Annotated in this window: 44 protein-coding genes, 12 tRNA genes and 1 riboswitch (1 of these 57 only partly in view); of the genes, 29 read left to right on the plus strand and 27 right to left on the minus strand. The window is 63.0% G+C overall.

The genetic code is table 11. The features are described 5' to 3' along the window. Positions 1–5,709 (plus strand): VCBS domain-containing protein (locus ACB032_RS00005; RefSeq protein WP_371137088.1); only part of this gene is annotated, 5,709 nt, incomplete at its 5' end. 295 nt (positions 5,710–6,004) lie between these two features. Continuing rightward, positions 6,005–6,949 carry a chemotaxis protein CheV gene (locus ACB032_RS00010; protein WP_017410908.1) on the plus strand — a complete coding sequence of 315 codons (945 nt, stop codon included), beginning with the start codon at positions 6,005–6,007 and terminating at the stop codon, positions 6,947–6,949. Between the two features lie 83 nt (positions 6,950–7,032). Here ACB032_RS00010 and ACB032_RS00015 read toward each other — a convergent pair whose 3' ends face one another. After that, positions 7,033–7,632, minus strand: a complete 600-nt coding sequence (locus ACB032_RS00015) for an arylesterase (RefSeq protein WP_011707238.1) — start codon at positions 7,630–7,632, stop codon at positions 7,033–7,035. On the opposite strand from ACB032_RS00015, the gene ACB032_RS00020 reads away from it, so the two are divergent. Both ACB032_RS00020 and ACB032_RS00025 read left to right on the plus strand, forming a co-directional pair. Next, a complete protein-coding gene (locus tag ACB032_RS00020) occupies positions 7,631–8,356 on the plus strand; it encodes an ABC transporter ATP-binding protein (RefSeq protein WP_371137089.1) in 726 nt (241 codons plus the stop codon). The genes ACB032_RS00015 and ACB032_RS00020 overlap by 2 nt on opposite strands. A 180-nt stretch (positions 8,357–8,536) precedes the next feature. After that, the gene (locus ACB032_RS00025; protein WP_371137090.1) at positions 8,537–10,984 is read left to right on the plus strand and encodes an ABC transporter permease; all 2,448 of its coding nucleotides are present in this window, start codon (positions 8,537–8,539) and stop codon (positions 10,982–10,984) included. Between the two features lie 93 nt (positions 10,985–11,077). Here the strand turns inward: ACB032_RS00025 and ACB032_RS00030 are convergent, their stop codons facing one another. Continuing rightward, positions 11,078–11,983: a TIGR01777 family oxidoreductase gene (locus tag ACB032_RS00030; RefSeq protein WP_011707235.1), complete on the minus strand. Its 906-nt coding sequence runs from the start codon at positions 11,981–11,983 to the stop codon at positions 11,078–11,080. Between the two features lie 302 nt (positions 11,984–12,285). On the opposite strand from ACB032_RS00030, the gene ACB032_RS00035 reads away from it, so the two are divergent. Continuing rightward, positions 12,286–13,818: an EAL domain-containing protein gene (locus tag ACB032_RS00035; protein ID WP_011707234.1), complete on the plus strand. Its 1,533-nt coding sequence runs from the start codon at positions 12,286–12,288 to the stop codon at positions 13,816–13,818. 63 nt (positions 13,819–13,881) lie between these two features. On the opposite strand, the gene ACB032_RS00040 is transcribed toward ACB032_RS00035, so the two are convergent. Together ACB032_RS00040 and ACB032_RS00045 are read right to left on the minus strand one after the other, a co-directional pair. Continuing rightward, on the minus strand, positions 13,882–15,063 hold the full coding sequence (locus ACB032_RS00040) for a PLP-dependent aminotransferase family protein (RefSeq protein WP_371137091.1): 1,182 nt from the start codon (positions 15,061–15,063) through the stop codon (positions 13,882–13,884). 182 nt (positions 15,064–15,245) lie between these two features. Continuing rightward, positions 15,246–16,313, minus strand: a complete 1,068-nt coding sequence (locus tag ACB032_RS00045; protein ID WP_371137092.1) for a M28 family metallopeptidase — start codon at positions 16,311–16,313, stop codon at positions 15,246–15,248. Between the two features lie 348 nt (positions 16,314–16,661). On the opposite strand from ACB032_RS00045, the gene trmB reads away from it, so the two are divergent. The 6 genes from trmB to ACB032_RS00075 all read left to right on the plus strand — a co-directional run bounded on the left by trmB (position 16,662) and on the right by ACB032_RS00075 (position 21,713). Beyond that, positions 16,662–17,375, plus strand: a complete 714-nt coding sequence (gene trmB, locus ACB032_RS00050; protein WP_017410916.1) for a tRNA (guanosine(46)-N7)-methyltransferase TrmB — start codon at positions 16,662–16,664, stop codon at positions 17,373–17,375. A gap of 14 nt (positions 17,376–17,389) precedes the next feature. Then, positions 17,390–17,722 (plus strand): YggL family protein, encoded by a 333-nt coding sequence (locus ACB032_RS00055; RefSeq protein WP_011707230.1) that lies wholly within the window; start codon positions 17,390–17,392, stop codon positions 17,720–17,722. 124 nt (positions 17,723–17,846) lie between these two features. Then, the gene (glsB, locus tag ACB032_RS00060; protein WP_029299132.1) at positions 17,847–18,767 is read left to right on the plus strand and encodes a glutaminase B; all 921 of its coding nucleotides are present in this window, start codon (positions 17,847–17,849) and stop codon (positions 18,765–18,767) included. A gap of 28 nt (positions 18,768–18,795) precedes the next feature. Further along, entirely contained in the window at positions 18,796–20,088 is a 1,293-nt protein-coding gene (locus ACB032_RS00065; protein ID WP_371137093.1) for a rhodanese-like domain-containing protein, read from the plus strand. A 119-nt stretch (positions 20,089–20,207) separates the two neighbouring features. Further along, the gene (locus ACB032_RS00070) at positions 20,208–21,389 is read left to right on the plus strand and encodes a S8 family peptidase (protein WP_371137094.1); all 1,182 of its coding nucleotides are present in this window, start codon (positions 20,208–20,210) and stop codon (positions 21,387–21,389) included. A 114-nt stretch (positions 21,390–21,503) separates the two neighbouring features. Beyond that, entirely contained in the window at positions 21,504–21,713 is a 210-nt protein-coding gene (locus ACB032_RS00075) for a YgdI/YgdR family lipoprotein (RefSeq protein ID WP_010632998.1), read from the plus strand. 55 nt (positions 21,714–21,768) lie between these two features. On the opposite strand, the gene ACB032_RS00080 is transcribed toward ACB032_RS00075, so the two are convergent. Both ACB032_RS00080 and ACB032_RS00085 read right to left on the minus strand, forming a co-directional pair. Beyond that, complete coding sequence (locus ACB032_RS00080) at positions 21,769–25,329, minus strand: ATP-binding cassette domain-containing protein (RefSeq protein ID WP_371137095.1); 3,561 nt, start codon at positions 25,327–25,329, stop codon at positions 21,769–21,771. A 99-nt stretch (positions 25,330–25,428) separates the two neighbouring features. Further along, the gene (locus ACB032_RS00085) at positions 25,429–26,706 is read right to left on the minus strand and encodes an alpha/beta hydrolase (protein ID WP_371137096.1); all 1,278 of its coding nucleotides are present in this window, start codon (positions 26,704–26,706) and stop codon (positions 25,429–25,431) included. Positions 26,707–26,931: 225 nt separating this feature from the next. Here ACB032_RS00085 and ACB032_RS00090 point away from each other — a divergent pair, with 225 nt between their 5' ends. Beyond that, positions 26,932–27,066: a hypothetical protein gene (locus ACB032_RS00090; protein WP_011707223.1), complete on the plus strand. Its 135-nt coding sequence runs from the start codon at positions 26,932–26,934 to the stop codon at positions 27,064–27,066. A 43-nt stretch (positions 27,067–27,109) separates the two neighbouring features. Here the strand turns inward: ACB032_RS00090 and ACB032_RS00095 are convergent. The 3 genes from ACB032_RS00095 to ACB032_RS00105 all read right to left on the minus strand — a co-directional run bounded on the left by ACB032_RS00095 (position 27,110) and on the right by ACB032_RS00105 (position 29,726). Further along, positions 27,110–27,185: transfer RNA gene (locus ACB032_RS00095), tRNA-Asn, on the minus strand. Positions 27,186–27,189: 4 nt separating this feature from the next. After that, positions 27,190–27,265 (minus strand) — tRNA-Phe (locus ACB032_RS00100). Positions 27,266–27,449: 184 nt separating this feature from the next. Continuing rightward, positions 27,450–29,726, minus strand: a complete 2,277-nt coding sequence (locus tag ACB032_RS00105) for an immune inhibitor A domain-containing protein (RefSeq protein ID WP_371137097.1) — start codon at positions 29,724–29,726, stop codon at positions 27,450–27,452. Positions 29,727–30,148: 422 nt separating this feature from the next. Between ACB032_RS00105 and rraB the strand changes: the two genes are divergently transcribed. Further along, positions 30,149–30,496, plus strand: coding sequence for a ribonuclease E inhibitor RraB (gene rraB / locus ACB032_RS00110; protein WP_076360509.1), 348 nt, complete (start codon positions 30,149–30,151; stop codon positions 30,494–30,496). Positions 30,497–30,563: 67 nt separating this feature from the next. Here rraB and ACB032_RS00115 read toward each other — a convergent pair whose 3' ends face one another. Then, on the minus strand, positions 30,564–32,537 hold the full coding sequence (locus ACB032_RS00115; RefSeq protein ID WP_371137098.1) for a putative bifunctional diguanylate cyclase/phosphodiesterase: 1,974 nt from the start codon (positions 32,535–32,537) through the stop codon (positions 30,564–30,566). Between the two features lie 171 nt (positions 32,538–32,708). Here ACB032_RS00115 and ACB032_RS00120 point away from each other — a divergent pair, with 171 nt between their 5' ends. Continuing rightward, on the plus strand, positions 32,709–33,203 hold the full coding sequence (locus tag ACB032_RS00120; protein WP_017410927.1) for a hypothetical protein: 495 nt from the start codon (positions 32,709–32,711) through the stop codon (positions 33,201–33,203). Positions 33,204–33,263: 60 nt separating this feature from the next. On the opposite strand, the gene ACB032_RS00125 is transcribed toward ACB032_RS00120, so the two are convergent. Then, entirely contained in the window at positions 33,264–34,181 is a 918-nt protein-coding gene (locus tag ACB032_RS00125) for an AraC family transcriptional regulator (RefSeq protein ID WP_371137099.1), read from the minus strand. A gap of 113 nt (positions 34,182–34,294) precedes the next feature. Between ACB032_RS00125 and ACB032_RS00130 the strand changes: the two genes are divergently transcribed. Further along, a complete protein-coding gene (locus ACB032_RS00130) occupies positions 34,295–34,624 on the plus strand; it encodes a carboxymuconolactone decarboxylase family protein (protein WP_017410929.1) in 330 nt (109 codons plus the stop codon). A 91-nt stretch (positions 34,625–34,715) separates the two neighbouring features. Beyond that, positions 34,716–35,237 (plus strand): reactive chlorine resistance membrane protein RclC, encoded by a 522-nt coding sequence (rclC, locus tag ACB032_RS00135; RefSeq protein WP_371137382.1) that lies wholly within the window; start codon positions 34,716–34,718, stop codon positions 35,235–35,237. Between the two features lie 112 nt (positions 35,238–35,349). On the opposite strand, the gene ACB032_RS00140 is transcribed toward rclC, so the two are convergent. From ACB032_RS00140 to rsgA, 5 genes are read right to left on the minus strand one after another with little or no spacing between them, the layout of a single operon-like run. After that, positions 35,350–35,748: a hypothetical protein gene (locus ACB032_RS00140; RefSeq protein ID WP_219279510.1), complete on the minus strand. Its 399-nt coding sequence runs from the start codon at positions 35,746–35,748 to the stop codon at positions 35,350–35,352. A gap of 2 nt (positions 35,749–35,750) precedes the next feature. Next, on the minus strand, positions 35,751–36,002 hold the full coding sequence (locus ACB032_RS00145) for a DUF2960 domain-containing protein (protein ID WP_011707214.1): 252 nt from the start codon (positions 36,000–36,002) through the stop codon (positions 35,751–35,753). Between the two features lie 4 nt (positions 36,003–36,006). Next, entirely contained in the window at positions 36,007–36,258 is a 252-nt protein-coding gene (locus tag ACB032_RS00150) for a VF530 family DNA-binding protein (protein WP_139749178.1), read from the minus strand. Continuing rightward, complete coding sequence (asd, locus tag ACB032_RS00155; RefSeq protein ID WP_193758569.1) at positions 36,255–37,127, minus strand: archaetidylserine decarboxylase; 873 nt, start codon at positions 37,125–37,127, stop codon at positions 36,255–36,257. The genes ACB032_RS00150 and asd overlap by 4 nt, the downstream gene beginning before the upstream one ends. A gap of 28 nt (positions 37,128–37,155) precedes the next feature. Then, a complete protein-coding gene (gene rsgA / locus ACB032_RS00160; protein WP_039215125.1) occupies positions 37,156–38,190 on the minus strand; it encodes a small ribosomal subunit biogenesis GTPase RsgA in 1,035 nt (344 codons plus the stop codon). A gap of 91 nt (positions 38,191–38,281) precedes the next feature. On the opposite strand from rsgA, the gene orn reads away from it, so the two are divergent. The 6 genes from orn (at position 38,282) to ACB032_RS00190 (ending at position 39,490) form a co-directional block, all read left to right on the plus strand. Then, positions 38,282–38,827 carry an oligoribonuclease gene (gene orn, locus ACB032_RS00165; RefSeq protein ID WP_118880570.1) on the plus strand — a complete coding sequence of 182 codons (546 nt, stop codon included), beginning with the start codon at positions 38,282–38,284 and terminating at the stop codon, positions 38,825–38,827. Between the two features lie 177 nt (positions 38,828–39,004). Beyond that, positions 39,005–39,080: transfer RNA gene (locus ACB032_RS00170), tRNA-Gly, on the plus strand. Positions 39,081–39,105: 25 nt separating this feature from the next. Then, a tRNA-Gly gene (locus ACB032_RS00175) sits at positions 39,106–39,181 on the plus strand. Positions 39,182–39,214: 33 nt separating this feature from the next. Continuing rightward, a tRNA-Gly gene (locus ACB032_RS00180) sits at positions 39,215–39,290 on the plus strand. A 24-nt stretch (positions 39,291–39,314) separates the two neighbouring features. Then, positions 39,315–39,390, plus strand: a tRNA-Gly gene (locus ACB032_RS00185). Between the two features lie 24 nt (positions 39,391–39,414). After that, positions 39,415–39,490 (plus strand) — tRNA-Gly (locus ACB032_RS00190). 420 nt (positions 39,491–39,910) lie between these two features. Here the strand turns inward: ACB032_RS00190 and ACB032_RS00195 are convergent. From ACB032_RS00195 to ACB032_RS00205, 3 genes are all read right to left on the minus strand, one after another. Then, entirely contained in the window at positions 39,911–40,120 is a 210-nt protein-coding gene (locus ACB032_RS00195; protein WP_011707209.1) for a cold-shock protein, read from the minus strand. A 272-nt stretch (positions 40,121–40,392) separates the two neighbouring features. Beyond that, positions 40,393–41,061, minus strand: a complete 669-nt coding sequence (locus tag ACB032_RS00200; protein WP_045526075.1) for a LysM-like peptidoglycan-binding domain-containing protein — start codon at positions 41,059–41,061, stop codon at positions 40,393–40,395. 98 nt (positions 41,062–41,159) lie between these two features. After that, positions 41,160–43,262 (minus strand): methyl-accepting chemotaxis protein, encoded by a 2,103-nt coding sequence (locus ACB032_RS00205; RefSeq protein WP_026080472.1) that lies wholly within the window; start codon positions 43,260–43,262, stop codon positions 41,160–41,162. A gap of 260 nt (positions 43,263–43,522) precedes the next feature. Here ACB032_RS00205 and gltX point away from each other — a divergent pair, with 260 nt between their 5' ends. The 6 genes from gltX (at position 43,523) to ACB032_RS00235 (ending at position 45,728) form a co-directional block, all read left to right on the plus strand. Further along, on the plus strand, positions 43,523–44,938 hold the full coding sequence (gene gltX / locus ACB032_RS00210; RefSeq protein ID WP_371137100.1) for a glutamate--tRNA ligase: 1,416 nt from the start codon (positions 43,523–43,525) through the stop codon (positions 44,936–44,938). A gap of 237 nt (positions 44,939–45,175) precedes the next feature. After that, a tRNA-Ala gene (locus ACB032_RS00215) sits at positions 45,176–45,251 on the plus strand. A 28-nt stretch (positions 45,252–45,279) separates the two neighbouring features. Next, positions 45,280–45,355, plus strand: a tRNA-Ala gene (locus tag ACB032_RS00220). A gap of 63 nt (positions 45,356–45,418) precedes the next feature. Further along, a tRNA-Ala gene (locus tag ACB032_RS00225) sits at positions 45,419–45,494 on the plus strand. Positions 45,495–45,542: 48 nt separating this feature from the next. Then, positions 45,543–45,618, plus strand: a tRNA-Ala gene (locus ACB032_RS00230). A gap of 34 nt (positions 45,619–45,652) precedes the next feature. Continuing rightward, positions 45,653–45,728: transfer RNA gene (locus ACB032_RS00235), tRNA-Ala, on the plus strand. Between the two features lie 135 nt (positions 45,729–45,863). Here the strand turns inward: ACB032_RS00235 and ACB032_RS00240 are convergent. After that, complete coding sequence (locus ACB032_RS00240; RefSeq protein WP_371137101.1) at positions 45,864–48,008, minus strand: ExeM/NucH family extracellular endonuclease; 2,145 nt, start codon at positions 48,006–48,008, stop codon at positions 45,864–45,866. Positions 48,009–48,304: 296 nt separating this feature from the next. Beyond that, positions 48,305–48,390, plus strand: a riboswitch (cyclic di-GMP riboswitch). Positions 48,391–48,538: 148 nt separating this feature from the next. On the opposite strand from ACB032_RS00240, the gene ACB032_RS00245 reads away from it, so the two are divergent. Continuing rightward, positions 48,539–51,541: a glycosyl hydrolase family 18 protein gene (locus tag ACB032_RS00245; RefSeq protein WP_371137383.1), complete on the plus strand. Its 3,003-nt coding sequence runs from the start codon at positions 48,539–48,541 to the stop codon at positions 51,539–51,541. Positions 51,542–51,891: 350 nt separating this feature from the next. Here the strand turns inward: ACB032_RS00245 and ACB032_RS00250 are convergent, their stop codons facing one another. The 7 genes from ACB032_RS00250 to ACB032_RS00280 all read right to left on the minus strand — a co-directional run. Beyond that, entirely contained in the window at positions 51,892–53,127 is a 1,236-nt protein-coding gene (locus ACB032_RS00250) for a lipopolysaccharide assembly protein LapB (protein WP_024943513.1), read from the minus strand. Between the two features lie 11 nt (positions 53,128–53,138). Continuing rightward, on the minus strand, positions 53,139–53,774 hold the full coding sequence (locus ACB032_RS00255) for an energy transducer TonB (protein WP_024943514.1): 636 nt from the start codon (positions 53,772–53,774) through the stop codon (positions 53,139–53,141). A 16-nt stretch (positions 53,775–53,790) separates the two neighbouring features. Then, positions 53,791–54,198, minus strand: a complete 408-nt coding sequence (locus ACB032_RS00260; RefSeq protein ID WP_010633018.1) for a biopolymer transporter ExbD — start codon at positions 54,196–54,198, stop codon at positions 53,791–53,793. Positions 54,199–54,265: 67 nt separating this feature from the next. Then, on the minus strand, positions 54,266–54,793 hold the full coding sequence (locus tag ACB032_RS00265; RefSeq protein WP_011707201.1) for a MotA/TolQ/ExbB proton channel family protein: 528 nt from the start codon (positions 54,791–54,793) through the stop codon (positions 54,266–54,268). Between the two features lie 10 nt (positions 54,794–54,803). Beyond that, entirely contained in the window at positions 54,804–56,177 is a 1,374-nt protein-coding gene (locus ACB032_RS00270; RefSeq protein WP_371137102.1) for a MotA/TolQ/ExbB proton channel family protein, read from the minus strand. Continuing rightward, positions 56,174–56,938: a DUF3450 domain-containing protein gene (locus ACB032_RS00275; RefSeq protein ID WP_016351821.1), complete on the minus strand. Its 765-nt coding sequence runs from the start codon at positions 56,936–56,938 to the stop codon at positions 56,174–56,176. Before ACB032_RS00275 ends, ACB032_RS00270 begins: the two co-directional genes overlap by 4 nt. 110 nt (positions 56,939–57,048) lie before the next feature. Further along, positions 57,049–57,435, minus strand: the 3' portion of a protein-coding gene (locus tag ACB032_RS00280; protein WP_371137103.1) for a TonB-dependent receptor. 2,169 nt of this gene lie beyond the right edge of the window; only the last 387 of its 2,556 coding nucleotides appear in the window; its start codon lies off the right edge, out of view; its stop codon occupies positions 57,049–57,051.

The raw sequence follows: 57,435 nt of genomic DNA on the forward strand, positions 1-57,435 counted from the left end.
GACGAGACCAACCCGACTCTGACCGAGACCGGTACCCTGAGCGTGACCGACGTGGACGGCGCCGACGAGGCCAAGTTCCTGGCCGGCAACGGCACCCCGAGTGCGGGTGCGTTGGGTAGCCTGACCATCACCGAAGGCGGTGCCTGGACTTACAACGTCGACAACAGCAAGGTGCAGTACCTGGGCGAGGGCGAGACCCGCGTCGAGAGCTTCACCGTGCAGTCGGTGGATGGCACCACCCACACCGTCACCATCACCATCACCGGCGTGAACGATGGCGCCGTGGTGGCGGGGGATGACTTGGGGGCTGTGACCGAAGATCTGAACGTGGTGGGTGGCAAGCTGAGCGACAGCGGCGTGCTGACCATCAGCGATGCGGATCAGGGTCAGGCCAAGTTCGTGGCGGGCAATGGCACCCCGAGTGCGGGCGCACTGGGCAGCCTCTCCATCACCGAGACCGGTACCTGGAGCTACAACGTCGACAACAGCAAGGTGCAGTACCTGGGCCTGGGCGAGACCCGGGTTGAGAGCTTCACCGTGCAGTCGGTGGATGGCACCACCCACACCGTCACCATCACCATCACCGGCGTCAACGATGGCGCCGTGGTGGCGGGGGATGACCTGGGCGCGGTGACCGAAGACCTGAACGTGGTCGGCGGCAAGCTGAGCGACAGCGGCGTGCTGACCATCAGCGATGCGGACCAGGGGCAGGCCAAGTTTGTGGCCGGCAACGGCACCCCGAGTGCGGGTGCGCTGGGCAGCCTCTCCATCACCGAGACCGGTACCTGGAGCTACAACGTCGATAACAGCAAGGTGCAGTACCTGGGCCAGGGCGAGACCCGTATTGAAACCTTCACCGTCAAGAGTGTCGATGGCACCAGCCATACTGTCTCGGTCACCATCACCGGCACCAACGATGCACCGACCCTGAGTATCGACAAGGGGGCCGTGGTCTCCGAAGAGGGGCTGGCCGGCGGCATTGCCGATACGGCAGGCAGCAGCGATACCACCGACAGCGTGGCCGCCAGCGGCAAGATCACGGTCGGCGATGTCGACAGCCAGGATACGCTCACCATCAGCCTGAACGGGCCGGCTGGCCTGACGGCTGGCGGTGCCGTGGTGCAGTGGAGCTGGAATGCCGCCACCAAGGTATTGACCGGTTATACCGGTACACCGGGTGGCGCCGACTACAAGGCGGTCATGGATGTGAAGCTGACCGCGCCTGCCGGTGGCAGCAAGGGCGACTGGAGTTATGACGTGACGCTCAAGGCCCCGCTTGATCATCCGGTCAAGGGCAGTGAAGACGTACTCAACTTCCAGATCGGTGTGACCGTATCGGATGGCAAGACCACCACCACTGGCAGTCTGCCCATCTCGGTCGAGGATGACTCGCCGGTGGCCGGTGACATGGCGGCCGTCTCCGTCATCAAGACCAACATCCCGGATACTCTGACCGGCCTGTTTGATCTGACCAAGTACAGTGGCAGCAACCAGACGACCCTGAACGTGAGCGGCTTCAGCATCACGGCGCTGGGCTTTACCTCGTCGACCAACTCGGCCCTGATCACCGCCAATGTCAATGGTTCCAGCGCCGGTCTGGGGGTTTCCAGCGTCGGTTCACCGAATCACAACCTCGCCAACGAGGTGGACTTCCGCCACTTTGCAAACGGTACTTCTGCTTCCGAGCAGCTGATCGTCAAGCTGGATGCGGGCAAGGTAGCCTATGGCGCCAACATCAAGTTCAGCCAGATGTTTGGTGGCGAGCTGGAGAGCGGCGTGGTCGAGTTCTACCGCGGCGGCGTGCTGATCGGTACCCAGACCTTCAGCTCCAACGCGGCGGGTGGCGACTATGCCGGCAACTTCCAGGTGCAGCAGGGCGGCTTCGATACCATGGTCATCAAGGCCACCAACAATGGTAACGGCCTCAACGCCGACAACAGCGACTTCACCGTGAAGAGCATCGAGTTCCTCGGTGCCACCACGGCGCCGGCCATCGCCTACGGTTCCGGCACGGTCACTCCGCAGTGGGGCGCCGATGGCAAGGGCTACATGCAGCTGGTCGGTTCTACCGAGACCGGGCTGACCACGGCGACCGGCAAGCTGATCACCACCACGATGGAATCGGCCAATACTCTGGTCGGCAAGGCCAGCGATGGCACCTTGGTGTTCCGTCTGGAATTTACCCCGGCCACCGGCAAGTGGGAATTCTTCCAGTATCAGAACATGTCCAAGCCGCTGGGAGATGGCGACATCGACTTCCAGATCAAGGTGGTGGATGGCGACGGCGACTACAGCCTGGGCTCTTTCGCAACCAAGCCGCTGTTTACGCCCATCGTACAGTCGGTCTCCAGCGAGAGTGCGGCCGAGGGCGGCAACCTGCTGCACACGGTGACGCTCTCTGATGCGACCCAGGAAGCGACCCAGTATGACTTCGGCATCAAGGGCAGCGGTACCAACCCGGCTTCCAGCCTTGACTGGGGTACTGCCCAGTTCAGCAACGGGGTGACCTACAACAGCGCCACCGGCAAGATCACCGTGCCGGCCGGGGTGTCGGGCTTTACCGTGACCATCCCGACGGTGGACGATCGTCTGGTCGAAGCGAATGAGACCCTGACGGTGACCGTGGGTGGCCAGAACGGCATCGGTACCATCATCGACAACGATCGTGCGCCGGTGACCACGGGCGGCTACAGTGCCGGCAAGGAAGACACGCCGCTGGTGCTGAAGTGGGCCCAGTTTGGTGCCAGCGATGATCAGGCCGCTTCTGACCTGAGCGTGCAGATCAACACCCTGCCGCTGAACGGCAAGCTGGAGTACCTGAACGCAGCCGGCCAGTGGATTGCGGTGAAGGTGGGGGATCTTGTCTCCTACACCGATATCGACAGCGGCCACCTGCGCTTCGTGCCGGGCCTCAACGAGTCGAGTACCAACGCCAGCAATGGCAATGGCGTCGTTACCGGCAACCTGCAGGGCGATTACGCCAGCTTTGGTTACCAGATCAGCGACGGCGCGAACCTGAGCAACAGCGGCAAGCTGGTGATCGACATCATGGCAGTCGCGGACAAGCCGGTAGTCGACATCAGCCTGACGGGCAATGGCGTCCCGCTTTATACCCAGTACCCGTCGTCCGGCATCTCCACCGGGGCGTTCCAGAGCGGCAACTTCAACAAGGGCAACTTTGGCATCACCAGCAGCTTTACCGACAGCACCACCACTCAGGACAGCGTGGTGGGGACCAGCGGCAACGACTACATCGTCAGCGTGAAAGGGGGCGGCGATTACTTCGTCGGCGGTGCGGGCAATGATGTATTGGTCGGCGGCAACTCGGTCTCCGGCGATACCCTCGACGGCGGCACTGGCAATGACATCCTGGTGGCCGGACTGGGTGGCGATACCCTGTATGGCGGCGCCGGTACCGACCTGGCCGTACTGATGGGCTCGCGTGCCAACTATGTCATCGAGCGCAGAAGTGATGGCGGTTTCAACTTCCTGGTGAAGGAGAACGGCGTCACTATCAGCAAGTCGCTCTACGACATCGAGCTGGTGCAGTTTGATGACGGCATCTACCAGTTCAACCAGACCGACGGCACCCTGACGGCGGTACAGCCGAGCGTGGTGGATTACCCGTTCGAGATCAGCGCTTCCCTGACCGACCGGGATGGTAGCGAGCAGTTCGACAGCCTGGTACTGACTGGCATGCCGACGGGGTCGACCCTCTACCAGGGCTCCACCGTGCTCGGCACCGTGGGAGCCGATGGCAAGCTGACACTGACCGGTCTGTGGAACCAGAGCGCGCTGGACGTCAAGCTGACCGGTCTGACCCTGCGGGTACCGGGCAGCAGTGCCGGCCAGTTCGACCTGAAGGTAGAAGCCATCGCCAAGGAAGTGGCGACTGATCAGACCAGCAGTGCATCGGATCAGGATTCGATCCGCATGAGCTACTTCCTTTCCACCGAAGGGGAGCCGGGCGATCAGAACCGCACCTATGGCAACGAGCACAATATCGTGGTCGGGGATCTGGATGGCAGCGTGGTACTGCCGGGCCAGAACTACAACATCGCCTTCATGGTCGACAGCTCGGGCAGTATCGGCACCAGCGCCATGAATACCATCAAGAGCCAGCTGGCTCAGGTGTTCTCCAGCCTCAAGGCGAGCGCCGGCACCGATGGGGCCGGGACGGTCAACATCTTCCTGGTCGACTTCGACACCATGGCCAACAAGTCGGTCAGCGTGAACCTGAAGGACAGCAACGCCCTGAGCCAGCTGCAAGCCATTCTCGACAGCATGGATGGCAGCACCAACAGCGGCGGTGGCACCAACTACGAGGATGTGTTCAAAACCACGGCCAACTGGTTCAACAGCTCGACCGTACAGGGTAATACCAATGCCAAGAACCTGACCTACTTCATTACCGATGGTAAGCCGACTTACTATTTGAGCAATGAAGGCAGCAACCCGCTGGTTGATGACTACACCAACAACAACAAGGACGTATATCTCAATCAGCTGCTGCAAAATGGCTATGTGCCTGGTCAGGTATACAAGAACGGTAACTTCACCGTGATTGATGGCCAGGGCGTCGTGTACAAGAGCGATACCTCAGGCAAGGTCTCCACGATCGGTTATATGCGCCCTGATGGTCTGGGTGGTTATACCTACTCGACCCTGGCAGGTAACGGACAGGATTCCACATCCACTACCATCAGCAATGCCGTTGCCGGCTTTGCCTTGCTGACGGGCATGGGGGTCACGGTGGAAGCGATCGGACTGGGGGCCAATATCTCCTACAACGATCTCAAGTCCTACGATTCTGACGGCGTCATCATGACCGGTGTCAACGCCAGTGACCTGGCCAACGCCATTCTGGGTACCTCGGTGAACAACCTGCCGGGCAGCGACCGGATCGACGGCGGTGCCGGTGACGACATCCTGTTTGGGGATGCCATCCACTTTGCCGGCATCAACGGTGAAGGTTACGCGGCCATCAAGCAGTATGTGGCCGGCAAGCTGAGCGCAGGCTCGGTGACCGATGCCCAGGTCCATGACTACATCACGGATCATGCCAGCGAGTTCGATCAGTCCTCCAACAACGACAAGGCGGACGTGCTGATCGGCGGGGATGGCAACGACATCCTGTTCGGTCAGGGTGGCGATGACTTCCTGTTCGGCGGGGCCGGCAACGACATCCTGTTCGGTGGTGCCGGCAACGACACCCTGTACGGCGAGAGCGGCAACGATACCCTGTACGGCGGCAGCGGCAACGACACCCTGTACGGCGGTAGCGGTGACGATATCCTGAGCGGTGGTCTGGGCAATGACATCCTGGTCGGCGGGCTTGGCAATGACATCCTCAAGGGGGATGGCGGCGCCGATACCTTCACCTGGCTGCAGGGCGATACCGCTGCGGGCAGCGTGGCCAAGGATTACGTGGTCGACTTCTCCAAGGCGGAAGGTGACAAGCTGGATCTGAGCGACCTGCTGGATCACGATGGTTCTCGCAACCAGAACGATCTGAAGAGCCTGCTCTCTGTCTTCCAGGACAGCGAAGGGGTTCATCTGCAGGTCAAGGAGAGCAGCGCCGCCCCCGTGACTCAGGAGATAGTGCTGATGAACCACACGTTCGACAGCCTCACCGGCAGCGCATCGGCCACCTCGTCCCAGGTGATCGACTACATGCTGAACAACAACATGCTGGATATCGACAAGTAATCCGGTCGACCCCAGGCAAAAAGCGGCAGATTCATCTGCCGCTTTTTTTATGTCATGGGATTGAAGGTGGCGCTGATTTTCATTGGATAATCAGGGCCGTGTCACCGTCGACAGAGGATTGTGAGCGAATGGTTACTGACAAGCTTGAAGAGAGCCCGGCCGCGAGCCGGGTCTCGCTTTTTTTTATCAAGTTCCTGCATCATCTGGCCGACATAGGATAAGAATACGGGTCGTGTTGGGATTCTGACCCTTCTATACTATGGCGAGACTCGGGCAACGGACGTAAGGGCTTTATATGGCGAGCATATTGGATTCAGTGGACCAACGTACCCAGCTGGTAGGGGAGAACCGCCTGGAGCTGTTGATGTTCCGTTTGGGATCCCAACAGTTGTTTGCTATCAACGTGTTCAAGGTGCGGGAAGTGGTCAAGCTGCCCCATCTCAACAAGATGCCGGGAGCGCACCACAACATCAGCGGGGTGGCCAACATCCGTGGCACCTCCATTCCGGTGATCAACCTGCGCAGCGCCATCGGCATGCGCCCCATGCCCATCGATGCCGAGTCCAACCTCATCATTACCGAATACAACCGCACCATTCAGGGCTTTCTGGTGGGGCAGGTGGCCAACATCGTCAACATGACCTGGAAGGACATTCTGCCGCCGCCGCGCTCGGCCGGGCGGGCGAACTACCTGACCGCCATCACCCGCATTCCCGAGGACGGCGTCGATCAGATCGTCGAGATCATCGACGTGGAGAAGGTGCTGGCCGAGATCATCACCTATGACATCCGCATCTCGGAAGAGGTGCTGGATCGGGAGATCCTGCCGGAAATGCATGGCCGCAAGGTGCTCATTGTCGATGACTCCAGCACGGCCCGCAATCTGGTGCGCGAAACCCTGGGCCAGCTGGGGCTGGAGGTGATCGAATGCCAAGATGGCCTGCAGGCGCTCAATCTGCTCAAGGGGTGGTGCGATGCAGGCAAGAAGGTGACCGACGAGATCCTGCTGATGATCACCGATGCCGAGATGCCGGAGATGGATGGCTACCGGTTGACCCATGAAATTCGCAGCGATGCCCGCATGTCCGATCTCTTCATCACCCTCAACACCTCGCTGAGCGGCAACTTCAACGAGGCCATGGTCAAGAAGGTGGGCTGTGATCGCTTCATCTCCAAGTTCCAGCCAGACCTGCTGGTCGGGGTGGCCCAGGAGCGGTTGCGCCAGATCCTGGAACGCTGAGACAAGATCAATAAACATCCCGCCTTGGCGGGATTTTTATTGGGGTTGGAACCCGGAAGATAGGTAAGGCCATGACACCGGGATCACTGGGTCAGCAGCGGCTCGATGAAGCTGGCCACCCGGTCGCGGATCTGCGGCTGGGCGGCGGCGGTGGGGTGGATGCCATCGTTCATCATGAGTTCAGGGCGCAGCGCAATATCATCCATGAAGAAGGGCATCAGCGGCAGCTGATTGGCGCTGGCCAGCTCCGGGAAGATCTGCTCGAACTGGCGCAGGTAGCGTGCGCCGTAGTTGCGCGGCAGCTGGATCTGGGTCAGCACGGTTTTTACCTGTTGTGCCTTGGTCAGCGCCACCATCCTGGTGAGATTGTCCCGGGTGATGGCCGGCGCGAACCCGCGCAGCCCGTCGTTGCCACCCAGCTCGATCAGCACCCAGTCCGGTTGATGTTCCTTGAGCAGGGCCGGCAATCTGGCCAGCGCCCCTTGCGTAGTTTCACCACTGATGCTGGCATTGATAAGCTGATGTTTACCCCCCTGCTGCTGCCATTTCTGATTGAGCAGCGCAGGCCAGCTCTGCTCCGCCGGCATCTGATAACCCGCACTCAGGCTGTCGCCCAGTACCAGCAGGGTCTGGGCCTGCACCGATGACACCAGGCAGCACAAGGCAAACAGGAAACGCGTCATGAATTCAACTCCCATTATCAACGTCAAGGGCCTGGGCAAGATAGTGCGCCTGGGCCAGGAAAGCCTCACCATCCTTGAAGGGATCGACCTGCAAGTCAATAGCGGCGAAACAGTGGCGCTGGTCGGTGCTTCCGGCTCCGGCAAATCCACCCTGCTGGGGCTGCTGGCTGGGCTGGATCTGCCGAGCCAGGGGGATATCGAGATCCTCGGCCAGTCGCTGCTGCAGCTGGACGAGGAGGGGCGTGCCCGGCTGCGGGCCGAGCAGGTGGGCTTTGTGTTCCAGTCCTTCCTGCTGCTGCCCACCCTGAGCGCGCTGGAAAACGTCATGCTGCCTGCCGAGCTGCGTGGCGAGACCCGCTGCGAGCCGCGGGCTCGCGAGCTGCTGGCGGCGGTCGGCCTTGGCGAGCGGCTGCACCATCTGCCGCCGCGCCTCTCCGGCGGTGAACAGCAGCGGGTCGCCATTGCCCGGGCCTTCATGACCCGGCCCAGCCTGCTGCTGGCCGATGAGCCCACCGGCAACCTCGACAGCAAGACCGGGGAGCGGGTGATCGAGCTGCTGTTCGAGCTCAACCGCGAGCATGGCACCACGCTCGTGGTGGTGACCCATGATCACGAGCTGGCTCAGCGTTGCCAGCGGCAACTGGTGATGGCGGCAGGACGACTGGCGGCGGCTGCGTCAGCATCCGAAGCCGCTTCTGCAGCAAGAGTCAGGGAGCTGTCATGAGTCAGTGGCGACTGGGATTCAAGTTATGGTGTGGGGAAGGCGTCAATGACAAGGGGCTGCCCGGACTGGCGCAGGTGAGGAGCACGTCATGAGTCAGTGGCGACTGGGAATCAAGTTATGGTGTGGGGAAGGCGTCAATGACAAGGGGCAGCCCGGACTGGCGCAGGTGAGGAGCACGTCATGAGTCAGTGGCGACTGGGATTCAAGTTATTGCGCCGGGAAGGATTCAACGGCGAGCTGCGCTGGTTCGTGCTGGCGCTGGCGCTGAGCGTGGCCTGCGTGCTGAGCGTGGCCCTGGTGGCGGATCGGCTGGATGCCGGGCTCAAAGCCTCCGGCCGCAACTTTATCGGTGCCGACCGGGCGCTGCGCTCGGCCACGCCGGCGCCGGCCGCCTGGCTCGAGCAGGCGGCAAAAACGGGCCTGGCGGTGCAGACCACGGTCAGCTTCAACAGCATGCTGTTTCATGGTGATGCCTTGCAACTGGCGTCCATCCGCGCCGTGCCTGAGGATTTCCCCTTCTACGGCAAGCTGGAGCTGAGCCCCCAGGGGGCGCCGGCACCCGGCGAGATCTGGCTCTCGGCCCGGGTGATGCAACTGCTGGCGGCCAAGCCGGGGGATGCGCTGGAAGTGGGCAATACGGTGCTCAAGGTGGCGGGGGTACTGGGTCAGGAGCCGGATCAGGGCTTCAGCCCCTTCCTGCTGGCGCCGCGGGCGCTGATCCACAGCGCCGATGTGGAGGCGACCGGTGCCCTGCTGCCGGGCAGCCGCCAGCAGTGGCGCTACCTGTTCAAGGGTAGCCGCGAGCAGGTGGCCGACTATGAACGCTGGCTCAAACCCAGACTCAAGGCGGGACAGAAGCTGATCAAGCCGGACGACCAGGGCTCCCAAGTGGGCCGCTCGCTGGCCAATGCCGAGCGTTTCTTCCGGCTCGCCTCCCTGGCGGGAGTGCTGCTGGGGGCGCTGGCCATGGGCATTGCGGTGCGTCACTTCGCCGAGCGCCAGACCAACATGGTGGCGCTGCTCAAGACCCTGGGGGCCTCCCGCCGCTCACTCTGGCAGTTGATGGGCACCCTGTTGCTGTCGCTGACGTTGGTCGGCGCCCTGCTCGGTCTGGTGGCGGGCAGCGCCATGCAGTGGCTGACCCTGCATCTGCTGGGCAACCTGCTGCCAGCTGATCTACCGCCGCCGTCGTGGCGACCCTTTGCACTGGGGTTGGCGGTGGCCTTCTTCATCACCCTGCTGCTGGCCTTCGTGCCCTTTCTGCGTCTGCTCAAGGTGCCGCCGCTGCGGGTGCTGAGGCGCGAGCTGGAGGCGGGGATCCCGCCCTGGCTGGCGTTGCCGGTGGCGCTGCTCGGGCTGTTTGGGCTGGTGTGGGGCTTCACCGCCGATGCGACCCTGGCGCTGGGGCTGATCGGCGGCATGGGCTTGTTGATGGGGCTGCTGGCGCTGATCGCCTCCTTGCTGCTGCGACTGGGTCGCCGGGTGCAGGGGCCCCACGCGCTGCGGCTGGCCATCAGCCATCTCTCCCGCGAGCGGGGCAGCGGCCTGTTCCAGCTGGCGGGCTTTGCGCTGGCACTCATGCTGTTCGGCCTGCTGTGGGCGGCGCGGGTCGACCTGCTCGGCGAGTTCTCGGCCCGGTTGCCGGCGGATGCCCCCAACCGCTTCCTGGTCAACGTGGCAGACGGGGAGCGAGAGGGGATCCTGGCCGATCTGCGTCAGGCGGGGGCCGTGACCTCGGACTTCTACCCCATGGTACGTGGCCGGCTGGTCAGTATCGCCAGCGAGGCGGTGCGCGACACGGATGAAGATGGCCGCGAAGGGGTCAATCGCGAGCTCAACTTCACCACCACCGCCACCCTGCCGCCGGACAATACCCTGACCGCAGGACGCTGGCTGGATGGTCCCGGCCAGGTATCGGTAGACAAGGATCTGGCCAAACGGCTCGACATCGCCCTCGGCGACACCCTGGGCTTCACCATCGAGGGGCGCAGCTTCAAGGCACAGGTGACCAGCCTGCGGGCCATCAAGTGGGACAACATGCGGCCCAACTTCTACATGATCTTCTCGCCGGACGTGCTGGCGCCTTTCTCCCAGACCTGGCTCGGCAGCTATCGTCTGCCGGAGCAGGGGCGGGTGGCCGAAGTGGAGCTGATCCGCCGACACCCCACGGTGAGCCTGATCGATGTGGACGATTTGATCGTGCGGCTGACGGCGGTATCGGATCAGGTGAGCCGGGCGCTGGGGCTGATGCTGGGGTTGGTGACGGTGGCGGCGCTGCTGGTGCTGCTGACCCAAACTCAGGCCAGCATGGCCCATCGACGCCGTGAACTGCTGTTGATGCGCACCCTGGGGGCCGGCAGCGAGCTGCTCAGAAAGATGCTGCGCTGGGAGCTGGTTGCCAGCGGCCTGCTGGCGGGGTTGTGCGCCGCCATGGTGGTCGAACTCTGCTCCCTCGGCCTGCAGTGGTGGTGGTTCGAGGGGCAGTGGCAGTTCCACTGGGCCATCTGGATTGGTCTGCCGTTGCTGGGGGCCGTGCTGGTGACGCTGGCGGGGCAGGGCATGCAGCGCCAGCTGCTGGCGGGCACCCTGAGCGATCGGCTGCGTGGATTGGGGCAGGGCCTGCTCTGATCACCGCATCCTGTGCGGATGCCGCAAGGCACAATGACAATCAGCCCGGCCATTGGCCGGGCTGATTGTCATCCGGTTGGCTGATGAGCCGAGTCAGCGGGCAGTGCTCAGCAGATTGGCAAGGGCCTGGGGCAGCGCCGGGTAGGTGAAATGGAAGCCGGCCTGCTGCAGACGGGTCGGCAGCACCTTCTGGCCGGTGAGCAGCAGATCGGCCGCTTCGCCCATCAGCAACTGCAGCAGGGGGGCCGGCACGAAGAAGAGGTGCGGCCGGTGCAGGGTGCCTGCCAGGGTCTGGCTGAATTCGCGGTTGCTGACCGGCTGCGGCGCCGTGCCGTTGAACAGGCCGTCACACTCGTCGTGTTCCAGCAGAAACAGGATGGCGCGCACCAGATCCTGGATGTGGATCCAGCTCATGATCTGGTGCCCCGTGCCCATGGGGCCACCGAGACCGACGCGATAGGGAGGCAACATTTTGGGCAGGGCGCCGCCGTCGGTGCCGAGCACCAGCCCGATGCGCACGATGCAGACCCGGGTATGCTTGCTGCGGGCTTCGCGGGCCAGGGTTTCCCACTGCTGACAGAGCTGATGGGTGAATTCGTCGTGAGGGGTCTGGCACTGCTCGTCCAGCGGCTCATCGCCCTGACGGCCATACCAGCCGATGGCGGAGGCGTTGATAAGCACCCTGGGCGGCGTATCGGAGAGCTTGACCAGGTCGACCAGCTGTTCGGTCAGCAGCCAGCGGCTGTCACACAGCAACTGCTTGCGCCGCTCGCTCCAGCGGCCGTTGGCGATGGGCTCCCCCGCCAGGTTGATGACCGCGTCCACGTCGTTGAGGTTGTCGAGCCGATCCAGGCTGTCGAGCAGCTTGACGTCGTGGCCGAGCAGATCATAGGCGCGGCTGCCCTGACGGGTCAGCACCAGCACCTCGTGGGCCACCTTGAGATGGGCCACCAGACGGCGACCGATGAAGCCTGTCCCTCCCGTGATCAATATTTTCATATGCAGACTCCCTGACGCTGTTGGCTCTACTCTAGTGGGCCGGCACCAGATGAACAAGCAGCTGTTTTTGCAAAGATTATAATCGTCACAGCAGGCATCTGGCGCATCGCGCCAGGGGGCGTGCAGCGAGCACTGCGCACATGTGAAGGGATGGCTGCGACTGCCGCTGTCGCCCCGCTGCAGACGCGATATAGTGTTGGTCAGAGCGCCCCGCTCTGCCGTCAGAGTTGTCAGAAAGGGTTGTCAGAGAAGGGGATAGGAGTAGACTCGTCCGCTTTTTCACCGTTGCCGCGAGGGTGGGTATGCCGTTTCGTCGTTTGAGGTTGCGCCAGTTTTATACCAGGCTGGGGGCGGCGTTGCTGGCCGGCCTGCTCCCCTTGCTGCTCGGGGTATTGATCGTCTCCTGGCAGACCTTTGCCGGCATGAAGCAGGATGCCGAAGAGCGCCTGCTCCATGCCAGGGAGATGCTGGAGCGTACCCTGGATCACGCCCATCAGGCGGCGGCCATGGTGCAGGGCAGCGTGGGGCGCCCCTGCGAGGAGGTGGTGCAGGGGCTGCGGGATCAGGTGGCGACCGTGCCGGACGTGCGCACCGTCAACCTGGCCAAAGGGGAAGTGGTCTACTGCTCCTCGCTCTACGGCCCCTATCAGGGCCCCTTCAAGCTGGCCGATTATGCCAATGGCCAGCTGGATCTGATGCGGGGCAATCCGGTGACGCCGGGGCGGCCTCTGGTGGTCTATCGCCAACCGGTGGGGGAGTACAGCGTGCTGGTCGGCATCGATGGCTACTACCTGCACAACATCCTCGACATGCTCAGCCGCAACTCGCCGCTGACCCTGGTGATCGGGGCGCAGAGCATGCTGGCCGATGGCCAGATCCACGACGAGGTGCCGCCCGTGGCGCTGGGATCGCTGGAGCAGACCTCTGGCAAGTATCCGTTTCGGGTGGTCACCGATCTTTCCCACGACGAGTACGGCAGCCATATCTGGAACTACTCTCGGGCCAGTCTCATCATCTATCCATTGCTGGGTCTGCTGGCGGGCTGCCTGGTCTACTGGCTGGCCGGCCGTTCTACCTCGCCCTCCCAGGAGCTGCGGCGGGCGCTGGATCAACGGGAGTTCATCCCCTACTTGCAACCCGTGGTGACCGGTGACGACGCCCACTGGAGCGGCTGCGAGGTGCTGATGCGCTGGCAGCATCCGCGCCAGGGCCTCATCTCGCCGGACCGCTTCATTCCGCTGGCCGAAGACAGCGGCCTCATCGTGCCCATGACCCGGCTGCTGATGGAGCAGGTGCGCGAGCAGTTCGCAGGCCGAGTGCACAGCCTGCCCAGAGGGTTCCACTTCGGCTTCAACATCAGCGCCAGCCACTGCAAGGACATGAGCCTGCTGGAGGACTGTCGCGACTTCATCAACGCGTTTCGGGAGAACCCCATCAAGCTGGTGCTGGAGCTGACCGAGCGGGAGCTGATCGTGGCGGACGAGACGACCGACCGCTTGTTTGCCGAGCTGCATCAGCTGGGGGTCTTCATCGCCATCGACGACTTCGGTACCGGCCACTCCAGCCTCACCTATCTGCAGCAGTTCCAGGTCGATTTTCTCAAGATCGATCAGAGCTTTGTCGGCATGATCGGCTCCGATGCCCTCTCCAGCCACATCGTCGAGAACGTCATCGATCTGGCGACCCGGCTCGGTCTGCTGCTGGTTGCCGAAGGGGTGGAGAACGAGGTGCAGGCCGCCTATCTGCGGGCGCGTCAGGTGAACTTCCTGCAGGGCTATCTGTATGGCAGGCCGATGCCGATGAAGGAGTTTGCCGGTCTGCTGGCGCAGGGCTGAGCCAAATTTCGCGTATAAAAAACCAGCGACCGAGGTCGCTGGTTTTTTTCACCCCGAGGCTGGTCAGAGCATACGGGCGAGGGCACGGCACAGACGCTTGACCCCCTCCTCGATGGTGGCTTCATCCACGCAGGAAAAGCTCAGGCGCAGGGTGTTATGGATCTCGGGGCGCACGTAGAAGGGGGCGCCCGGTACGAAGGCCACCTTCTCCTTGATCGCCTCGTCAAACAGCGCCATGGCGCTGACACTGGCGGGCAGGGTCAGCCAGAGGAACATGCCACCCTCGGGTCGGGTGTAGCTGACGCCGGGCGGGCAGTGACGGGCCAGGGCGGCCTCCATGGCGGCACGCTGGCGGCCATAGACCTCCTTGATCTTCTCCAGATGGGCATCCAGCGAGTTGTCGATCAGGAAGCGGTGCAGCACCTGCTGGCTGAAGGCGTTGCTGTGCAGGTCGGTGGCCTGCTTGGCGATGGTCACCTTCTTGCGCAGCCAGTCCGGCACCAGCATCCAGCCGAGACGGAAGGCCGGGACGACGGTCTTGGAGAAGGAGCCGAGCAGCACGGTATTGTTCGGCGCCAGCTTGGCGATGGGGGGCAGGTGTTCGCCCTCGAAGCTCAGTTCGCCATAGGGGTCGTCTTCCACCATCAACAGCTCGTGGCTGACCAGTCGCTCGGCAAGCGCCTCGCGGTTGGCACGGTTGTAGGAGACGCCGCTCGGGTTCTGGAAGTTGGGCACGCCGTACAGCAGCTTGGCGTTGGAGCCGCTCGCCAGCAGCGCATCCAGCGCCGCCAGATCCAGCCCCTCTTCACCCAGGGTGATGGGTTTGAAGGCCGGCTGATAGACGGAGAAGGCCTGGATGGCGCCGAGATAGCCCGGCTCCTCGATGATGAGATCCTGTCCCTCGTCGATCAGCACCTTGCCCAGCAGATCCAGCGCCTGCTGGGAGCCGCTGGTGATGAGGATATTGTCCGGGTTGACCTGCATGCCGTGGCGGGCCAGATAGCGGTCAGCGATGTACTGGCGCAGCGGGGCGAAGCCCTCGGTGGCGGCATACTGCAGGGCTGCGGCGCCCTGCTCGCGCAGCACGTCCTGGCAGGCCTGGTCGATGGCTTTGACCGGGAACAGGTGCGGATTGGGCAGACCGCCGGCGAAGGAGATGATCTCCGGATTGGCGGCGACCTTGAGGATCTCGCGGATGAAGGAAGGCTCTACCTTTTCGAAGCGCTGGGCAAAAAACGGCTGCATAGGATTCTCTCTGGCATGGTGAGCGGTCGCTCCATTCGACCGCCAAGTTATCCGTTTGTATCAGATTTAAAAAATGAGGCAATGGCTGTAACAAAAATCGATAAAAAAGGGCAGGTTTGGCACCTGCCCGAATTTTATCGGTCGGGGACGGTCATGGGGCGCAAAAGCCCCGGCGTGACCGGTTACAGTCCCGGCTCCTTGAGGAAGCGGATCATCAGCTCGGTGTTGGCACCGAGCTGCTGTTGCACCCGGCCCGGGAACAGTTCGGCCATCTTGTCGAGGCGGTCATACTGGGTATGCCAGATCTTGCCCCACTGGGTTTCGCTGTCCCGATCGCAGGCGCTCTTGGTGGCATCGTCGTAGCAGTCCCACAGCGCCGGATTGGTGGTCTGGGAGTAGCCGTCGTAGCCATCCGCCCCGTTGATGGTGAAGTTGGTGGCCTCCACGTAGGCGATGGGCACCCCGAGGCAGGCGAACGGCGCATGATCGGACCAGCTGCCGGTCTCCCCTTCCGGGTAGCCGCTGTAGCTGGGGTGGATGGCAAACGGGGTGGCGGTCTGCTTGGAGATGGCCAGCAGGCGATCCCGCACCTTGGGATCGAAGCTGTAGCGGCTCGGATCGGCGCAGTTGTACTCGGCCACGTCGGAGTGGGCCGAGTGGACGTAGACGATGTCGCCCCCGGCGATGGTGTCGTAGTTCACCATCGCCAGCAGCTTGGCGACGGCGGCGCTGTCGAGGCTGGCGGCATAGGCTTTGGAGCCGTTGAGGCCGTTCTCCTCGGCACCGAAGAAGGCGAAGCGCACCGTGTAGGGCAGGGTCTGCCCCTTGAGCGCTTCGGCCACCGCCAGCAGGGCGGCGACGCCGGCACCGTTGTCGGTGGCCCCCTCGGAGCCCTTCTTGTCGCCGGTGCTGTCATAGTGGGCACCGATCAGGATCACCTTGTCGCTGCTGCCCTTGAGCTCGGCGACCAGGTTCTGGGAGGTCTTGGTGGCCCCGCTCTTGGTGTAGGTGAAGGGCTGGTTCTGCACCTCGTAGCCCCAGCCGGCCAGGTGGTCCTGGATCCAGGCGGCGGCGCGGGTCTCGGCCTCGCTGCCGGTGGGTCTGGCGCCGATCCCCTCGGCGGTCGAACTCAGCTGCACCAGGTATTCATAGGCCTGCTCGGCGGCGGAGGGGGCCTGTGAATCGTTGCTGGAGGTGTTGCACCCGGCCAGCAGGGCTGTGATGGCAAACGCCAATGCGGTGTGTTTCATACTGCAATCCTTTGTTGTGTATGGTTTTATTTGCGCAGGTCAGCATGCACCCGGCGCCTGGCAGATTCTGTGAAGGGGGTGGCATTTGTCAATCGCAGTGGCGGAATTGGTCAGTGGCGGGGGATTTGTTGCGCGAAACACTTGCGCCCTGAGCCTATCTTGGGATAATTCGCTACCCTGTTTCGCCGAGCGATGAAATGACGAACAATTTCGCGCCTCGTTGGCGAGGTGGAACGATGAAACAACGAGCAATTCATCTCGGTCGTCTGTGATCAGCACGACGAGATAACGAGCAATCCATTTATGTGGTCTGTGACCCAGACCGATGCAATAACGAGCAATTTGATTATGCCAGTGACCCAAGATGTGTTTAACGAAGACGGCAAGTTCATGCGCAAGATCCGCAGCTTTGTCCGTCGCGAAGGCCGCCTGACCAAAGGGCAGGAGAAGGCCCTGGAAGAGCTCTGGCCGGTCATGGGTATCGATTTCGCACCGGAGCCGCTCGATCTGGTTGCCCTGTTTGGCCGCGAGGCCCCGGTGGTGCTGGAAATCGGCTTCGGCATGGGCGCCTCCTTGGTGGAGATGGCCAAGAATGCCCCCGAGAAGAACTTCATCGGCATCGAAGTGCACTCGCCGGGTGTCGGTGCCTGCCTCGGTACCGCCCAGGAGGCGGGAGTCACCAACCTGCGTGTCATCTGCCACGACGCGGTGGAGGTGCTGGAGCACATGATCCCGAACGGATCGCTGGCCTGCCTGCAGCTGTTCTTCCCGGATCCCTGGCACAAGAGCCGTCATCACAAGCGCCGCATCGTGCAGCCGGCCTTTGCCCAGGACATTCGCCAGAAGCTGGCCATCGGTGGCGTGTTCCACATGGCCACCGACTGGGAAAACTACGCCGAGCACATGCTGGAAGTGATGAGTGCTGCCGAGGGGTATGAGAACACCTCCGCCACCGGCAACTGGGTGCCGCGTCCCGACTGGCGCCCGCTGACCAAATTCGAACAACGTGGCCACCGTCTCGGCCACGGGGTGTGGGATCTGATTTTCAAACGTGTCAACTAACTGAAGGAGCTATCATGGCCAATCGTAGCCGCCGCCTGCGCAAGAAACTGCGTGTCGATGAATTCCAGGAAATGGGCTTCGACATCAGTTTCAACTTCCCGGTCGGTACCGCCGAAGAGACCATCGATGCGGTAGTCGACGCGATGATCGATGAAGTGATCGAACCCCGCAAGCTGGCCTTCGCCGGCTCCGGCCACCTGGCCTGGGAAGGGATGATCTGCACCCAGCAGCTGGGCAAATGCAGCGAAGAAGACCGCGCCGCCGTCAAAGCCTGGCTGGAAGGCAAGGGGATGGAAGCCGTGGTGGTCACCGAGCTGTTCGACCTCTGGTACGGTGAACCGGCCTGATGACAGGCTGGCTGTGGCAGGCGCCCCGGTGTCGACAGCCTGCGACAGCAGATAGACAAGTCCCGCCGCTGGCGGGATTTTTGTCGGTGGTGATGGGATCGCCACGTTAGTTATGGAATCGCTTATGGTGTTGTCATCCGAATTACTGGCCAGCATCCTGGATGAGGTGCGCCCGCTGCTCGGACAGGGCAAGGTGGCCGACTACATTCCGGCGCTGGCCCAGGTGCCGGCCGATCGGCTCGGGATCGCCGTCTGTACCGTGGAAGGGGAGCTGTTCACCGCCGGTGACGCCAGCGAGCCCTTCTCCATCCAGAGTATCTCCAAGGCCCTCAGCTTGACGCTGGCGCTCACCCTCTATCAGGAGGAGGAGATCTGGGCCCGGGTCGGCAAGGAGCCCTCCGGCCAGCCCTTCAACTCCCTGGTGCAGCTGGAATTCGAGCAGGGCATTCCCCGCAACCCCTTCATCAATGCCGGTGCCCTGGTGGTGAGCGATCTGCTGGAGACCCGGCTCACCGCGCCGCGCCAGCGTACCCTGGAGCTGGTGCGCCGCCTCTCGGGCAACCCGGCCATCATGGCGGATCAAGTGGTGGCCCGCTCCGAATATCAGCACTCTGCCCGCAACGCGGCCATCGCCTATCTGATGAAGGCGTATGGCAATTTCGAGAACGAAGTGGACAAGGTGCTGCAGAGCTACTTCAATGCCTGTGCGATCCGCATGAGTTGCGTCGATCTGGCGCGGGCATTCATCTATCTGGCCAATCGCGGGGTGCCGCTGGGCGCGACGACCCCCTTGCTGCCGGCCCGCACCACCAAACAGGTCAACGCCCTGCTCGCCACCTGCGGCCTCTATGACGAGGCGGGGGATTTTGCCTATCGGGTCGGCATGCCGGGCAAATCCGGGGTCGGTGGCGGCATCATCGCCCTGATCCCGGGGGAATTGTGTGTCTGTGTCTGGTCGCCCGAGCTCAACAAGGCGGGCAACTCGCTGGCGGGCACGGCGGCGCTGGAACTGCTGGCCGAGCGTCTGGGCCGCTCCATTTTTTAACCTTGTCACTCTGAATCGAGAGATCACCATGAAACGAATAATGAGCTTGTTACGGGCCACCCTGGCAACCTTGCTGCTCTGGCATGCCCTGCCGACCCTGGCTGCCGAACTGCCACCGCTTTCGCTGGCGGATGCCAACGCCAAGCAGGCGGTCATTCTGGATACCCGCGCCAGCTACTTCTATCAGGGCTGGCCGATGGAGGGCGAGCCGCAGGGCGGCCATGTGGTTGGCGCCGAGAACCTCTCCGCCGAGTGGAAGTACAGCGATGAGGAGTGGCCGGCGGCGCTGGCGACCAAGGGGCTGAAGGTCGATCGGCCGGTGGCGCTCTACGGTGCTCCACGTGAAGTGGCCGAAGTGGCCCGCCTGCTGCGCCAGCAGGGCATCAAGCAACTGTTCGAGCTGCAGGGCTGGAAAACCGCGCCGCGCGAGCATTTGGCCCGCTGGCAGCAGCTGGTCTACCCGCGCTGGCTGGCCGACCTGCAGGAGGGCAAGCCGGTGGTGGCTGCGCCCAAGGGCGACTGGAAGCTGTTCGAGGTGGCGTGGGGTTCACCCAAGGCCTATCTGCTGAGCCACATCCCGGGTGCCGGCTACATCGACACCAACCGGCTGGAAGAGGAGCCGCTGTGGAACAAGGTCTCTGACGAGGCGCTCAAGGCGCTGCTGCTGGAAAACGGCATTCGCCACGACACCACCGTCATCCTCTACGGCCGCAACACCATGGCGGCGGCCCGTGCGGCCCACCTGATGATGTATGCCGGCGTGCAGGACGTGCGGCTGCTGGACGGCGGCCTGGATGCCTGGTTCGTGCAGCATCTGCGTACCGAGACCGGGCTGGCCAACAAGTTCACCCCGGCCAAGGAGTTCGGCGTCGCCATTCCGGCCCATCCCGAGTACTACACCACCCTGAGTCAGGCCAAGGAGCTGCTCAAGCAGCCCGACGGCGCCCTGGTCAGCGTGCGCACCTGGGACGAGTTCGTCGGCAACACCTCCGGCTACAGCTACATCAAGCCGAAGGGCGACATTCCCGGCGCCAAGTGGGGTCGTGGTGGTGTCGATGCCAACAGCATGAGCGACTTCCACAACCCGGACGGCACCATGAAGCCGGCCCGCGAGATCCTCGCCATGTGGGACGAGTGGAACATAGAGCCGACCCAGCAGGCCGCCTTCTACTGCGGTACCGGCTGGCGCGCCTCCGAGGCGTTCTTCTACGCCTGGCTGATGGACTGGAAGCGGATCAGCGTCTACGACGGCGGCTGGTACGAGTGGAGTTCTGATCCCAAGAACCCCATCGTGACCGGCGAGCGCAAGCCCGCCAAGTAACGGATACAGATCGCAAAACAGGCCGGACCCATGTCCGGCCTTTTTGTACCCGCTCGGGCCTGCGCCAGCCGGACACTACACTTTGCGAGTGACAATCAGGTCGATGCAAGGAGTGACTGATGAGACGGATATGGCTAGGCCTGCTGGTGGCAGGCGTGCTGGGGCAAGGGGCGATGGCCGCCGAGCGGGATCGCTATCTGGTGCAGCTGAAACCGGGGGCGGAGGCGGTGGTACTGGCCCAGAGCAAGGGAATGGGGGGCGAGCTGGCCCTGGCGCTGCCCGAGCAGCACGCGCTGGCGCTCTGGTTGCCGGCGGCGGCGGCCACGGCGCTGGCGCACAATCCCAACGTGCTCTGGGTGGAGCCGGACGCCAAACGCTATGCCAGTGCCGAAACCCTGCCCTACGGCATTCCCATGGTGCAGGCGCCGCAGCTCAGTGACGCGGCGGCGGGAGAGGTGCTGGTGTGCATCATTGACTCTGGCTACAGCGGCGGCCATCCGGACCTGCCCCACGGGGCCCAGATGCAGGGCAGCAACGATGCCGGCACCGGCAGCTGGAGCAGCGACGAGAACAGCCATGGCACCCATGTGGCGGGCACCATAGCCGCAGTGGGGGGCAATGATCTGGGCGTGCTCGGGGTGTTGCCAAACCAGAGCGTGCCGCTGCAGATCGTCAAGGTGTTCGGGGCCAACGGCTGGGCCTACTCCTCCAACCTAGTGGGGGCGCTCAATGCCTGCAAGCAGGGGATGAGCAGCCGCGGCTTCACCCGCATGGTCATCAACATGAGCCTGGGGGGCAGCGTGCCCAGCAAGACCGAAGAGAGAGCTTTCAACCAAGCCTACAGCCAGAACGTGCTGAGCGTGGCGGCGGCGGGCAATGCGGGCAACACCAGCAAGTCCTATCCCGCCTCCTACAGTAGCGTGGTGAGCGTGGCCGCCATCGATGCCAACAAGCAGCTGGCCTATTTCTCCCAGCGCAACGATCAGGTGGAGCTGGCCGCCCCCGGCGTCTCTGTGCTCTCCACAGTGCCGACCGGGTACGCCTACTACAGCGGCACCTCGATGGCGACGCCGCACGTGGTCGGGGTGGCCGCCCTGGTCTGGTCGCAGCGACTGGAGTGCAGCAACGATCAACTGCGCCAGACCCTGCGCAGCAGCGCCCAGGATCTGGGGGCGCTGGGACGCGACAACAGCTTCGGCTACGGCCTGGTGCAGGCGAAGGCGGCGGCAGACAAGCTGGCGCTTGGTTGCGGGTCCGGGACCGGAGGTGGTGGCAGCAGCAAACCGGGTGGGCGCAAGTAACTGATTCTTGACGTTGATCCCGTTGCGGCAATGGCGGCAAACGGGCTCATCTGGTTGAGCTAGGCTTCAGTCACCACCCTCGTGGTGAGGGTGAAGCGGGAGACGAAACAGGCGATGAAGCAACTGATGATGATCCTGGTGTGTGCCTTGGCGCTGGCGGGGTGCAGCTCGCAATACATCATGAGCACCAAGGATGGCAAGATGATCACCACCGACAGCAAACCCAAGCTGGATGAGAGTACCGGCATGTACCGCTACTACGACACCGAGGGGCGGGAGGTGATGATCAAGAAGGATGACGTCACCCAGATCATGGAGCGTTGAGGCTCTCCTCAAGCAACAAGGGCTGCCTGCGGGCAGCCCTTGTCATTTTTGGTGCTCACGCCGTCTGGGGCACCTGGCGGTTCACCTGACCCACGAACAGCTGGTGGAAACGGGAGTGGGAGTTGGCCAGCAGACTCACCGGCGAGCCCTGCTCCACTACTGTGCCGGCCTCCATCACCACCACCTTGTCCACCGACAGCAGCGGCTCCAGATGGTGAGCGATCACCAGGTAGCTGGCCTCCGGTCGGTAGCGATAGAGCAGCTCCGCCATCTTGCGCATGCCGCCGTGGTCGAGATCCGAGGTGGCCTCGTCCAGCACGATGAGCGGGCGGCGCGACAGCAGGATGCGGGCGATCACCAGCAGCTGGGTCTCGCCAGCGGAGAGCTGCAGTTTGTCGAGCTCCTCGTCCAGCCGGCCGGCGCAGCGGTCGACCAGCCCCACCCGGGCCAGTGCCTGCTCCAGTGCCGCGTCGTCATGCTCGGTCAGGGGGGCCAGGTTGGCCCGCAGGGTACCGAAGAAGGTGAGCGGGATCTGGGAGACGGTGTCGTAGAGATCGCGCACCGCCTCCGGGGCCAGCCGGGAGAGCGGCTGCTCGCCGTAGTAGATCTCCCCCTGGGTGGCGGGATACATGGCCTGCAGCACCCCCAGCAGCGAGCTCTTGCCGGCGCCGGTACGGCCGCACACGCCCACCTTCTCGCCGGGGGCCAGCTCGAAGTTGACCTTGTGCAGCGCCCACTGGCTGGCCTGGGGGTAGCGCAGCCCCAGGTTGTCGAAGCGCACCTTGGGGTGAGGGGTGGCGAGGGCCTCCCCCTCCTGGCGCTCGCTCTCTATTTCGCTGTATTCGCGCACCCGCTCCACCGCGTTCATCACCTGCTCCACCTCGGCGAAGGTGCGGATGAGGGAGTTGAGCATGGCGGAGGCGGTAAAGGCGTAGGTGATGGCCACGGCCCCCAGCAGCGAGCTGTTACCAAAGGCCACCATCAGCGCCACGGCGCCCACCAGGGCGGCGGAGAGCAGGGTCTGGTGCATGCCGAGCCAGCGGTTGATGGAGGTGGTGGTGTACCAGCTGCGCAGGTTGTTGTCATAGTGCAGCAGCACCTGATCCAGCGCGAAGCGCTCGGCCCCGGCCAGGCGCAGGGCGGGGGCGCCACGGATGGTCTCGCTGATGCTGATGTAGAGCGGCGAGCGCAGCACCGAGGCCTGCCGCCGCAGCTTGAGCTGCACCGCCCGGTAGCGGCGCTGCAGCACGTAGAGGGCCCAGCCCACCAGGGGGGCGATGAGCAGCAACAGCGGCATGTTGACGCCGATCACCACCACCTGCAGCGCCACCGACACCAGCATGCCGAACAGCCCCATCAGCATCGACAGCAGGATCTCCTGGGCTTCCCCCAGATCCCGGTCGAAGCGGTTGAGGATGCGCCCCTGCGGCACCTTGTCGAAGAAGGCCATGGGGGCGCGGCTGATGCGCCCCAGCATGCCGTCAAACAGGGTCCAGGCCAGCTTGAGGCCGAGTTTATAGTTGATGACCCGCACCACCATGATGCAGGTGAGGGAGCCCGCTCCCAGCAGCACATAGATGCCGAGCAGTTCGCTCACCTCGGTCACCCCGGCCTTGCCGCCGAGCCAGAGATCCGAGGCGATGCGCAGCCCCTCCTGACCCAGGGTGAGCAGCAGGGCGAGCAGGATGGCGCCGGGGGCGGCCAGACGCTGCCACATGAAACCGAACAGCCCCCAGTCCACCTTGCCCTCCACCACCTTCTCTTCATTGAACTGCTCCGCCTCCTGGGGCGGCACCGGCGGGACGGGCTGGGGATGCTGGATGAGATCCGCCAGCTGGTGGGCATCGAGCTCCACCAGTTCGCCCTGCTCGATGCGGATCACCCGATCGCAGTGAGCCAGCACGTCCGGGTCGTGGCTGACCAGGAGCCGGGTCGGCCCCGGCTTGAAGGCGAGCCCCCGCTCCAGCACCTGGGCCGAGACGATGGGGTCGAGCGCCGAGAGGGGGTTGTCCAGCAGCAGGATGTCGGCCCGGGCGTAGAGGGCGCGGGCCAGGGCGACTCGCTGCTGCTGGCCGCCGGAGAGGCGGGTGCCGAGCTCGCCCACCAGGGTCTGATCGCCGTGGCTGAGCAGTTCGAGGTCGGCGCCCAGCGCACAGGCCCCCAGCACCCAGCGATAGCGCTCGGCGTGCCAGGGCTGGCCAAACAGGATGTTGTTGCGGATGGTGTCGTTCATCAGCCAGGGCTTGTGGCCCAGATGGGCGACCCGGCCGTGGCGGCGGATGCTGCCCTCGAAGCTGTCGTCAAAGCCGGCGACCAGGTGCAGCAGGCAGCTCTTGCCCGCCCCGGTGGCGCCGGTGATCCCCACCAGTTCCCCCGGCTGGATAAACAGGCTAGCCCCCTGCAGCACGGTTTTTTGCTGGTGCAGGGCGGTGACGTTGTCGAGCTGCAGGGCCCCCACCGGCAAGCTTGAGTCGGTGAGATCCCGGTGCTGCTCGGGGCTGTTGAGGAACTCGCACAGCCGATTGAATCCGGTGTTGAAGTTGATCAGGGTGCGGATGAGATAGGGCAGCCGCATCATGGGGATGCGCAGCACGGTGAACAGGGCGATGGTGGTGAACACCTGGGGCAGGGTGAGCTCCCTGCCCGACACCAGATAGGTGGTGAAGGTGGCCAGGGTCACCAGCAGCGGGGTGCTCAGCATCAGGCTCTCGTTGATGGCATCGAGCCGGAGCACCCGTCCCAGCACTCCCAGCTCCTGCTGGCGCTTGTGGCCGGCGGCCCGGGTGAAGAAGGCGCCGAGCCCGTTCTGGCGTACCAGCCGCAGCTTCTTGATGTACTCCGCCAGGATGCCGTTGCGCTCGTCCTGCTGGCGCTTGAGCTGCTGCTCCTGCTGGTTCATGCGCCGCACCACCCGGGTGGAGATGAGCAGCAGCAGGGTGAGCACCGTAAAGCCCACCAGGCCGGCGCTGCCCACCTGCCACACCAGCAGAGCAATGGTGCCGAGCAGTTGCAGCAGCATGGTGAGCGGCATGGCGGGGTCCGCCAGGATCCAGGTGATGTCCCACACGTCCCGGTTGATCAGGTTCTGCACTCGGCCACCGGCCCGGTCATCGAAGCTCTTGCCACCCAGCTTCATCACCTTGGCGAGCAGGGACTCGGCCAGCAGGCGGCGGATGGGCACGTGCATCTTGAGCGCCAGCTGCAGCGAGTGCTCCGCCAGCATGCCGGAGGCGAGCACGGAGGCGAACAAGGCCAGGGCCAGCAACAGCTTGTGGCCGGTGTCAGCGCCGGTGCCAAGCTGGGTCATGCTGTGGTTGAGCAGCCAGGGGCTGGCCAGGGTGGCCAGCATGCCGAGCAGCTGCAGCAGGGTGAGCAGGCCGATGCGGCCGCGATACTGGCGCCAGATAAAGGCGGTGATGGGCCAGGGGCGCACCGGCTGGGCGGCGGTGAGCGCGAGGAAGGCGTCGGCGCGGCCATCGCGCCTGTCTTCCGGCAACAGGGGATAGAGATCGTCGAGGTTGACCTGGGGCTCGGTCAGCCCCTTGCGCTGCAGCGGGCCGGTCCAGTGATAGAAGAGGCGGCTCAGCCAGCCGGCCGAGATTTCCGGATGATCCAATGGGTGTCCTTATTATTTTGTGCTGCTTCCAGAGGGGCGGGGCGACTCATGGGTCGCCCTCGATATTGTCGTCTTGCTGCGGGCGCTAGCCCGGCGGGATCAGCGATCCCGATTCATGCGGATGAGCCGATCCAGGATCTGCTCACCATCGACCCGCAGGCCGTTGTGTTCGTATTCGTTGGTGATCCAGGCGCGGCTGTTGCCAAGCCCCTTGAGGGTGTCGCGGCAGTAGTCGAACTCCACGTACATGTCCTCGGCATAGACGGCGCAGGCCACCGGCACAGTGTTGCGGGCCAGCTGCGCCGGTTCGTAGAGGGGGCCCCAGTCCGCTTTCTGGGCCAGCAGGTGGGCGGCTTCCTTCAGCGGGATGAGCTCGCGGAACTGCTCGAACATCCAGGGGAAGATCATCTCGCCGGTGAAGGCAAAATCCTTGCCCGGCGCCCAGGCCAGGGCCGGGTATTCGCCTCTCACCCGCTCGGCCGCCCAGTTGCTGGCGCTTCCTTCGCAATAGATGGACTCGTGCAGGATGGCGAACACCGGGTTGGTGTTGAACGGCTGCATCGCCTGCACTTGGTAGAGGAAGGCGGGGTTGAGCCGCTCACCGATGAAGGCGTCCTCCAGCAGGTAGTAGAGCTCCTCGAAGGCACCGCTGGCACCCAGATCCAGCCCCTGCTGCTGCAACTGCTCCACCGTCAGGCGCTGGCCGTTGGGCAGGCGCACCTCATGACTGTGCAGGTGGTTGGCCAGCCGGTTGGCGATGGCCTGGGCGTGGGGGAAGCGCGCGAAGAAGGCGCGGTTCTTGTCCGCCACCCGCTGATAGGTGGCGCGGTAGACCTCGTCGGCACGGCGGCCGATGGGGGCCACCCCGCCGGTGAGGTAGACCTCGTGCAGGCTGTCCGGGAACAGGGAGAGGTAGGTGAGGCTGCAAAAACCGCCGAAGCTCTGGCCGAGCAGGCTCCAGGGGCGCCCCGGGCTCAGCACTTCGCGAACGTATTCGGCGTCGCGCACTATGCTGTCAGCGCGAAAATGGCCGAGGTACTCCGTCTGCTGTGGGGCAGTGAGCTGGGCCAGCGCCTCGGCGCTGATGGGGCTGGAGTGGCCGGTACCGCGCTGATCGAGCAGCAGCACCCGAAACTCCTGCAGGGCCCGTTTGATCCAGCCGCTGTCGGCGGTCGGACGCGGGGCACCAAAGCCGGGCCCACCCTGCAGGAACAGCAGCCAGGGCAGATCGTCGTGCAGCCGGTCCTGGCGACAGAGGGTGCGGCCGAACAGGGTGAGGGTCTCCTCGTCATCCGGTCGCTGGTGGTCGAGGGGCACGGTGAAGAAGCGGGGCTCGCAATGGATGCCATCCAGCACGTAACGCAACGGGCTGCTCATCTGGGGTCTCCCTGAGGGTAGGAAAATCGTCGGCCTCATCATAGCCCCGGCGTGGGAACGGGTCACGCCGGTTTTCCAAATTGTTAACATTGTCACGAAGGGAAAACGGGCGGTGGCAGCGTGATGAATTTATTGTCGGCAAGGGAGTTGACGGCGCCGGGCGGCTGCACAAAGATGGCTCGCCTGCCGACGGGGCAGGGGTCGTAACAGGACGAGGTGGGCTTGATGAAGCCTAAGTGGATACGATTTCGCAAAAAAGAGAAACGGGTAAACCCGGAGGGTGTGCTGCAGACCGGCTTGCTGCTGTTCAGTGCCACCTGCGGAGCGACCCTGCTGCTGGCAACCTGCAACGGCAGCTGACCGAAATGAAAAAAGCCCGCTCGATGAGCGGGCTTTTCAAATTTGGCTCCTCCTACTGGACTTGAACCAGTGACATACGGATTAACAGTCCGCCGTTCTACCGACTGAACTAAGGAGGAATTGTGGTGCCCAGAGACGGAATCGAACCGCCGACACGGGGATTTTCAATCCCCTGCTCTACCGACTGAGCTATCTGGGCAACGGCGCGCATTAAACCCTTTCTGAACGGATGTGTCAACCGCAGGGCGCAGATAGTTGGACTGTTCGCTCGACAAGTGAGCAACCAGGGCGTTTGTTGGGCGGTTTGGCCTGTTTTCACCTCCGCTCACGGGTCGACAGATGAAAAAAGGGGGCCTGAGGCCCCCTGGTTACAACTGTCGTGCTCAGTGGCGGCTGACGATGATCCGCCCGGTGCTCATGTCACGGGCCTGGCCGGTGACGCTGATCTTGAGCCCGTATTCGGGCAGCAGGCGACCGGCATCCGGGATCTCCTTGCTCTGGTAGCTGCGGGAATCCTTGAACACCCGGTTCGGGGTGATCCAGAAGTCGCGCAGCAGGGAGCCGCTCGGGTGCTTGAGGTTGAGCGGCTGCTGGAAGCCCAGGCTGAAGGTGGCGTCGTGGATCTGGTAGCGGGTGCCGGCCACGGCGCCGTCGCTCCACTTGAGGGTGCGCTGATCCGCATCGATCACCCCGAGGAAGCCCTCACCCGGGTGGACTCCCACCCAGTTGTTGGCCTGGCTGTTGTCCACGTACCAGAGCAGCATGCCCGGCTCGTAGCGCATCAGCTGGTCGGCCACGTTGATGTGGGCCAGCCCCTTGTCCACCCCGGCGTGGTTGCGCCACTCGGCCAGGTAGTAGTGATCCTTGGCCTCGTTGCCGTTGCTCTTCACAAAGCCGGCCAGGGTAAAGGCAGAGTTGCCCTCGGCCCCGTCGCTCAGCAGGGTGTCGCCATCGGTGAGGATCTGCAGCTCGTCCACGAACAGCCCGTTTTCGGCTACGCCGCCATCGCTCTGGTATTGCAGAGTGAGGGTGACCTGCTGACCGGCCCAGGGGGTGAGATCGAACTCGGCATCGGTCCAGCCGTTGGAGTTGCCGGTGATGCCGATCCCAAAGCCCACCCCGTTGGGATCGTCGCTGGTGGTCAGGTTGCCCGCGATGGGCTGGCCATTGACCAGCACCCGGGCGTAGTCGTACCCCTCTTCAATCTGATACCAGGCCTTGAAGCCGAGGCTGGCGCTCTGTTTGCCGCTCAGATCCAGCTTGAGGCTCATGCGGTTGTCGAGGTTGTTGCCCTTGCCGCCATGGTATTGGTATTGGCCGGCGTAGGGCGGGTTGAGCGGGATCTGCTTGGCCGGCAGGTTGATGCGCACCACATCGTCGTTGCGCCCCTTGTCGTTGGCCTGATCCAGCATGTAGACGTTGCCGCGGGGGCTGAGATCGGCGAGCTGCACGTTGCTGCCGTGCAGCCAGTTGCCGCCGAGGGAGGCCTGCAGGAACTCCTTGGCCCAGGCGGAGAACCCGGTCGGCTCGGTGCCGCCGATGACCCCGGCCCAGGAGCCGGAGGACATGATGGACCAGGTCGCTACCGGTTCCCCCTTGCCGGTGTACTTGGTGTCGTACTCATCCGGCAGCCCCAGATCGTGGCCATATTCGTGGGCACAGACCCCGGCCGCCGCATCGATGGGTTGGATGGTGTAGTCGTAGGCGGCAAACTGGCCGCCGAAGTTCTGGCTCGGGCTGCTGGTGCCAGGGATGGGGTAGGGGGCACCCAGGTTCCAGCGATGAGCCCAGATGGCGTCTTCGCCGAGATCGCCGCCACCGGCCTCCTCGCCGACGCTGGAGTGGAAGATCATCAGGTGGTCGATGAGACCGTCCGGCTCGTTGCGGTTGCCGTTGCCGTTGAGATCGTAGCGATCCTCCTGGTCAAACTGCGCCAGATCGATGGCAGGATCGTTCGCCACCTGGATCAGCGCCTCCTTCACCAGCTCCCGGATGGTGTTGGGGGTAGCGTTGGCGCCGTAGTAGGCCGCGTTCTTGTCGGCGGTATACCAGCCCGCCACCTGACCGCGCACGCTGTAGCTCTGGCCGGACTGCTGCTCGTAGAACTGGCGCATGGAGATGAACCGCTCGCCGTTCGGGCCGGCATAGCCCTTGGACGAGAACAGCAGATCGTTGTAGTGCGCCGGGGTGTAATCCGGGTAGTACATCTTGGTGAGCTCGGGGCGCACGCTGTTCTTCGGGTAGTCGGGGAAGTCCACCAGGATGGCGAGGATCTTGTCCTTGCGCATCTGGCCCTGGTAGTGCTCCCGCTCGATGGCCTTGAGCAGCAGGGTGGGCACCCGATCGCCGGGACGGGCGGTGCCGTTGAGGCGGATCTTCTTGAGGATGGTCTCGCGCACCTTGCCCTCTTTCACCGCCAGGGTGCCGCTGTTGCCCTGATAGGCTCGCGACTTCTCGCGATAGTAGCTGGCGAGGGCCGCCTGCTCCTGCTCGGGGGAGGCCAGGGTGGGGATGCGGCCGCTCTTCTTGAGCATCTCCAGCACCTTCACCTCGTCGGCCAAGGGGGCATCGAACGGGCCGTGGACCGGGGCGGCCATGGCCTGGTTTCCAATCATAAGGGTTGAGCCGACAAGCAGGCTCATTATTGTTTTTTTAGGCATTATCTATGTGCTCCTTCACATGATAAAAAGGGAGCCTGACTGGCTCCTCTTTCCGTACGGGCAGTGCTCCGCCCGCGTCCCTTGATACACCTCGTCCATGGCCTTTGTCACCGGGGCGCTGCTGGTGGATCCTGCTGATTTCAAACGGCTTGTTGCGAGGGTTGTGCGGTTTTCCCGTGTCTCGCTGAAGCTCCATATGGAGCAATTCATTCTCGGCAAAAGATTACGCTTTATTAACCTTTTGTGATGGCACCCCATTTGGGGTGGCCGCCGCCAGCTGCTTATCTTGGCTTGCCGCATTGAGCCAAGGTGGCTGTGCGGGTATGCTTTGCCGCAACCATGCCTGCGGGGCAGGGGCACAGCCGATACGGCACTCGCCCGCGCGGGCATTTGATACCAACACAGTCGCATCTGGGGTTAATATGAGTCTTGATATGCAAGAGTGGCGCGAAGAGACCACCGCCATCGTCAACGAGTTGCTGGCCGATGGCAGCAACCCGGATCTGGAATACGAGATTGAGCACCACTTTGCCTGCCAGGATTTCGATCTGCTGGAGAAGGCGGCGGTCGACCTGTTCAAGGCCGGTTTCGAAGTGACCGATGCCGAAGAGATGGAGCTGGATGACGGCGCCACCATCTTCTGCTTCGACGCCACCACCGAGTGCAAGCTGGACATCGAGACCATAGTCGCGGACATCGCCAAGATGTTGCCCATCCTCGAAAAATACGGTGTGGACTACGACGGCTGGGGCACCTACTTCCAGGAGTAAGGCGCCAGCTCACGCACGCGTTGCAAAAACAACAAGGCCACCCTCGGGTGGCCTTGTTCTTGCTGGCTTACTGCTCCGGCAGCTGGTAGCTGCCGGCAAATTCGGCGGGGGGCAGGGGGCGGCTGAACAGGTAGCCCTGCAGCCGATCGCAGCCGGCCTGCACCAGCCACGCTTGCTGCTCCTGCGTTTCCACCCCTTCGGCGGTGATCTTGATGCCGAGCTCGTGGCCCAGCCCGATGACGGAGCGCACGATGGCGGTGGTCGCCTGGTTGGTGGCCAGCCCCTGGGTGAAGCTGCGGTCCAGCTTGAGAGTGGCCACCTGCAGTCTGGGCAGATAGGCGAGCGAGCAGTAACCGGTGCCGAAGTCGTCGATGGCGAGCTGAAAGCCGGCCTCGATCAGGTTGGCCAGGTTGCTCTCAATCTCGTCGGCATTCTCCATCAGCACCCCTTCGGTGATCTCCAGCTCCAGCTGCCAGGGGGCGAGCCCGTGGCGCTCGATGCAGGCGAAGATCTGTGGGCAGAGCTCGGGGTCGCGAAATTGCAGCGGCGACAGGTTGATGGAGAGCACCAGATCCGGCGCCGCCACCTGCCAGCGGGCCAGCTGGGCACAGCCCTGCTCCAGCATGTGGCTGCCGAGCAGGCCGATGAGTCCCAGCTCCTCCGCCAGCGGGATGAACTCGTCCGGCGAGATCATGCCGAGCTCGGGGTGGGGCCAGCGGCAGAGCAGCTCGGCCCCGTGCAGCTGGCTGGTGCGGGTGCTGATGATGGGCTGGTAGACGGCGGTCAGCTGGCCGGACTTGATGGCCAGCGGCAATTGGGCTGCGATCAGCTGGCGGCGCTTGAGCTTGGCATCGAGTTCGGGATCGAACAGGGTGCAGTGCTGCTGCTGGCGCTTGCCCTGGGCCAGCGCGGCTTCGGCGTGGCTCAGCAGGCGCTCGGCGTCGTTGGCCTTGCCGTGGGCGATGCCGAGGAACACCGGGATCTGGATCCTGTGCTCTTCCACCTGGTAGGGTACCATCAGCGCCCCCTGCAGGCGGCGGCTCCAGCTGGTCAGCGGCTCGCTCAGCTCGGGCAGCAGCATGGCAAAGTCGTCGGCGGCGACCCGGCACACCAGCGACTGGGGCGGGGCCAGCTGTTGCAGGCGGCGGGCCACCTGATTGAGCAGCCGGTCGGCGACCCGGATGCCGAAGCGGTCGTTGATCTCGCGAAAGTGCTGCAAATCGACCAGCACCAGGCTCGCCTTGCGTGCGCCGAGATGGCGGCTGGTCTGCAGAAAATGGGAGAGCTTGAGCAGGCCGGTCAGGCTGTCGTAGTGCTGCTCCTGCTGCAGCTGGGCCTGGGTGGTGCGCAGCCCGGTGATGTCGCGGCTCAGGGTGAGGATGCCGAGGGAGTTGCCCTCATCGTCCGGCACATCGACCCGGGTCACTTCCAGATGGCGTCCCTGGCCGTTGGCGTCCACCAGGCAGTATTCACCGCGTCCCATCGGCAGCTCGGTAGAGAGACGGTGGGCGACCCGCTGGCCGAGCGCCTCGCTCGCCACCATGCCCATGAAGTCGAGAAAGGCCTGGTTGCAGTCGATCAGCAGGCCCTGGTGGTCTTCCAGCCGGATCGGATCCGGGATGGCGTCCAGCAGGCGGCGTTGCAGCAGCTGCTGCTGGCGAAAGGTCTGCTCCAGCTCCTTGCGTTGGCCAATTTCATTGACCATGCCGAACAGGGCCACCGGTTTGCCTTGTGCATCGTAGAGCGGGATCTTGTGGATCTCCATCCAGCTAGTGGCATCACCGCTGCTGCAGTGTAACTGCTGATAGAGCAGCGGTTTGCCCTCCGCCAGCAGGCGCAGATCCTCTTCCCGAAAGATGTCGCCCCAGGGCATGTCGGCATCGGTCTTGCCGATGAGATCCGCCGGTTGTGGCAGGCCCGCCTGTTCCGTGAAGGCGCGGTTGGCAAACAGGTAGCGCCCATCCGTATCCCGGCAGAAGATATTCATGGGTAGCTGGTCGATGATCTGCTGCAGCAGGGGCAGGGTGAGCAAGGAGTTCACACAGACACTCACGGGGGAAATTTCGAGCAAATCTATGATAGCAGGCTGGTTTTGTAAAGCTTGGGTTAAGGCTGACTCATTTCTGCCGATCCCTGCTGACAGTCTGTGTCGCTGACGCCATAATAGCCGCCGGTCGGCCGATGGCCGGATTATATGGATGAGAGAAGCAGCATGAAAAAGATTGTGGGAGTAGCACTGGCCCTGTTGATGGCCGGTTGTGCCAGCGACAACAATGGCGGCGAACAGTACCGCTATACCCCGCCGGTAGCCAAGGCGACCAACAACACTCAGGAGATGCAGATCCCGGTGGATCTGGTGTGGGCCCGTGCCGAGAAGTGGTTTGGCGATCACGGTCTTAACATCGAGAACAGCCAGCGCGGCTCCGGCCTGATGACCGCCAACGTCGAGAATTCGGCCGACGGTCTGGAGTGGCTGGATTGCGGTACCATGGGTTCCAAGGTCGCACTGGGCAACCCCAACCTGCAGATCAACCTGATCATCACCCAGAGCGGCAACAACAGCGTGGCGACCGTCAACGTCAAGGGCAACACCCAGCTCTACTTCGTCGAGTCCTCCGGCGAGCGGGTGCTGGCTCCCTCCATCACCCCGGTGTGCGTCTCCCGCGGCAGCCTGGAACAGAGCCTGTTCTCCACCCTCGGCAATTAAGTCGCGCCGAGTGCCAGCAAAAACCCCGTTGCCTGCAACGGGGTTTTTGTTTTTGGCCCGCTAGCCGGGCAGGGCCGGCCAGCCCTGCTGGCGAAAGCGGCCTGGTGCCATCCCGCTCGACTGCTTGAATGCCTTGGCAAACGAGGCCTCCGACTGATAGCCGACCCGCTGCGCGACCTCGCCGAGGGGGAGTTGATCCGGGTGGCGCAGCAGCTCGGCCGCCCGCACCATCCGCACCCGCACCATGAACTCCCAGACGCTGCAGCCCAGCCGTTGGCGAAAGTGGCGAAAATAGGTGGCGCGGGACATGGCGGCCAGCGCCGCCAGTTCATCCACGCTCCAGGGGTGGGCCGGGTCGGCCAGCATGGCCTGCAGCGAACCCCCCAGCCTGGGGTCCTGCAGGGCGCCGACCAGCCCGAGCGCCCCGTGCGGATCGCTGGCATGGGCCCGCAGCCCCATGGCCAGCAGCACCTGACTGAGGGCCGTCAGCACCGCCCCCGAGCCCTGCTGTTCGCGCAGCAGTTCCTGGTGGATCAGGCTGAGCACCAGGCTCAGCGCCTGTTGCGACTCGCTGGCGAGCAGCGGGATGCAGAGCGGGCTGGGCAGGGCATCCAGCAACAGTGGCCGCAGCGGCCCCTGATAGCGGTACTCGCCGCACAGAAACTCCACCTGATCGCCGCCATCGCCCCTTCGCGGCAGCAGCCCGTCGCCCGGTTCTGCCAGGGCCAGGGCATCGCCTTCCCGCCAGATGGTATGGGGCTCGCCACCGGGCAGCAGCAGCAGATCGCCCGGCCGCAGGACCACGTCATCACCCTGCGCCGTGCTGACCCGGATCTCTCCTTTCATCAGCAGGTGGAACGGCATCACCCCGGCTGGGCTCTGCTCGTGGGGCAGTCTGAAACCGCCGCGATAGAGGCAGCGCACGTCGAACGTGCCCTGGATGCCGGCCTGGCTGATCAGCTGGTCTATCTGGTTCATGATTCTATTTGACTGTTATTTGCGTCTTTAAAGTATTAAACGACTCACTCCTCGATGCAATACTGGCTTCATCGAGCAGGCAGGGGCCTGTTCTGCCAACCCGGAGAGTCAAGATGCAAGACTGGGATCAATACCGTAAACAGTTGATGGGCCGCGTCATGGAGCTGGGCACCCTGAGCCCGGATACCCTCAAGGGTTATCAGCAGCTGTCGGCCGCCGGCAGCAAGAGCGGCGTGCTTGATGGCAAGACCCGCGAGCTCATCTCGCTGGCGGTAGCCGTCACGACCCGCTGCGATGGCTGCATCGCCGTCCATGCCGATGCCGCCCTCAAGCAGGGGGCCAGCCGGGCGGAGATCGCCGATGCACTGGGCGTCGCCGTTGCCATGAATGCCGGGGCCGCCATGGTCTATTCTGCCCGGGTGCTGGATGCCATCGATCGTTGAGGCTGTGCGGGGCCGGCTGCGGCCGGCCCCTGAGGAGTAAGGATGTTGATATTCAATCGCTTGCTGGCCGTGCTCGCGGGGGGGGGATCGTCTGGGCGCGACCCTATGCCGCATTGCCGTCGGGGTCGTGTTCATCTGGATCGGGCTCTTGAAGTTCATCCCCTACGAGGCGGACAGCATCACCCCTTTCGTGGCCAACAGCCCCTTCATGTCGTTCTTCTATGAACATCCGGACCAGTATCGTCAGCACCTCAATCACGAGGGGGAGCTGGTGCCGGAAAACCGGGCCTGGCACGAGCAAAACAACACCTATGGCTACTCCCATGGCCTGGGCGTGGTGGAACTGGTGTTCGCCCTGCTGATCCTGGCCAATTTCCGCTTTCCCCTGCTGGGATTGATCGGGGCCTTGATGGCGTTTCTGACCCCCTTCGTCACCTTCAGCTTTCTGGTGTTCACGCCGGAAACCTGGGTGCCGGCGCTGGGGGATGCCCACCACGGTTTCCCCTATCTGTCGGGAGCGGGGCGGCTGGTGCTGAAGGACATCATGATGCTGGCGTGTGGTTACATTGCCATGGTGGATTCGGCCAGGACCCTGCTGGCCAGACGTGGATGAGTGACCCTGCCTGCCGTTTGCCGCACCCTGCCGGGTGCGGCTTTTTTATGGGGCGCGAGGCATGTATAAAAAAGCCCCCGGCGGGGCCGGGGGCTTGTAGCAGGTTGCCGCGTTAGCGGGCGACGTCGCCGTGAAACAGCGTCTGCTCGCCGGCTTTGAGCACATAGCCCTTCCAGGGGAAGAGGGTGTAGCCGCTGCCTTGCCACGACCAGTTGCCTTCCGCCCCCTGGCGGGTGAGCAGGTGCTGCTCGCCGCTTGGCAGGGTCAGCTCGGCCTGGCTCTGATCGGCGTTGAACAGCACGAAGGCGCTGCTGGTCTGGCCGACATCGGTCGGATTGAGCCGGATGCCCTGCTCGAACAGCCGCACGCACTGCTTGGTCAGCGCCGACCACTGATAGCCCGCACTGCCGATGCAGCCATGGCTGTCGCGATCACTGCCAACCAGATGTTGTTCCGGGGTACTGCAGGCCGCCAGCAGCAGGGAGGCGGCCATCAGGGTCAGGGTGCGCATGCTTACTCCTTGGCGTCCCGCTCGATGACGATGTTGGAGAAGCCCAGCTCCTTGAAATAGTTCTCCCGGTAATCCTTCACGCTCTTCTTGTCGCGCCGGCACACCTGGGCCAGCTGCTCTTCCATGGCGTGGAAGCTGGCCAGGTTGATCCCCTCGGCAGCGGCAATGGCATCGTAGATGCTGTTGAACTTGTCGTTGGCGTAGCCAATCTCTTTGGTTTTTTTGCCGTAGGTGTAGGTAATCTTGAACGCCATGGCGTTATTCCTTTGATTTGGCCTGCTTGCGCTGGACGTACAGATAGAGGCTCTCGACCTTTTCCCGCGCCCAGGGAGTTTTTCGCAAGAATTTCAGGCTGGACTTGATGCTGGGATCCTGGGTGAAGCAGCGGATATTGATCTGCTGTCCCAGCTCTTCCCAGCCATAGTATTCGACCAGCGCGGTGACGATGGCTTCCAACGTCAGCCCGTGCAGCGGGTTGTTCTTCTGCGAGGAGGCGGGCTGTTCGCTCATGCCTGCGCCGCCAGCTTGGCAAAGGGCTGGCCCATGCGGGTGGTGACCCCGTTGGCCAGATGGGGCTCGAAACCGGCCAGCATGCCCGGGCCAAACAGACAGACCACGGTACTGCCCAGCTTGAACAGGCCCATCTCGGCGCCTTTTTGCAGGGTGATGGCTTCGTCGCCGCTGTAATCCCAGCGCACGACGCGCTTCTCTCTGGTCGGCGCTATGTTGCCGGCCCAGATGGTCTCGATGCTGGCCACGATAGTGGCACCGACCAGCACCAGCGCCATGGGGCCGTGCGGGGTGCGGAAGGTGGCGACCACCCGCTCGTTGCGGGCAAACAGGTTGGGCACGTTCTCGGCGGTGAGCGGGTTGACGGAGAAGAGATCCCCCGGCACGAACACCATGCTCTCCAGCACGCCGTCCAGCGGCATGTGGATGCGGTGATAATCCTTGGGCGCCAGGTAGATGGTGGCGAAGTCGCCATCCTTGAACGGCGCCACCAGATCCTCATAACCGCCCAGCAGCTCGCGAGCGCTGTAGTCGTGGCCCTTGGCCTGGATGATGCGACCCTGCTGGATCGGGCCGAGCTGGCTGACGGTGCCATCCACCGGCAGCGCCAGGGTCATGGCATCCTCGACCAGGGGGCGGATCCCCGGCTTGAGTTCGCGGGTGAAGAATTCGTTGAAGCTCTTGTAGTGGGCCGGACTCTCGTGCAGCGCCTCGCTCATGTCGACCTGGTACTGCTTGATAAAGGCCTCGATCACCCTGGTGGTGAGGTTGCCTGCTTCGGCAGCCGCAAGTTTGCCGACCAGGCGGGAGAGGGCGTGTTTGGGCAGACAGTATTGACCGGCAATTTTCAGGTTGTCAGTAATGCTCATGTTCATCATCAAGGTAGGTTGAATAGGGTCACAGGCGCGCCTGTTGGCGACCGTGACGGGCTTCCTGCATGGTTTCCAGGATGCGGTGATAGTTGTGGAAGCGATCGGCGCTGATGGCGCCACTGTCGACGGCGGCCCGCAGGGCGCAGCCGGGATCGTCCTTGTGGGTGCAGTCGCGGAACTTGCAGCCACCCAGATAGTCGCGAAACTCGACGAAGCACCAGGTGATGCGGTCGGCTTCCAGATGCCAGAGGGCGAACTCGCGGATCCCCGGGGAGTCGATGAGATCGCCACCGCTCGGGAAGTGATAGAGCCGCGCCGTGGTGGTGGTGTGCTGGCCGAGCCCCGAGTTCTCGGAGATCTCGCCGGTGAGCACATCCAGCCCCGGCATCAGGGCATTGGTGAGGGACGACTTGCCGACCCCGGACTGGCCGACGAAGATGCTGATCTTGTCGGTCAGGGCGGCTTTCAGCTCATCGAGCCCTTCGCCGCTCTCGCAGCTTACCAGCAACACCTCGTAACCGAGCTTGCGGTAGGTTTCGAGCTGGCGCTCGATACGGGCACGGGCCGCGTCATCGAGCATGTCGACCTTGTTCAGCACGATCAGGGGGCGGATCTCCACATCCTCGGCGGCCACCAGATAGCGGTCGACGATGTTGGTGGAGAACTCGGGCATCACCGCCGAGACGATGATGATCTGGTCGATGTTGGCGGCGATGGGTTTGACCCCGTCGTAGAAGTCCGGCCGGGTCAGCACCGAGTGACGCGGATGCACCGCCTCGATGACGCCGGCAGTCGCGGCATTGAGGCCGGGACGCCACACCACCTTGTCGCCGCACACCAGGCTGCTGATGCTGCTGCGCCGCAGGTTGCTGCGGTGGATGGCACCATCGCTTGCCTCGACGTCTGCGTGCTGACCAAAACGGCTGATCACCACCCCTTCGATGGCCGGGCCAAACAGGGTGTCATCCACGACCGTGGTGTGCTCTTTCTGCAGCCGCCGCTCGCGGTTGGCCTGGACGCGCCTTTGTTGACCCAGATTGAGTTTTGCTTTCTTTGCCACTCGATTCGCCAGTTTATGAACAGATCCAAAGCCAGTATGATACATGCAAATTGGCAAAATTCCGCCATTCCTCCCAATAGAGAGAGCAATCATGACAGTCAGCGCGCAGAACCTGGTATGGATCGACATGGAGATGACGGGTCTGGACCCCGAACAGAATGTGGTACTGGAGATCGCCACCATCGTCACCGACAAGGACCTGAACGTGCTGGCCGAAGGGCCGGTCATCGCCATTCACCAGAGCGACGAAGAGCTGGCCAAGATGGACGACTGGAACGTCAACACCCACACCAACAGTGGTCTGGTGGCCCGGGTCAAGGCGAGCCAGCACGATGAGGCGAAAGCCGTCGCCGAGACCCTCGACTTCATTCGCCAGTGGGTGCCGGAGCGTACCAGCCCGCTGTGCGGCAACAGCATCGGTCAGGATCGCCGCTTCATGGTCAAGCACATGAGCGATCTGGAAGCCTTCTTCCACTATCGCAACGTCGACGTCAGCACCATCAAGGAGTTGGTGCGCCGCTGGCAGCCGGCGCTGCTGGACCAGTTCAAGAAGAGCGGTACCCATCAGGCGCTGGACGACATCCGCGAATCCATTGCCGAACTGCAGTTTTACCGCAGTCACGTCTTCAAGATCTGAGTCTGCGGCAAGGGCTTGTGCTCTCCCGGTTGCTAAAATCGACAGTTCGACCAGCTTTTGAGCGAACGCGCGCAACCAGACAAAAAAGCCCTTGCAATTGGAATGTCTGCTCTTATAATTCGGCTCCCGTACAGTAGCGCAAGCAACCAAATGCTGTACGGCCGTTTTAAGGTAGTTGCGGGAATAGCTCAGTTGGTAGAGCACGACCTTGCCAAGGTCGGGGTCGCGAGTTCGAGTCTCGTTTCCCGCTCCAAAAAGTTTGCTGATGACGTTCCGATGCGGGAATAGCTCAGTTGGTAGAGCACGACCTTGCCAAGGTCGGGGTCGCGAGTTCGAGTCTCGTTTCCCGCTCCAATCATCAGCACAGCCTCAAGACAACCTAATGTTGCGGGAATAGCTCAGTTGGTAGAGCACGACCTTGCCAAGGTCGGGGTCGCGAGTTCGAGTCTCGTTTCCCGCTCCAAAAATTTGTAAGTGATATTCCGATGCGGGAATAGCTCAGTTGGTAGAGCACGACCTTGCCAAGGTCGGGGTCGCGAGTTCGAGTCTCGTTTCCCGCTCCAATCACTTGCAGATGACATCCTGTTGCGGGAATAGCTCAGTTGGTAGAGCACGACCTTGCCAAGGTCGGGGTCGCGAGTTCGAGTCTCGTTTCCCGCTCCAATCTCTCTTCAAATTCAATCTCTTTCCCCCCCAAGCTAACGAATCCAGTTTCTCAATACATTCGCTGCCACATTCAGTTGGTAGAGCATGATCCGCGCTTGCCAAGGCTGGGGTCGCGAGTTCGAGTCTCGTTTCCCGCTCCAATCTCTCTTCGAAGTTCTCATCATCCCTTTGAATTGCCCATTACATCGCGCCGCGATGATTTGTCGTATCCGGCGTTCAGCCAGATCAGGTCCATGTCTTCTGTAGCCACTTCGTGCGCAGGTGCTGGGGAGGGCTGTGGTTATAGGCAAGCTTATGATTGTCGTGGGGAGGGTTGCTGTTGCTGCGGGCAGGCTTATGAGCGTGGCGGGGAAGGGGAAACGGCGGGCAAAAAAATAGGAGGGCCGATGGCTCCTCCTACAGGCTCACTGGCGTGGCTTAGAGCAGGGTAACGTTCTCAGCCTGAGGGCCTTTTTTGCCCTGGGTCACAGTGAACTGGACTTTTTGACCTTCAGCCAGGGTCTTGAAACCGGCGCTCTGGATGGAGGAGAAGTGAACGAAAACGTCCGGTCCCTGGGATTGCTCGATGAAGCCAAAACCCTTGGTCTCATTGAACCATTTTACTTGGCCGGTGCGAATGTCAGACATGTGGTAAGTCCTATCTATAACAAAATGAAACTAAGCCTTGTTGGGCAGCATTTGCCTAGAAATCAGGGGTTGAAGCATGACTGACCACGTCAATTTGTCCCAGTAGCATGTAGAACAATCCCTGTCTAAAGCACAAACGATTGTACGTGAGCGCGATCCCTTGTCAATTTGGCACTTTTCATTTTTTGAGCAAGCTAAAAATATTGTGAACTCAGCGGCTTATTTCATGGATTCAGGTCAAAAAATCGGGAGGCACCAGGCCTCCCGTTGTTTCATTCCTTGAGGGCGAATCCTTCACCCTGTCGGTCGTAGCGGTAGATGGCCTGACCGTAGGAGCGGATCTCGACCCGCTGGATGCGGCGGGTATCATCGATCAGGATGAACACGGCCCGGCCCGATTGCAGGCGGGTCAGCGGCCGATCAGGCCCTTCGATGGCGATCAGGCGGCTGAGCTCGGCGCCCGGCAGCTCGAACTTGCGGAAGATGGAGTAGAGGGTCTCGCCGGCTTGCACGTCGTGCTGCAGCCAGGTGCCATCCACCTTCTCTTCGACCGGTTTGGCCGCAGCCGGTGCACTGCCTGTGGCACCATTGCCAACGGTGAGGGCCTGCGCCGGTACGGCGATGGGGACCGCCAGCGAACCGGACGGCGCCGCTTTGGGCGCGGGGGCGGCCGGCTCCCAGGCCAGCACCAGCAACCAGAGCGGGATCAGGATCAGCAGCCCTATGGTGTGCTTGCGCGGCAGCGGGCTCGCCAGCTTGAACTTGCCTGTTTTGGCTTCCTGGCCGCGTTGGCCAAGTCCGCTCATGCCCTGGCCGATGCGTTGACGCAGGGGCAGGGTGGCGGCATTGATACGATGGAGCAGGGATCCTTGTGATTCGTCTTGGCGACGCTGCTGGGCTCGTCTGTTGTGGCCACGGGGGCGACGGTCCGGGGTGGGCACGGCATTTACCTCTCACTACATTGCCTGCCATCAGGCAAATTCGTGCCTATGGTAAACGGACTCGCCCCCGAGGGGGAGAGTCCTGAGGTGGAAAATTATCAGCTGAGACGAAATTGTCCCAGTAATTGCTGTAAACGCTCGGCCGCCTGGCGCAACGCCTGGCTGGCTTTGGCCGTTTCGGTCGCATCCAGTGCGATGTCGTTGGCCAGTGCGTTGGTTTTTGACAGGTTGCCGGAGACGGTCTCGGAAACCGAGCTCTGCTCTTCGGCAGCGGAAGCTATCTGGTAGGTCATGTCGTTGATGGTGGAGATGGCCTGATAGATGCTGCCGAGCGCCTCTTCTGCCAGATCCGCCTCGCCCACCGCCTGATGGGTCAGCTGCTGGCTCTGGTTGATGGCGTTGACCGCGTTGGCCGAGCTGTGGCGGATCTTCTCGATCAGCTCCTGGGTATTCTGCACCGCCTGCTGGGTGTTGCCCGCCAGCTTGCGTACCTCGTCGGCCACTACCGCAAAGCCGCGGCCCTGTTCGCCGGCCCGGGCCGCCTCGATGGCGGCGTTCAGCGCCAGCAGGTTGGTCTGATCGGCGATCCCCTGAATGACGGTGAGGATGCTGGTGATCTGCTCGCTGTCATGGGCCAGCCCCTCGACCACCTCGGCCCCCTTGCCGGCCTCGGCCGCCACCTTGTGCATCGACTGGATCACCTGCTGGAAGCGTACCTTGCCCTGATCCGCCGCCCCCTGGGCCTGCTTGGCCGAGTCGGCGGTGTTGTTGGCGTGGGTGGCTACCTCCTGGCTGACGTAGGACATCTCCTGTACCGCAGTCAGCATCTGCTCCATCTCTGCCTGGTGGTGCTGCAGGTTGGTGTCGGTCTGGCCGGCGATGCGATCGGTGTCGCCGGCGTGACGGTTGACCTCGCTGGCGGTCTTGAGCACATCCCCCAGCAGCACCTGCAGCTTGTCGATAAAGCGGTTGATGCCCTTGGCCAAATCCCCCAATTCATCGCGGGACTGGGTATTGAGCCGCTTGGTGAGATCCCCCTCGCCATCGGCGATGTCATCCACCAGGCTGACCATCTGGCGGATGGGGCCGGTGATGCTGCGGGCAATGACCAGCATGGTGGCCAGCGCCAGCACCAGCACGACGACGGCGCCCACCAGTTGCTGGGTCATGGCGGCCCGGTTCATGTCGCTCAGCTGGGCTTCCAGCTGGTCGGCCCCGGCCAGCACCACCTTGTAGGGCAGGGTGACGATGATGGCCCAGTTGCGGCTCATGCCCGGCACCGCGATGGGCACCGAGATCCGGAACGCATCGTCGAGCTCCTGGCGCTGAACCTCGGGTTTGAGGTACTGCTGCCAGCCGTTGCCAAGCAGCTTGTCGGCGCGGCTGCCGAGCAGGCTGGCATCACCGCTGGTGCCGGTGATGACGCCGGCGGCGCTGACGATCAGGGTCTCGCCCTTGCCGTCATAGATGTTGCTGTTGAGGGACTGGGCCTGACGGCTGATGGAGTCCACCGCCAGATCCAGCGCGGCGATCCCCTTGAACTGGCCGCCCACCATGATGGGGGTGGTGATGGTGCTCACCAGCACCTGCTGGCCGTTGATGTCCACCTTGAAGGGATCGATGAGGCAGGAGCGTCCCTCCCGTTTCGGGCAGGCGTAGTAGTCGTTGGCCGGATTGCCGAACTCATCCGGATCGCTCTTCTCGATGGAGAGCAGCAGGTCGGTGCCTATGCTCTCCTTGTCGCGATAGAAGTAGGGCACGAAGCGCCCCTTGCTGTCACTGCCCAGCGCCGTCTGGCCGGCGAAGCTGGCATCCTGGCCGTCGAAGCCGTTGGGTTCGAAGCCGGCGAAGGCGCCGTAGAGCTGTGGTTCGAGGGCGAGCTGGGCCTTGAGCAGATCGGTGGCCTGCTGGCGATCCAGCGGCAGTTTGCCCTCCTGCTGCAGGGCGAGGGCGCTGGCCATCTGCTGGGTATAGGAGAGCCCCTTTTGCAGCAGCTGGGTGATGGTGGCGGCCTCGGCACGGGCGTTGGCGCTGACCTTCTGCCATGCCTCCTGCTGCAGGGCGGCGCGGCTGGAGCTGATGGTCAGCTTCTGGGTCTGTTGACCCGAGTACTGGTTGAGCAGGATCAGGATGACCAGGGCGGCGGTCATGGCGATCCCGGCCATCACCAGAATGCGATTCTGGATAGAACGGAACTGCATCGTCTCTTCCTTGTTGGTGAGCGTTATTTGGATATCGGCCGGAGGAGGCAGCTCTCCAACACTTGTCATAGCAAAACGGAAACCGGGATTTTGTTTTGCGATCCCCTTCAAATATCAGGTGGCAAGCGGCTGGGACGCCTGTGCAACCCCCTACTTTTGCCCACTGCGGCTGCATGGTTTTCCCATCCGTCATTGTCGGTGCTAAAATGCGACGGTTTTTTTAACGAATTGGCCCAAGGCCCTCTACACAAGGCTTAAAGATGAAAGTCAAAACCCGTTTTGCTCCCAGCCCGACCGGCTTTTTGCATGTCGGCGGTGCCCGTACCGCACTCTATTCCTGGTTGTTTGCAAAGAACCAGGGCGGTGAGTTCGTGCTGCGTATCGAGGATACCGACCTGGAACGTTCCACTCAGGAGGCGATCGACGCCATCATTGAGGGCATGGAATGGCTGGAGCTGAACTGGGATGAGGGCCCCTACTACCAGACCAAGCGCTTCGATCGCTACAACGGCCTGATCGACGAGATGTTGGCTGACGGCCGCGCCTACAAGTGCTACTGCTCCAAGGAGCGGCTGGAAGCGCTGCGTGAAGGCCAGATGGCCAACGGCGAGAAGCCCCGCTATGACGGCAAGTGCCGCGACCACGCCCACGATCACCCGGCCGATGCGCCGCACGTCATCCGCTTCCGCAACCCGACTGAAGGTTCTGTGGTGTTCGATGACCACGTCCGTGGCCGCATCGAGTTCGCCAACACCGAGCTGGACGATCTGATCATTCGCCGTACCGACGGCGCGCCGACCTACAACTTCTGTGTGGTGGTCGATGACTGGGACATGGAGATCACCCACGTGGTGCGTGGCGAAGACCACATCAACAATACCCCGCGCCAGATCAACATCTACAAGGCGCTGAACGCGCCGGTGCCGGAGTTTGCCCACGTCTCCATGATCCTGGGTGACGACGGTGCCAAGCTCTCCAAGCGTCACGGTGCAGTCTCCGTGATGCAGTACCGCGACGACGGCTACCTGCCGGAAGCGCTGTTGAACTATCTGGTGCGTCTGGGCTGGTCCCACGGCGATCAGGAGATCTTCAGCCTGGAGGAGATGATCAAGCTGTTCAGCCTGGATGCCATTTCCAAGTCTGCCTCCGCCTTCAACACCGACAAGCTGCTGTGGCTGAACAACCACTACATGCGCAGCCTGGATCCGGTCTATGTGGCCAAGCATCTGGCCTGGCACATGGAAAACCAGAAGATCGACACCAGCAAGGGCCCGTCACTGCCAGAGGTGGTGACTCTGCTGGCCGAGCGCTGCAACACCCTGGTCGAGATGGCTGCCCAGAGCCGCTACCTGTTCGAAGATTTTGAGGCCATCGACGAAGCGGCTGCCAAGAAGCACCTGCGCGGCGTTGCTGCCGAGCCGCTGGCTCTGGCCAAAACCAAGCTGGCTGCACTGGATAGCTGGACCACCGAAGCGCTGCATGAGCTGATTGAAGCCACTGCCGCCGAGCTGGGTCAGGGCATGGGCAAGGTCGGCATGCCGCTACGCGTGGCGGTGACCGGTCTGGGTCAGTCCCCTGCCATCGACGCCGTGATGGCGCTGGTGGGCAAGGAGCGGGTACTGGCCCGCATCGACCGCGCCCTGGCGTATATCGAAGCGCGCATGGCCGCCGAATAAGCGCCAGCCAGTGCTTGCGAAAGGGCCCCCGTACGGGGGCCCTTTGTTTTTGGCCAAAGGCCGGTTTTGTGACATAAAACAGCGAGATAGCTGTGTCATTGCCGGTTAAATCGGCTAACTGCTTGAATTTTGACTAAACGCGCGAATCGGCGTTATTTTTGGGTTGACAGCAAAGCGGTCGGTGCCTATCATGCGCCTCCGTTGCCGGAGATAACTTTGGTAGCGTCGAGGTGAGTTGGGGTTATAGCTCAGCTGGGAGAGCGCTTGCATGGCATGCAAGAGGTCCGCGGTTCGATCCCGCGTAGCTCCACCAAATTCTCCTCGAACAATCTGGAATCCAAGGGGTTATAGCTCAGCTGGGAGAGCGCTTGCATGGCATGCAAGAGGTCCGCGGTTCGATCCCGCGTAGCTCCACCAGGTTCCTGATTGAAATGAAGTACCCAGGGCAGTGCGGTGTGTATCACCCAGGCCGACCTTTGTGGGGTTATAGCTCAGCTGGGAGAGCGCTTGCATGGCATGCAAGAGGTCCGCGGTTCGATCCCGCGTAGCTCCACCATTATTTAGGATGAATGGCCGCCAGAACCATTCATTCAGTGCCGAATTTGGGGTTATAGCTCAGCTGGGAGAGCGCTTGCATGGCATGCAAGAGGTCCGCGGTTCGATCCCGCGTAGCTCCACCAAATTCAGAGTGACTCAGCGTCACTCACACACATCGGGGTTATAGCTCAGCTGGGAGAGCGCTTGCATGGCATGCAAGAGGTCCGCGGTTCGATCCCGCGTAGCTCCACCATCTTTCGTAACGAAAGTAGAAAAGGCCACCGCATTGCGGTGGCCTTTTTGTTTTTCGCTCGGTACACCGGTCGTGCCGGCCGGCCAATAAAAAGCCCGCATCGCTGCGGGCTTTTGGTTTGATGGCGATGGGTCATCAGCCGTGGCGACGACGCCAGGCCAGCGGCAGCAGCGCCAGCAACAGGGCGCCCATGGCACCACCACCGCCGTTGCTCTCCTCTTTCAGCTTGAGGTCGACGATGATGGGATCGTGGTCGGAGGCGCTGAACGGGTTGTCCGACTTGATCATGTCGCCGGTGAAGTCCCGGCCGTATTCGAACAGGTTGCTCTCGAACGAGTTGATGTGCCAGTCGGCCACGGCGATCACCTTGCCGGCCAGCGCCGGGTTGGCGAGGGCATAGTCCAGGGTGCCGAGCTCGGCCTCGTAGCTGTAGGAGATGGCCTTCTCCTTGTTGAACTTGACGTTCATGTCCACCAGGCCGTAGCTCTTGGCCACTTCGCTGCCGGTCTGCTCAAAGACCTGGTCGCCGAGGAAGGTCTGGGAGGCGGAAACTATCTTGCGCTGGCCGTCGGTCGGCACATAGTCGGTCAGCACCCGGATCGCATCTTCCCGGGCGTAGGAGTTGAAGTCGCCCACCAGCAGCACCTGACCGGGCAGCTTGCTCACCGCCTCGCCCAGCACCTTGGCGGCACTGACCCGGAACTCGGTGCACTTGCCCTGCAGATCGGCCGGCTCCTTGCCGTCCAGGTTCTCGAGGCAGCCTGAGCCCTTGGACTTCAGGTGGTTGACCACCAGGGTCAGCGGATCCTTGCTGCCTTCGACGGTGAAGGTCTGCACCAGGGAGTCACGCTGGGAGGCCTGTTTCTCGACCCCTTTGGCATCCAGGTATTTCTGCACCGGCAGGGTGATGACATTGGCGTCCCCTTGCGGTGCCAGCTTGGCCGGCCGGTAGATCATGGCCACCATGATGGCGTCGCCACCGAAGTAGTACTCGCCCTGCAGCAGCGCCTTGGGCAGGGTGATGAAGGCGTACTGCTTGCCCGCCTCTTTCTGCTGGGCGTTGAGGGCCTGTACCAGGTCGCTGATGGCGGAGTGGCTGTCAAAGCCGTTGTTCTCCATCTCCATCAGGCCGAGCAGGTCGGCATCCATCTCGGTGATGGCGTTGACGATCTTGGCGCGCTGCTTCTGGAAATCTTCCAGGTTCTTGGCGCCGCGGTTGCAGCCCTTGGCGCTGTCCGCATCCGCCTGATCCTTGCACAGCACGTTGAGGGCACCGCCTACGCTGGAGTGGCTGGTGAAGTAGTTGAGCACGTTGAAGCTGCCGACGCGCAGATCGGTGCCGTCGGCACGGGCCGGGGCGCTCTGGCGGTCGTTGTCGCTGGTGCGCAGCAGATCGCCGGCGGTGATCACCTGATCCTGCGGCACGATCAGCCGGTACTCGTTGTAGCTGTAGCCCACCATGGCGTCCAGATTGACCGGGGCATCGCCGATGCGCAGGTAACCCTGCTCCGGCTCCCAGGCCGGCAGCCAGGGCAGTTTGCCGTCAGCGGCCTTGAAGTCCGATTCGAGGAACACCCGGTTGCCGGCGTTGGCCTTGGCCAGCGCCTTGGCGGCCTTGCTGTCGGCATCGTGCAGCTGGGTCGGTTTCATCAGCGGTGCCTGGTGGGAGAGCACCAGGTTGTTGCGCCGGGCGGCGTAGTCATAGCTGAAGTTGCGGCTGATTTTGAGCGCGCTGTCGGCGTCGAGCCGTACCCGCATCCCTTCGTGGCGCTCCAGCGCCCGGGCCAGGGTTTCGTTTTCCAGCACCCGCAGCGGGATGGCGGCCGGGACGGAGCCCTGAGCGACGACCTGCAGGCGCGGAGTGCCGCTGTCAAACACCGGCTTGAGCTGGGTGTGGTTGTAATACTCCTCGACCTTGGCCTCCAGGCAGACTTCGGCACCCGGCTTGATGTCCGGGTACTTGCTGGCGAAGTTCTTGTCGTTCAGGAAGACGAAGATGCCGTCCGAGGTCTGGGGATTGCCGTCGCCCTGCACATCCAGCAGGTAGAACCCCTTGTTGAGGCTCTCGCCAAGACCAGAGACCACCGCCTTGACCGTGACGCTCTGGGGGCTTTCGAACTTGTCGGCGGGAATGAGCGGGCTCTTGTCGCCGCTGCCCTGAATGACCGGGATCGGGGTGAGGGCGCTGTCTGCCGGGCAGCTGAAGCCGGCGGCATAGACGGACGGGGAGGCGAGCGCAAGCCCCACGGCCAGCGACAGCAGGGTACGTGTTCCTTTCATAACTGTTCCTTTTTTATTTTTTGCCAGTGTTTCCATAGCCTTGGCGCATTGGCCAAGGGCGCGCATTGTCACATTTCTGGCATGTCATACCAGTGAGCCAACGCACATTACGGGGATACAAATGAGGGCAATGCCGGTTTTTTTGACTTGGCTAACAGTATGAAATTAATGACAAAACAGTTATTTCGTCACATCAGTGAAAATGTGATCTGGCTGGCATCCACATATTTTTCCTCGAGAATGAAGATTGAGACTCGGCTGGTTGATTCCTATACTCGGCTTGTTCCTCACGGAACCCAGGTAAAGGGCAAACCGGTCGAGATGCCGGGACGCAATGCCTCCGGTCTTCAGATCGCGCGATCCAGATAGCGGGGCTTCCCAGGGTGAGGGTGACGTTTGTGGCAGGTCCATTGCCAGTTGTCTGCGCCCATCACGCAGGTTGCGCTTGTTCTTTGCCTTGGTGACCAATGCCAAGACAAAACAAGGAAGATAACAATATGCAACAGACCCTAAGGCCCAGCAGGCTTGCCATGCTGGTGGCTTTGGCTGCCATGCCCGCCTGGGCACAGGCCGCCTATCCCGCCTATCAGGCCGGTACCGCCTACAAGGCCGGCGACATCGTCAGCAACGTCGGCAATCTCTATGAGTGCAAAGAATTTCCCTACTCCGGCTGGTGCGGGGCCTCGCCCTATCACTACGCCCCCGGGGTGGGTGTGGTCTGGGCCGATGCCTGGAAACTCTATGGCGGGGACGTGCCGCCCCCGGCACTCGGCGTAGCCGTCAGCTCGCCAGCTGCCGGCGCCAGTTTCAACGAGGGGGCCAGCGTTGCGCTGGCGGTGACCCTGAGCGGCCCGGTGACGGCGCTGGTTAGGGTGGAATACCTCATCGACGGCAAGCTGGTGGCCACGGCGAGCGCCTCGCCCTGGAACGGCAGCTGGAGTGCCGCCGGTGTCGGCGCCCACGCCCTCAAGGCACGGGCACTGGATAAAGATGGCAAGGTGCTGAGCGAGGCGGATTCAAGCTTCAACGTCGCTGCCGTGGTGGCGCCGGAGGCGCCCAAGGTGAGCATCAGCAGCCCGGCCAGCGGCGCCAAGGTGACCCTGGGTCGCAGCGTGGCGGTGAGCGGCAACGTCACCGATGCCAACAACGACGTCGCCAAGGTCGAGCTGTTCGTCGACGGCAAGAAAGTGGGCGAAGACACCAGTGCCCCCTGGCAGGTGAACTGGACGCCCCAGAGCAAGGGGCTGGCCGGCCTCAAGCTGGTGGCAACCGACAAGGAGAACCTGAGCGGCGAATCGAGCCAGGTCGACGTACAGGTGGAAGAGGCTGCCCTGCCGCCCACCGGTGGCAACCTCTCCTGCGATATCCGCCAGATCTACCGCCCGGATGGCTACGAGTGCATGGGGGATGACCACGCCCGTCGGGTCATCGGCTATTTCACCTCCTGGCGTACCGGCAAGAACGGCTTGCCCTCCTATCTGGTGAGCGACATCCCCTGGGACAAGATCACCCACATCAACTACGCCTTCGCGGCGGTGGATGAGCAGAGCCACACCATCAAGGTGGACGACTCGGCGACCAAGATGACCTGGGACGGCGTGCCGGGTGCCGAGATGGATCCGGAGTTTGCCTACAAGGGCCACTTCAACCTGCTGTCGAAGTACAAGAAGCAGTATCCGGACGTGAAGACCCTGATCTCGGTGGGGGGCTGGGCCGATACCCGCGGCTTCTATACCGCCACCACCAAGGGTGACTGCTCGGTCAACAGCGACGGCATCAACGCCTTTGCCAACTCGGCGGTGAGCTTCATCCGCCAGTACGGCTTTGACGGGGTCGACGTCGACTACGAATACCCCACCTCCATGAAGGATGCGGGCAACCCCAATGACTTCCCGCTCTCCAACCAGTGCCGCGGCAAGCTGTTTGCCAACTACAAGGTGCTGATGCAGACCCTGCGCAGCAAGCTCGACAGCGCCGGCAGCGAGGATGGCCGCAAGTACATGCTGACCATCGCCTCGCCGGCCTCGGCCTACCTGCTGCGCGGCATGGAGAACTTCCAGGTCACCCAGTACCTCGACTACGTCAACCTGATGACCTACGACTTCCACGGCGCCTGGAACAACTTCGTCGGTCACAACGCCGCCCTGTTCGACAACAAGGCGGATGCTGAACTTGCCCACTGGGGCGTCTATACCCAGAGCCAGTTTGGCGGCATCGGCTACCTCAACGCGGCCTGGTCTGCCCACTACTTCCGTGGCGCCCTGGCGGCCGGCAAGATCAACGTGGGCGTGCCTTACTACACCCGTGGCTGGCAAGGGGTCAGCGGTGGCACCCACGGCCTGGCCGGCAAGGCAGCCCTGCCGAGCCAGAGCGATTGTCAGCCGGGTACCGGTGGCAGCACCATTCCGTGCGGCAACGGGGCGGTCGGCATCGACAACATCTGGCACGATCTCGACAAGAACGGCAAGGAGATCGGCGGTGGCGCCGTGCCCATGTGGCATGCCAAGAACCTGGAGAACGCCGCCAGCCTGGGTATCACCACCATGCCGAGCTACGGCCAGGCCTGGGGTCTGGATCCCAACAATCCGGCCCACGTGATGCAGGGCAAGTACGTGCGTTACTACGATGACAAGGCGCAGGCGCCTTGGCTCTGGAACGAAGAGAAGAAGGTGTTCCTCTCCACCGAAGATGAAGAGTCCATGGGCCACAAGCTCGACTACATCGTCAAGCGGGGCCTGGGTGGGGTCATGTTCTGGGAGATGGCGGGTGACTACGCCTTCGATCCGGCCAAGAACGAGTACGGCATGGGCAGCACGCTGACCACGCTCGCCTACGAGAAGTTCGCCAAGGCAGCCAAGTACAACACCAAGCAGAACGATCTGGCGGCGCCAACCGCCCAGCTCGACATCGCGGTGAGTCTCTCCGGCTTCAAGGAGGGGGATTCCAACTACCCGATCAACCCGACCCTGAAGCTCACCAACAACTCGACCCAGACCATTCCGGGCGGTACTCGCATCGAGTTCCTGGTGCCCACTTCCACCTCCGACACCATCACCGACCAGAGCGGGATGGGGCTGAAAGTGGTGGAGAGCGGCGGCAACCAGAACTCCGACGGCATCGCGGGCGAGAAGGACTTCCACAAGGCGGCCTTTACGCTGCCGACCTGGAAGGCCTGGGCGCCGGGCAGCGACGTGGAAGTGGCGATGACCTACTATCTGCCGGCCGCCGGTGTGCCGAGCGGTATCCGCATCATCAGCGGCACCCAGACTGCCGGCCTCAAGGCCGAGTTCCCGACCCTGCCGGAGGCGGTGCTGGGCAGCAGTGGCGGCGGCGAGAACCCGGGCGGTGCCACCTGCAGCAGCCAGAACGTCAACCCGGCCGCCTACAAGGCCTATCCGACCTGGCCGCAGGGGGATCACGCCAACGGCGGTGACCGGATGACCAACAACAAGGCGGTGTGGCAGGCCAACTGGTGGACCAGCAGTGAGCCCAAGGCGGGCGACGGCAGCTGGAAGCTGGTATGCAGCTACTGAGTTGTCCAGGCTGCTGTACCAGCAGCGAGCTCAGAGCGGGCGACGGCAGCTGGAAGCTGGTGTGCAGCTACTGATGACCGCTTGAGCGGCAGGCCGGCATCCAGCATGGCCTGTCCTCTCGCAAGGCAATGACCCAATCCGGAGCCCAGGCTCCGGATTTTTTTATGGCGGGATAATAAAGGCAGGGACATAAAAAAGACCGCTCCGGGGAGCGGCCAATTGCCACCAAGGCAATCTGCGGGGTGACCCCCTTGTTGTTGACCGGCAGGGCGGGGAGGGTGCCCGTCCTGCCGGGTGTCATTGCGTGCCATGCCGGGAACAAATCCCCCAGGCCGGCACACCTGGGTTGCTTATTGGGTGACGGCGCCGCCCTGCTGCTCTTTCAAGAAGCTGATCCAGGGTGACGCGCGGCCACTGACGTTGCCGTTCTGGGCGGCCTGGGTGAAGGCGCTGAGCGCCTCCTTCGGTTTTTGCTGCTCAAAATAGGCGACCCCGGTCAGGAACTTCAGATCCGCCCGCTGCTCGCCGCTGGCATTGGCGGCGGGCTTGGCGGCGAAGGCCACCAGATCCTGGTAGCGCTTGCTCTGGATCATCATGCGCGCCATCTTGAGCTGCAGCTCGGCGTTGGGGGCCAGCTTGTAGGACTTGGCCAGAGTATCGATGGCCGGGTCCAGCTCCTTGGCCTGGTGCCAGTAGTTGGCCAGCGCCTTGTAGTTGGCCGCGTTGCTCTCGATGGTCCCCTCCTTCATCGCCTTCTCCATCACGCGGGCGGCGCGGTGGGGAATGCCGGCGAAGGCCAGATAGTTGGCCAGGCGCTGCAATTCGGCCGCCTCGGTCAGCATGCCGAGGTTGTAGGCCCCCTCCAGCGCCGCCAGCGCCTTGCCATCGTTGCCCGCCTGCATGTGCATGGCGGAGAGCTGGGTCCAGTACTTCTTCTTCTCCGGATAGCGGTCGACCAGCGCGGTCAGCACCTCGGTGGCCGGCTTGTACTGTTTCAGCTCGTAGTGGGCCGCCATTTTGAGCAGATACCAGGACTCCGGCGCCTTGCCCGCGGAGAGCTTGATCGCGTTGTCCACCGCCGGTATGGCTTCCCGATACTGCTTGAGCTGCACATGGGCGTTGGCCAGCGTGATGTAGGCGTGCGGGGTCGGCTTCTCGTCCTTGCCCAGGCTCGCGAACCACTGGTTCATGGTACTGATGGAGGCCTTGAAGTTGCCCTCCGCCATGTAGAGCTGGGCCAGGTTGTAGCGCACCTGCTGGGCCACTGGCTGGGGCAGCCCGCCGGTGGCGATGGCGTCGGCGAAGTACTTGGTCGCCTGACCGTACTTCTCCTGCTGCGCCGCCACGAAGCCCAGGGTCTGCAGAATGACTCCCTTGTCGTAGACCCGCTCGCCGGCGCCGGACAGCGCCTCCTGCAGCTTGGCATTGGCCTCGCCGTATTTTTTCTCGGTGATCAGTGCCTGCGCCTTGTTGACCGCGCGGTAGGCGCGATCAGAGAGAGCAGGCTGCTCGGCGGCCCAGCCGGCGGTGCTGAGCAGCACCGCCATGGCGACCGGGGCGAGGATCAGGGTATGTAACTTTTTCATCGCCACCTTCCTTAGTTGACCGCAAACTCGATTTCTTGCTGCATGCGGGTGGCCTGCGGCTTGCCATCGACCATGGCCGGCTTGAACGTCCATTTGGCGATGGTCTTGCGGGCCTCCTTGCCGAGGTCGTAGCTGCGGGGATCCTCTTTGACGATCCGCACGTTGCTGACGGTGCCGCGCTCGGTGACGGTGAACTCCACCAGCACCTTGCCGGAGGCGAGACCGGCCAGCGCCGCCTTGCGGGGCATCATGGGCTCGAAGGTTGCCAGCGGAATGGCGCCGTTGTTGCCGCCCATGCCGCCACCACCGCCGCCGGTGCTGTAGGCACCGAGGGCGTTGCCGCCACCGATGTTGACCGGGATGTCGAGTTTGGGCATGTCCATCGGCGAGCTCTCCATCTGCGGCCGATCCGTGCTGGCCACTTCCATCTCGGGAGGGGGAGGGGGCCGGTTCGGGGGCGGCGGCTTGGGCAGCTCGCGTTGTCTCTCTTGCAGGGTCTCCTGAGGCTTGATGCGGATGAAGTCGGTCATGCTTACGTCCTCCTTCTCCACCAACTCCCGGTGATCCGGTGTGATGAGCTTGTTCATTCCCAGAAACAGGAAGAACACCACCACACAGGAGACCGCCAACGATATCAGGTATCTCATGGTGCTCGCTCCGGCATCAGCTGCTCTTGCTCGCCGCGATGGAGATGTTCTGGACACCGGCCATGCGGATCTGATCCATGACCTGGACCACCAGACCTGAACGGGATTCGGTATCGGCCTGGATCACCACGGCGCTCTCCGGGTTTTCGGCCCGCAGCCGCTCGATATTGGCGCGCACGGCGCCCACTTCGACGATGCGCTTGTCGACCCAGACCTGGCCGTTCTCACGGACCGCGACCATGATGTTCCCCTTCTTCACCGTCTCGGCCGTGCTGGCGCTCGGGCGGTTGATCTCCACGCCGGACTCCTTGACGAACGAGGTGGTGACGATGAAGAAGATCAGCATGATGAACACTATGTCCAGCATGGGGGTCAAATCGATGGCCGCCTCATCAGCACTGCTGTCGCTGTGACGTTTTCTCATGGCAAAAACTCCTTGCTTGTTCTGTGCCCCCGCCAGAGCCGGGCCCGGCGGGGGAGTGCATCCTGCATCAACCGTGTTTCAGGTTGTCTTCCAGCTTCTCGACCGCCAGCTTGGCCTTGTGATCGAGCTGGTTGACAAAAAACAGGCCGGAAAGGGCGGCAATCATGCCCGCCATGGTCGGTACCGTCGCCTTGGAGATCCCCGAGGCCATCGCCCGCGGTGAGCCGGTGCCGGTGATGGCCAGGGTGTCGAACACCTGCACCATGCCGACCACGGTCCCGAGCAGCCCCATCAGCGGGCAGAGGGCGATCAGCACCTTGATGACCGGCATCCCCTTGTCCACCGCCATGGCCACCCGGGAGACCAGCTCGCGCCGGATCTGCTTGGCGGACCAGGAGAGGTGATCGCTGCGGGCCAGCCAGGCGGCCTTGGTCTGCTTCACCTGCTTGGGGTAGACCGCCATGAAGTAGATCCAGCGCTCCAGCAGCAGGGCCCACATCATCAGGGTCAGGAAGAACAGGGCGACCAGTACGTCGCCCCCCAATCCCAGAAACCGGCGGACCGACTCGACTTCTTCAATCAACCAGAACCACATGGGTGACTCCTTACGCTGCGGCTTTGGAGGCGTGCAGACGTTCCTGGTAGCGGGCGACGAAACCGGCGCTCTGCTCTTCCAGCACCTGGATCAGACGACGGCTCTGGGTCTGTACGATGGTGTAGAGGAACAGCATGGGCACGGCGACCACCAGACCCTGCATGGTGGTGACCAGGGCTTCGGAGATACCGCCTGCCATCAGCTTGGGATCACCGGTACCGAACAGGGTGATGGCCTGGAAGGTGGCGATCATGCCGACCACGGTACCCAGCAGACCCAGCAGCGGCGCGACCGAGGCGATCAGCTTGATGATGCTGATGCCCTTCTCGAACTTGGGCACGTTGCGCAGGATGATCTCGTCGAGCTTGGACTCCAGATCCTCGATGTTGTCGCCACGATGGCTCTGGTAGGCCCCCAGCATCTCGCCGATGGGATTGCCCTTGATGATCTGATCGGATTTCAGCTGCTTGCGCATGGATCCGCCGATGAGGGAGAGGCGAGCGCCGCAGAACAGTGCCAGCAGGGTGCCGAGCACGCCGAGCACCATGATGACGTAGCCCACTTCACCACCCTGGTCGATCCGCTCCTTCAGGGTCGGCGACTGCACCAGCAGGGAGAGGATCACGCCGCGGGACGGGTCGACGAAGATCGGCTTGACGCCGCCGCCACCCTGTTCAAAGTCGGCGATGGGCTCCAGCACCCCCTTGTCGGGCTGGCGGGGCAGCTGTTCGAACTTGCCGGTCTCCGGCACGAAGGTCAGGTACTTGCCTTCGGAGACGGTGTTGAACTCGCCGATCTGGGTGACGGTCTTCTCGGCCTGGTTGCCTTCGCCATAGACCACGGTGGCCGGGATCTGGCTCACCTTGCCACCGTCGACCATGCGGCTGAGGGTGGTGGTCCAGAAGGCGGTCAGGTCATCGCTGGAGGGCAGCTCCTTGCTCTCGGCCAGGCGGGTCAGCAGGGCGGTCTGCTCCGGATGCTCGACCCGGCGGGCAGAGGCGTTGAAGATACCCTTGAACTCGCCGGCGAACTGGCGCAGCACCCCGAACATCTCGCCCATGTTGCCGGCACGCTGGCGCAGGGTCTCGGTCAGCTCGGTCAGCTGCTTGTCGTTGGCATCGAAGGTGGCCTTGAGCCGCTCACCCTTGGCCGTTTCGGCGGCCAATTCTGCCTTGGCCTTGACCAGCAGAGCGGCCTGCTCGTTCTTGTCGGCCAGGAAGCGGGCTTCCCGCTCCTTGTTGAGCTGGGATTCGGTGGTGCTGGCGGCCTTGACCTGATTGAGCAGGGCGTTCAGGTCCACCGGTTTCTCGGCGGCGGTCACCGGCAGGGTGATCAGGGTAGCGCCCGCGATCAGCGAGGCGATGGCAAGTTTGATTCCTTTCATGATGCTTTCTCCGCAGTTTGAACCGGCAGCTTGATGAGGGCGGGGGGCGCCTGCTTCTTGGCGATGCGAAGGCCCTGTTCCACTGCACTGCGATACTCCTGGGGCAACTCTTCCCACTGACGGGTCTTCTTGTTCCACATGCCGGTCTCATTGCCGTCCGGGGACTGGTAGAGCAGGGCGATGCGGCCGACGCGCAGGAACTCGTAGGTCTTCTCGCCGCCATCCTTGGCCAGACTGGCCTTGTAGGATTCGATGGTGCGGCTGAAGCCCTCCTCGATCTGGTAGGCCTCCAGGATCTTGCGGTACTTCTCGGAGATGGTGACGTCGGCCCGGTTCATCAGGTCGGTCAGGGCCGCGACGCGATCCTCCCGCTCGACCTTCTGGAACGGCAGATCCAGCGCCACGAACTGCTCGAGTGAGTCGATCATCTTGAGCATCAGCGGCACCACTTCGGTGCTGGTCTGATCGATCTGGGCGATCTGGCGCTGCATCGAGGCCAGTTCGCTGCTCTGGGAGTCGACCATCTTGCCCACCTGCTCGTTGTAGGTACGCAGACTGTCGACCTGACGCAGGGCGGCCTTGTACTGGGCGAGGGCGGATTCGGCAGAGTCGGCGTAGTTGTCGATCTTCTGCTGGGACACTTTGGATGCATTGTCGGTGGCGGCTTGAGCGTCCACTGCCTGGCTGGCAGAGGCGGCACTCAGATTGAAGCTGGTCAGCAAGGCAGCGGAAACCAGGCTGCCGAGGAGCGCTTTCTTCATTGTAATTGTCCTTGTTTTCATAGGATTACCCTATCTCCGTAACTTCCTTGGACGTTGGGCAAAGCCGGCCCGACCGGGCCGGCTTGGGTTTATATCTCAACGGGAGTTGATTAGAACTTCTGGGTGTAGTCGAGGTAGACGATGCGCCCGTCGATGCTGTAGAGATCGTCGTCGTAGGTGAAGCCGTCGCTGGAGAGCGAGGGGCCTACGTTGAACATGTTCTTCACACCGGCTTGCAGCTTGCCGTTCCAGGGGGTGTCCACACCGACGTTCAGGTTCCAGGTGGTCTGGGAGGCGATATGGCCCTCTGTCTGACCGTCCACGTAGTCCTGGCTCTGGGAGTCGATGTAGTTGGCACTCAGGTAGGCATCCATGTTCCACCACTGCGGCACATTGACCCCGACACCGGAGTTGAAGCGCAGTTCAGGCTTGGCGTTCCAGCCCTTCTTGTCGACCATGGGACCACCGGCGAACAGACCCTCTTCGTATTTCAGAAT

This window comes from Aeromonas sp. S5(2024), from assembly GCF_041403025.1.
GTDB lineage: Bacteria > Pseudomonadota > Gammaproteobacteria > Enterobacterales > Aeromonadaceae > Aeromonas > Aeromonas hydrophila.

What these genes read in the sequence shown, in the direction of transcription:
- ACB032_RS00125 (WP_371137099.1), bottom strand. Translation starts at nt 34,181, where the DNA reads ATGAACCAGATAGACCAGCTGATCAGCCAGGCCGGCATCCAGGGCACG.
- glsB (WP_029299132.1), top strand. Translation starts at nt 17,847, where the DNA reads ATGGTGTTGTCATCCGAATTACTGGCCAGCATCCTGGATGAGGTGCGC.
- gltX (WP_371137100.1), top strand. Translation starts at nt 43,523, where the DNA reads ATGAAAGTCAAAACCCGTTTTGCTCCCAGCCCGACCGGCTTTTTGCAT.
- ACB032_RS00040 (WP_371137091.1), bottom strand. Translation starts at nt 15,063, where the DNA reads ATGCAGCCGTTTTTTGCCCAGCGCTTCGAAAAGGTAGAGCCTTCCTTC.
- ACB032_RS00245 (WP_371137383.1), top strand. Translation starts at nt 48,539, where the DNA reads ATGCTGGTGGCTTTGGCTGCCATGCCCGCCTGGGCACAGGCCGCCTAT.
- ACB032_RS00055 (WP_011707230.1), top strand. Translation starts at nt 17,390, where the DNA reads ATGGCCAATCGTAGCCGCCGCCTGCGCAAGAAACTGCGTGTCGATGAA.
- ACB032_RS00025 (WP_371137090.1), top strand. Translation starts at nt 8,537, where the DNA reads ATGAGTCAGTGGCGACTGGGATTCAAGTTATTGCGCCGGGAAGGATTC.
- ACB032_RS00270 (WP_371137102.1), bottom strand. Translation starts at nt 56,177, where the DNA reads ATGAAAGGAATCAAACTTGCCATCGCCTCGCTGATCGCGGGCGCTACC.
- rraB (WP_076360509.1), top strand. Translation starts at nt 30,149, where the DNA reads ATGAGTCTTGATATGCAAGAGTGGCGCGAAGAGACCACCGCCATCGTC.
- ACB032_RS00130 (WP_017410929.1), top strand. Translation starts at nt 34,295, where the DNA reads ATGCAAGACTGGGATCAATACCGTAAACAGTTGATGGGCCGCGTCATG.
- ACB032_RS00145 (WP_011707214.1), bottom strand. Translation starts at nt 36,002, where the DNA reads ATGGCGTTCAAGATTACCTACACCTACGGCAAAAAAACCAAAGAGATT.
- ACB032_RS00260 (WP_010633018.1), bottom strand. Translation starts at nt 54,198, where the DNA reads ATGAGAAAACGTCACAGCGACAGCAGTGCTGATGAGGCGGCCATCGAT.
- orn (WP_118880570.1), top strand. Translation starts at nt 38,282, where the DNA reads ATGACAGTCAGCGCGCAGAACCTGGTATGGATCGACATGGAGATGACG.
- ACB032_RS00240 (WP_371137101.1), bottom strand. Translation starts at nt 48,008, where the DNA reads ATGAAAGGAACACGTACCCTGCTGTCGCTGGCCGTGGGGCTTGCGCTC.
- ACB032_RS00015 (WP_011707238.1), bottom strand. Translation starts at nt 7,632, where the DNA reads ATGACGCGTTTCCTGTTTGCCTTGTGCTGCCTGGTGTCATCGGTGCAG.
- ACB032_RS00150 (WP_139749178.1), bottom strand. Translation starts at nt 36,258, where the DNA reads ATGAGCGAACAGCCCGCCTCCTCGCAGAAGAACAACCCGCTGCACGGG.
- ACB032_RS00035 (WP_011707234.1), top strand. Translation starts at nt 12,286, where the DNA reads ATGCCGTTTCGTCGTTTGAGGTTGCGCCAGTTTTATACCAGGCTGGGG.
- ACB032_RS00070 (WP_371137094.1), top strand. Translation starts at nt 20,208, where the DNA reads ATGAGACGGATATGGCTAGGCCTGCTGGTGGCAGGCGTGCTGGGGCAA.
- ACB032_RS00255 (WP_024943514.1), bottom strand. Translation starts at nt 53,774, where the DNA reads ATGAGATACCTGATATCGTTGGCGGTCTCCTGTGTGGTGGTGTTCTTC.
- ACB032_RS00010 (WP_017410908.1), top strand. Translation starts at nt 6,005, where the DNA reads ATGGCGAGCATATTGGATTCAGTGGACCAACGTACCCAGCTGGTAGGG.
- ACB032_RS00120 (WP_017410927.1), top strand. Translation starts at nt 32,709, where the DNA reads ATGAAAAAGATTGTGGGAGTAGCACTGGCCCTGTTGATGGCCGGTTGT.
- ACB032_RS00090 (WP_011707223.1), top strand. Translation starts at nt 26,932, where the DNA reads ATGAAGCCTAAGTGGATACGATTTCGCAAAAAAGAGAAACGGGTAAAC.
- ACB032_RS00265 (WP_011707201.1), bottom strand. Translation starts at nt 54,793, where the DNA reads ATGTGGTTCTGGTTGATTGAAGAAGTCGAGTCGGTCCGCCGGTTTCTG.
- ACB032_RS00065 (WP_371137093.1), top strand. Translation starts at nt 18,796, where the DNA reads ATGAAACGAATAATGAGCTTGTTACGGGCCACCCTGGCAACCTTGCTG.
- ACB032_RS00195 (WP_011707209.1), bottom strand. Translation starts at nt 40,120, where the DNA reads ATGTCTGACATTCGCACCGGCCAAGTAAAATGGTTCAATGAGACCAAG.
- ACB032_RS00275 (WP_016351821.1), bottom strand. Translation starts at nt 56,938, where the DNA reads ATGAAGAAAGCGCTCCTCGGCAGCCTGGTTTCCGCTGCCTTGCTGACC.
- ACB032_RS00085 (WP_371137096.1), bottom strand. Translation starts at nt 26,706, where the DNA reads ATGAGCAGCCCGTTGCGTTACGTGCTGGATGGCATCCATTGCGAGCCC.
- trmB (WP_017410916.1), top strand. Translation starts at nt 16,662, where the DNA reads ATGCCAGTGACCCAAGATGTGTTTAACGAAGACGGCAAGTTCATGCGC.
- ACB032_RS00075 (WP_010632998.1), top strand. Translation starts at nt 21,504, where the DNA reads ATGAAGCAACTGATGATGATCCTGGTGTGTGCCTTGGCGCTGGCGGGG.
- ACB032_RS00045 (WP_371137092.1), bottom strand. Translation starts at nt 16,313, where the DNA reads ATGAAACACACCGCATTGGCGTTTGCCATCACAGCCCTGCTGGCCGGG.
- ACB032_RS00250 (WP_024943513.1), bottom strand. Translation starts at nt 53,127, where the DNA reads ATGAAAAAGTTACATACCCTGATCCTCGCCCCGGTCGCCATGGCGGTG.
- ACB032_RS00205 (WP_026080472.1), bottom strand. Translation starts at nt 43,262, where the DNA reads ATGCAGTTCCGTTCTATCCAGAATCGCATTCTGGTGATGGCCGGGATC.
- ACB032_RS00020 (WP_371137089.1), top strand. Translation starts at nt 7,631, where the DNA reads ATGAATTCAACTCCCATTATCAACGTCAAGGGCCTGGGCAAGATAGTG.
- ACB032_RS00140 (WP_219279510.1), bottom strand. Translation starts at nt 35,748, where the DNA reads ATGCGCACCCTGACCCTGATGGCCGCCTCCCTGCTGCTGGCGGCCTGC.
- asd (WP_193758569.1), bottom strand. Translation starts at nt 37,127, where the DNA reads ATGAGCATTACTGACAACCTGAAAATTGCCGGTCAATACTGTCTGCCC.
- ACB032_RS00105 (WP_371137097.1), bottom strand. Translation starts at nt 29,726, where the DNA reads ATGCCTAAAAAAACAATAATGAGCCTGCTTGTCGGCTCAACCCTTATG.
- ACB032_RS00030 (WP_011707235.1), bottom strand. Translation starts at nt 11,983, where the DNA reads ATGAAAATATTGATCACGGGAGGGACAGGCTTCATCGGTCGCCGTCTG.